This is a genomic window from Brevundimonas sp. Leaf280 (assembly GCF_001422455.1).
GTDB lineage: Bacteria > Pseudomonadota > Alphaproteobacteria > Caulobacterales > Caulobacteraceae > Brevundimonas.
Genome location: NZ_LMNC01000003.1, coordinates 393,460 through 435,000, shown reverse-complemented (window position 1 = coordinate 435,000; position 41,541 = coordinate 393,460). Strand labels below are relative to the sequence as shown.

Annotated in this window: 34 protein-coding genes, 2 tRNA genes and 2 rRNA genes (2 of these 38 cut by a window edge); 23 read left to right on the top strand and 15 right to left on the bottom strand. The window is 65.3% G+C overall.

The features are described from left to right. The 6 genes from ASF31_RS08185 to ASF31_RS08160 all read right to left on the bottom strand — a co-directional run. A 23S ribosomal RNA gene (locus ASF31_RS08185) occupies window positions 1-2,273 on the bottom strand; it reaches 529 nt to the left of the window's first position. Window positions 2,274-2,473: 200 nt separating this feature from the next. After that, a tRNA-Ala gene (locus ASF31_RS08180) sits at window positions 2,474-2,549 on the bottom strand. A gap of 71 nt (window positions 2,550-2,620) precedes the next feature. Further along, window positions 2,621-2,697, bottom strand: a tRNA-Ile gene (locus tag ASF31_RS08175). 220 nt (window positions 2,698-2,917) lie between these two features. Continuing rightward, window positions 2,918-4,378, bottom strand: a 16S ribosomal RNA gene (locus tag ASF31_RS08170). The 16S and 23S rRNA genes sit together here with 2 tRNA genes alongside, the layout of an rRNA operon. Window positions 4,379-5,111: 733 nt before the next feature. After that, the gene (locus ASF31_RS08165; protein WP_055754169.1) at window positions 5,112-5,537 is read right to left on the bottom strand and encodes a CBS domain-containing protein; all 426 of its coding nucleotides are present in this window, start codon (window positions 5,535-5,537) and stop codon (window positions 5,112-5,114) included. A gap of 102 nt (window positions 5,538-5,639) precedes the next feature. Continuing rightward, entirely contained in the window at window positions 5,640-6,311 is a 672-nt protein-coding gene (locus tag ASF31_RS08160) for a rhomboid family intramembrane serine protease (protein WP_200918595.1), read from the bottom strand. A 119-nt stretch (window positions 6,312-6,430) separates the two neighbouring features. Here ASF31_RS08160 and hfaA point away from each other — a divergent pair, with 119 nt between their 5' ends. From hfaA to ASF31_RS08140, 4 genes are all read left to right on the top strand, one after another. Continuing rightward, window positions 6,431-6,871, top strand: coding sequence for a holdfast anchoring protein HfaA (gene hfaA, locus ASF31_RS08155; RefSeq protein ID WP_055754167.1), 441 nt, complete (start codon window positions 6,431-6,433; stop codon window positions 6,869-6,871). Beyond that, complete coding sequence (gene hfaB / locus ASF31_RS08150; RefSeq protein WP_039247049.1) at window positions 6,868-7,884, top strand: holdfast anchoring protein HfaB; 1,017 nt, start codon at window positions 6,868-6,870, stop codon at window positions 7,882-7,884. Before hfaA ends, hfaB begins: the two co-directional genes overlap by 4 nt. After that, entirely contained in the window at window positions 7,811-9,070 is a 1,260-nt protein-coding gene (hfaD, locus tag ASF31_RS08145) for a holdfast anchor protein HfaD (protein WP_235551284.1), read from the top strand. Before hfaB ends, hfaD begins: the two co-directional genes overlap by 74 nt. Window positions 9,071-9,180: 110 nt before the next feature. Further along, on the top strand, window positions 9,181-12,066 hold the full coding sequence (locus ASF31_RS08140; RefSeq protein WP_055754166.1) for a pitrilysin family protein: 2,886 nt from the start codon (window positions 9,181-9,183) through the stop codon (window positions 12,064-12,066). A 128-nt stretch (window positions 12,067-12,194) separates the two neighbouring features. Here the strand turns inward: ASF31_RS08140 and ASF31_RS08135 are convergent, their stop codons facing one another. Beyond that, on the bottom strand, window positions 12,195-13,097 hold the full coding sequence (locus tag ASF31_RS08135; RefSeq protein WP_153923261.1) for a hypothetical protein: 903 nt from the start codon (window positions 13,095-13,097) through the stop codon (window positions 12,195-12,197). Between the two features lie 302 nt (window positions 13,098-13,399). On the opposite strand from ASF31_RS08135, the gene ileS reads away from it, so the two are divergent. From ileS to ASF31_RS08105, 5 genes are all read left to right on the top strand, one after another. After that, window positions 13,400-16,405, top strand: a complete 3,006-nt coding sequence (ileS, locus tag ASF31_RS08130; RefSeq protein WP_055754165.1) for an isoleucine--tRNA ligase — start codon at window positions 13,400-13,402, stop codon at window positions 16,403-16,405. Window positions 16,406-17,077: 672 nt separating this feature from the next. Further along, window positions 17,078-18,331, top strand: coding sequence for a cation:proton antiporter (locus ASF31_RS08120; protein WP_055754163.1), 1,254 nt, complete (start codon window positions 17,078-17,080; stop codon window positions 18,329-18,331). A gap of 40 nt (window positions 18,332-18,371) precedes the next feature. Continuing rightward, complete coding sequence (locus tag ASF31_RS08115) at window positions 18,372-18,572, top strand: DUF2093 domain-containing protein (RefSeq protein WP_055754203.1); 201 nt, start codon at window positions 18,372-18,374, stop codon at window positions 18,570-18,572. Then, window positions 18,569-19,426 carry a M23 family metallopeptidase gene (locus tag ASF31_RS08110; RefSeq protein ID WP_055754162.1) on the top strand — a complete coding sequence of 286 codons (858 nt, stop codon included), beginning with the start codon at window positions 18,569-18,571 and terminating at the stop codon, window positions 19,424-19,426. Before ASF31_RS08115 ends, ASF31_RS08110 begins: the two co-directional genes overlap by 4 nt. Before the next feature lie 66 nt (window positions 19,427-19,492). Beyond that, window positions 19,493-19,999: a response regulator gene (locus ASF31_RS08105; protein WP_055754161.1), complete on the top strand. Its 507-nt coding sequence runs from the start codon at window positions 19,493-19,495 to the stop codon at window positions 19,997-19,999. Here the strand turns inward: ASF31_RS08105 and ASF31_RS08100 are convergent. Further along, the gene (locus ASF31_RS08100) at window positions 19,957-20,925 is read right to left on the bottom strand and encodes a lysophospholipid acyltransferase family protein (protein WP_055754160.1); all 969 of its coding nucleotides are present in this window, start codon (window positions 20,923-20,925) and stop codon (window positions 19,957-19,959) included. The genes ASF31_RS08105 and ASF31_RS08100 overlap by 43 nt on opposite strands. Further along, window positions 20,915-21,685 carry an SDR family NAD(P)-dependent oxidoreductase gene (locus ASF31_RS08095; RefSeq protein ID WP_055754159.1) on the bottom strand — a complete coding sequence of 257 codons (771 nt, stop codon included), beginning with the start codon at window positions 21,683-21,685 and terminating at the stop codon, window positions 20,915-20,917. Before ASF31_RS08095 ends, ASF31_RS08100 begins: the two co-directional genes overlap by 11 nt. Window positions 21,686-21,794: 109 nt before the next feature. On the opposite strand from ASF31_RS08095, the gene ASF31_RS08090 reads away from it, so the two are divergent. Genes ASF31_RS08090 through ASF31_RS08075 form a run of 5 tightly spaced genes read left to right on the top strand, consistent with a single transcriptional unit; the run spans window position 21,795 to window position 25,754 of the window. Beyond that, window positions 21,795-23,069, top strand: coding sequence for an EAL domain-containing protein (locus ASF31_RS08090; RefSeq protein ID WP_055754202.1), 1,275 nt, complete (start codon window positions 21,795-21,797; stop codon window positions 23,067-23,069). 2 nt (window positions 23,070-23,071) lie between these two features. Further along, window positions 23,072-23,389 carry a hypothetical protein gene (locus tag ASF31_RS14460; protein ID WP_156355957.1) on the top strand — a complete coding sequence of 106 codons (318 nt, stop codon included), beginning with the start codon at window positions 23,072-23,074 and terminating at the stop codon, window positions 23,387-23,389. A 53-nt stretch (window positions 23,390-23,442) separates the two neighbouring features. Next, a complete protein-coding gene (locus tag ASF31_RS08085) occupies window positions 23,443-24,312 on the top strand; it encodes a TIGR01459 family HAD-type hydrolase (RefSeq protein ID WP_055754158.1) in 870 nt (289 codons plus the stop codon). Between the two features lie 39 nt (window positions 24,313-24,351). Continuing rightward, on the top strand, window positions 24,352-24,813 hold the full coding sequence (locus ASF31_RS08080; RefSeq protein ID WP_017506733.1) for a MaoC family dehydratase: 462 nt from the start codon (window positions 24,352-24,354) through the stop codon (window positions 24,811-24,813). Next, a complete protein-coding gene (locus ASF31_RS08075) occupies window positions 24,813-25,754 on the top strand; it encodes a bifunctional riboflavin kinase/FAD synthetase (protein ID WP_055754157.1) in 942 nt (313 codons plus the stop codon). The genes ASF31_RS08080 and ASF31_RS08075 overlap by 1 nt, the downstream gene beginning before the upstream one ends. On the opposite strand, the gene ASF31_RS08070 is transcribed toward ASF31_RS08075, so the two are convergent. Then, window positions 25,749-26,276, bottom strand: a complete 528-nt coding sequence (locus ASF31_RS08070) for a gamma carbonic anhydrase family protein (protein ID WP_055754156.1) — start codon at window positions 26,274-26,276, stop codon at window positions 25,749-25,751. The genes ASF31_RS08075 and ASF31_RS08070 overlap by 6 nt on opposite strands. 310 nt (window positions 26,277-26,586) lie before the next feature. Here ASF31_RS08070 and ASF31_RS08065 point away from each other — a divergent pair, with 310 nt between their 5' ends. The 5 genes from ASF31_RS08065 (at window position 26,587) to ASF31_RS08045 (ending at window position 33,381) form a co-directional block, all read left to right on the top strand. Continuing rightward, complete coding sequence (locus tag ASF31_RS08065) at window positions 26,587-27,378, top strand: PhoH family protein (protein WP_156355976.1); 792 nt, start codon at window positions 26,587-26,589, stop codon at window positions 27,376-27,378. A 126-nt stretch (window positions 27,379-27,504) separates the two neighbouring features. Beyond that, entirely contained in the window at window positions 27,505-28,827 is a 1,323-nt protein-coding gene (locus ASF31_RS08060) for a UDP-glucose/GDP-mannose dehydrogenase family protein (RefSeq protein WP_055754154.1), read from the top strand. After that, a complete protein-coding gene (locus ASF31_RS08055) occupies window positions 28,827-29,801 on the top strand; it encodes an SDR family NAD(P)-dependent oxidoreductase (RefSeq protein WP_055754153.1) in 975 nt (324 codons plus the stop codon). Before ASF31_RS08060 ends, ASF31_RS08055 begins: the two co-directional genes overlap by 1 nt. A 22-nt stretch (window positions 29,802-29,823) precedes the next feature. Next, the gene (locus ASF31_RS08050; protein WP_055754152.1) at window positions 29,824-31,107 is read left to right on the top strand and encodes an outer membrane beta-barrel protein; all 1,284 of its coding nucleotides are present in this window, start codon (window positions 29,824-29,826) and stop codon (window positions 31,105-31,107) included. Between the two features lie 81 nt (window positions 31,108-31,188). Continuing rightward, window positions 31,189-33,381 (top strand): polysaccharide biosynthesis tyrosine autokinase, encoded by a 2,193-nt coding sequence (locus ASF31_RS08045; protein ID WP_055754151.1) that lies wholly within the window; start codon window positions 31,189-31,191, stop codon window positions 33,379-33,381. 9 nt (window positions 33,382-33,390) lie between these two features. Here the strand turns inward: ASF31_RS08045 and ASF31_RS08040 are convergent, their stop codons facing one another. After that, window positions 33,391-34,128 (bottom strand): sterol desaturase family protein, encoded by a 738-nt coding sequence (locus ASF31_RS08040; protein ID WP_055754150.1) that lies wholly within the window; start codon window positions 34,126-34,128, stop codon window positions 33,391-33,393. A 74-nt stretch (window positions 34,129-34,202) separates the two neighbouring features. Here ASF31_RS08040 and ASF31_RS08035 point away from each other — a divergent pair, with 74 nt between their 5' ends. Next, window positions 34,203-34,688 carry a sterol desaturase family protein gene (locus ASF31_RS08035; protein ID WP_055754149.1) on the top strand — a complete coding sequence of 162 codons (486 nt, stop codon included), beginning with the start codon at window positions 34,203-34,205 and terminating at the stop codon, window positions 34,686-34,688. On the opposite strand, the gene fni is transcribed toward ASF31_RS08035, so the two are convergent. Then, the gene (gene fni, locus ASF31_RS08030) at window positions 34,655-35,698 is read right to left on the bottom strand and encodes a type 2 isopentenyl-diphosphate Delta-isomerase (protein ID WP_055754201.1); all 1,044 of its coding nucleotides are present in this window, start codon (window positions 35,696-35,698) and stop codon (window positions 34,655-34,657) included. The genes ASF31_RS08035 and fni overlap by 34 nt on opposite strands. A 109-nt stretch (window positions 35,699-35,807) precedes the next feature. On the opposite strand from fni, the gene ASF31_RS08025 reads away from it, so the two are divergent. Genes ASF31_RS08025 through ASF31_RS08015 form a run of 3 tightly spaced genes read left to right on the top strand, consistent with a single transcriptional unit; the run spans window position 35,808 to window position 38,690 of the window. Then, window positions 35,808-36,719 carry a polyprenyl synthetase family protein gene (locus tag ASF31_RS08025; protein WP_055754148.1) on the top strand — a complete coding sequence of 304 codons (912 nt, stop codon included), beginning with the start codon at window positions 35,808-35,810 and terminating at the stop codon, window positions 36,717-36,719. Continuing rightward, window positions 36,679-37,626 (top strand): ABC transporter ATP-binding protein, encoded by a 948-nt coding sequence (locus ASF31_RS08020; protein WP_162233952.1) that lies wholly within the window; start codon window positions 36,679-36,681, stop codon window positions 37,624-37,626. Before ASF31_RS08025 ends, ASF31_RS08020 begins: the two co-directional genes overlap by 41 nt. A gap of 50 nt (window positions 37,627-37,676) precedes the next feature. Continuing rightward, window positions 37,677-38,690, top strand: coding sequence for an ABC transporter permease (locus ASF31_RS08015; protein ID WP_162233951.1), 1,014 nt, complete (start codon window positions 37,677-37,679; stop codon window positions 38,688-38,690). Between the two features lie 3 nt (window positions 38,691-38,693). Here ASF31_RS08015 and ASF31_RS08010 read toward each other — a convergent pair whose 3' ends face one another. The 3 genes in view from ASF31_RS08010 to crtY are tightly spaced (each overlapping or abutting the next) and all read right to left on the bottom strand, a layout consistent with a single transcriptional unit that may run on beyond the window. Continuing rightward, window positions 38,694-39,626 (bottom strand): phytoene/squalene synthase family protein, encoded by a 933-nt coding sequence (locus ASF31_RS08010; protein ID WP_055754145.1) that lies wholly within the window; start codon window positions 39,624-39,626, stop codon window positions 38,694-38,696. Next, window positions 39,623-41,104 (bottom strand): phytoene desaturase, encoded by a 1,482-nt coding sequence (locus ASF31_RS08005; RefSeq protein ID WP_055754144.1) that lies wholly within the window; start codon window positions 41,102-41,104, stop codon window positions 39,623-39,625. Before ASF31_RS08005 ends, ASF31_RS08010 begins: the two co-directional genes overlap by 4 nt. Further along, a protein-coding gene (gene crtY, locus ASF31_RS08000; protein ID WP_055754143.1) for a lycopene beta-cyclase CrtY crosses the window boundary here: on the bottom strand, window positions 41,104-41,541 show its 3' portion. The gene runs 729 nt beyond the window's last position; only the last 438 of its 1,167 coding nucleotides appear in the window; its start codon lies off the right edge, out of view; it ends in the stop codon at window positions 41,104-41,106. The genes ASF31_RS08005 and crtY overlap by 1 nt, the downstream gene beginning before the upstream one ends.

The window sequence follows — 41,541 nt, the reverse complement described above, 5'->3', positions numbered from 1 at the left end:
CAGTCTCGCAGTCAGGCGGGCTTATGCCATTGCACTCGACGACCGATTTCCGACCGGTCTGAGCCCACCATCGCGCGCCTCCGTTACACTTTAGGAGGCGACCGCCCCAGTCAAACTACCCACCACGCCATGTCCCGGGACCGGATAACGGCCCTCGGTTAGACGTCAACGACAGTAAGGGTGGTATTTCAAGGACGACTCCACCAGAGCTGGCGCCCCGGTTTCATAGTCTCCCACCTATCCTACACATACGGTCGCTAACGCCAAGGCGAAGCTATAGTAAAGGTTCATAGGGTCTTTCCGTCTGACCGCGGGAACCCCGCATCTTCACGGGGAATTCAATTTCACTGAGCCTATGCTGGAGACAGTGGGGAAGTCGTTACGCCATTCGTGCAGGTCGGAACTTACCCGACAAGGAATTTCGCTACCTTAGGACCGTTATAGTTACGGCCGCCGTTTACCTGGGCTTCAGTTCGACGCTTTCACATCTCCCTTTAACCTTCAGGCACCGGGCAGGCGTCAGACCCTATACGTCGCATTGCTGCTTCGCAGAGCCCTGTGTTTTTGCTAAACAGTCGCTACCCCCTGGCTTGTGCCACTCAGTCCTGCTTGCGCAAGGTGAGTCACGCTTATTCCGAAGTTACGCGTGCAATTTGCCGAGTTCCTTCAGCATAGTTCTCTCAAACGCCTTGGTATGCTCTACCTGACCACCTGTGTCGGTTTCGGGTACGGTCTCTGCTGGAGTTATTTCCTGGGACAACGCCCCCGCACACACAATCCAATAAGTGGGTACGAGTTAAGCCATCCGTCACTTCCAGCTGGTGCAGGAATATTTACCTGCTTCCCATCGACTACGCTTTTCAGCCTCGCCTTAGGGGCCGACTAACCCTGCGCAGATTAGCTTTACGCAGGAACCCTTGGTCTTTCGGCGAGAGTGTCTCTCACACTCTTATCGTTACTCATGTCAGCATTCTCACTTCCGATACCTCCAGCCAGGCTCACGCCTGACCTTCACCGGCCTACGGAACGCTCCGCTACCGCTTGCAGTAAACTGCAAACCCATATCTTCGGCGCACGGCTTGAGCCCCGTTACATTTTCCGCGCAGGATCGCTTGATCAGTGAGCTGTTACGCTTTCTTTAAAGGATGGCTGCTTCTAAGCCAACCTCCTGATTGTCAAAGCAATCCCACATCGTTTCCCACTTAGCCGTGACTTGGGGGCCTTAGATGATGGTTAGGGTTGTTTCCCTTTTCACGACGGACGTTAGCACCCGCCGTGTGTCTGCCCGATAGTTCTCTTGGGTATTCGGAGTTTGGTTAGTATTGGTACCGCTCGCGCAGCCCGCAACCATCCAGTGCTCTACCCCCCAAGGAATTCGTCGGACGCTCTACCTAAATAGATTTCGCGGAGAACCAGCTATGTCCAGGTTTGATTGGCCTTTCACCCCTATCCACAAGTCATCCCAGAATTTTTCAACATTCACGGGTTCGGTCCTCCAGTTGGTGTTACCCAACCTTCAACCTGCTCATGGATAGATCACCTGGTTTCGGGTCGTCATACGTCGAACTTAGCGCCCTATTCAGACTCGCTTTCGCTGCGCCTACACCTAACGGCTTAAGCTTGCTCGACACATGAAGTCGCTGACCCATTATACAAAAGGTACGCCGTCACCGCGCTTGGCGGCTCCGACTGCTTGTAGGCTTCCGATTTCAGGATCTGTTTCACTCCCCTTGTCGGGGTGCTTTTCACCTTTCCCTCACGGTACTTGTTCACTATCGGTCGTAGAGGAGTACTTAGGCTTGGAGGGTGGTCCCCCCATGTTCAGACAGGATTTCACGTGTCCCGCCCTACTCGAGTCTCTTGCTGTTTGATGACTACGGGGCTTTCACCCACTATGGCCGACCTTTCCAGATCGTTCGTCTTTATTTCACAAGAGCACTGGCCTGGTCCCGGTTCGCTCGCCACTACTACGGGAGTCTCGGTTGATGTCCTTTCCTCCGGGTACTGAGATGTTTCAGTTCCCCGGGTTCGCTTAATGAAGCCTATGTATTCAGCTCATTATACCTTTCAACAATCCGCCAATCGCCGCCCTCCACACCGGAGCAAGTCCAGCGTGATGAACAGAGTTGGAAGACTGTAAAGGTGGGTTTCCCCATTCGGAAATAACCGGATCAAAGGGTGCTAGCGCCTCCCCGGTTCTTATCGCAGCTTGCCACGTCCTTCATCGCCTCTCTACGCCAAGGCATCCGTCAGAAGCCCTTCAACGTTTGATCGTTTCTCAGCAAAACTCATGCTTGGTTTATTCCGCCCGACTGGAAAGATGCCGGGGGACCAAGCCTGATTTTTGTCAGACAATGTCTTCTTCTCGAACAAGACCTACAAGCTCAGGGGAGCCGGTCACGTTCTTCCTTTACGATTTCAATGCACGCCAACCTAAAGGCCGACGGCAAACTTGAATGCGATCACAAGATCCTGGTGGAGCCAGACGGAGTCGAACCGACGACATCCTGCTTGCAAAGCAGGCGCTCTACCAACTGAGCTATGGCCCCATTCCGAGGAATGGTGCGAAGCCCAGGAGAGCTGTCATACGATACTGTCCAAGGCTGGAGTCCAGCAGGGCTGGTAGGCCCGGGCAGACTCGAACTGCCGACCTTACGCTTATCAGGCGTACGCTCTAACCACCTGAGCTACGGGCCTATGGCAGCGACAGCCAGGTCTAGAGACCCAGGCTCGCGATCGCGTCACCAACTCAACGACCCGTATGGTCGAGGCGTCGATGACGAAAGTGGAAAGAGAAACGGAGACGGCGGCGTTCCGCCGTTTGTGCCTAGCGCTATCGCATTGCTGCTTGAGCGCATCAGCTATTGGAGCCTCAATAGACAGCCTCGTGAGAGACGGCCTGGAGAAGCATCCTTAGAAAGGAGGTGATCCAGCCGCAGGTTCCCCTACGGCTACCTTGTTACGACTTCACCCCAGTCGCTGACCCTACCGTGGTCGCCTGCCTCCTTGCGGTCAGCGCAGCGCCTTCGGGTAGAACCAACTCCCATGGTGTGACGGGCGGTGTGTACAAGGCCCGGGAACGTATTCACCGCGGCATGCTGATCCGCGATTACTAGCGATTCCAACTTCATGCCCTCGAGTTGCAGAGGACAATCCGAACTGAGACGACTTTTAAGGATTAACCCTCTGTAGTCGCCATTGTAGCACGTGTGTAGCCCACCCTGTAAGGGCCATGAGGACTTGACGTCATCCCCACCTTCCTCCGGCTTAGCACCGGCAGTCCCATTAGAGTTCCCAACTAAATGATGGCAACTAATGGCGAGGGTTGCGCTCGTTGCGGGACTTAACCCAACATCTCACGACACGAGCTGACGACAGCCATGCAGCACCTGTGTCCTAGTCCCCGAAGGGAAAGCCAGATCTCTCTGGCGGTCCAGGCATGTCAAAAGGTGGTAAGGTTCTGCGCGTTGCTTCGAATTAAACCACATGCTCCACCGCTTGTGCGGGCCCCCGTCAATTCCTTTGAGTTTTAATCTTGCGACCGTACTCCCCAGGCGGATTGCTTAATGCGTTAGCTGCGTCACCGAAATGCATGCATCCCGACAACTAGCAATCATCGTTTACGGCGTGGACTACCAGGGTATCTAATCCTGTTTGCTCCCCACGCTTTCGAGCCTCAGCGTCAGTAATGAGCCAGTGTGTCGCCTTCGCCACTGGTGTTCTTCCGAATATCTACGAATTTCACCTCTACACTCGGAGTTCCACACACCTCTCTCATACTCAAGACACCCAGTATCAAAGGCAATTCCGAGGTTGAGCCCCGGGATTTCACCCCTGACTTAAATGTCCGCCTACGCTCCCTTTACGCCCAGTAATTCCGAGCAACGCTAGCCCCCTTCGTATTACCGCGGCTGCTGGCACGAAGTTAGCCGGGGCTTCTTCTCCGGGTACCGTCATTATCGTCCCCGGTGAAAGAATTTTACAATCCTAAGACCTTCATCATTCACGCGGCATGGCTGCGTCAGGCTTTCGCCCATTGCGCAAGATTCCCCACTGCTGCCTCCCGTAGGAGTTTGGGCCGTGTCTCAGTCCCAATGTGGCTGATCATCCTCTCAGACCAGCTACTGATCGTCGCCTTGGTGAGCCTTTACCTCACCAACTAGCTAATCAGACGCGGGCCGCTCTAAAGGCGATAAATCTTTCCCCCGAAGGGCACATTCGGTATTAGCACAAGTTTCCCTGAGTTATTCCGAACCTAAAGGCACGTTCCCACGTGTTACTCACCCGTCCGCCACTAACTCCGAAGAGTTCGTTCGACTTGCATGTGTTAGGCCTGCCGCCAGCGTTCGCTCTGAGCCAGGATCAAACTCTCAGGTTGAGTTGACTTCTGACCTAAGCTTGAAGACCACCGAAGCGGTCTTGGCATTAGTTCTACGTATTTTATTGACGAGTTCCCACGTCATCGATCCGAAGACCGACGCATGGTATCTTTTCAAAAAGACCGCAGATAGTCAGTGTCGTATGATGACCTTCTAGGGTCATCGCAAGAACACCGCCGCCTGCGTTTCTCTTTCCAAATCAACAATGTCAAAGACCTGGAACCTCCGAAGAGGCCCGACCGTTTAGCGCCGTGTCGTCGGCGGAGGCGGCGATTTAGAGAACCGCAAACCCCGTGTCAACCGCTCTTTTCAGAGATCTTTCGGAGAGAAGAGCGAACCCTTCAGACCGCAAGAAACCACCGGAGGAAAGCGAGGCTTACCTCTAAAAACCCGTCGGCGATTCGATTGGAGCGCGGAACCTAGTTAAACCAACCGATGAAAGCAAGAAGTTTTTCGCTTCTTTCTTCCGTGAAACCGTGAGGACCTAAACCCCCGCGGCCCGCCGGCCAGCCCGTTTCCGAGCGAGGCGGCTCTATACGGAGAGGCGGATTTGTCAGCAAGCGGATTCTGACACGACAGGGGAAGTTTCTCGCAGCCCCCGCGGCCCGCCGGCCAGCCCGTTTCCGAGCGAGGCGGCTCTATACGGAGAGGCGGATTTGTCAGCAAGCGGATTCTGACACGACAGGGGAAGTTTCTCGCAAAACCGGAATCGGCAAACGGTTTGGCGTCCTCTCACCCCGCAATATAGGTCCGCAAACTCTCGGCCTCATGGGCGTGTTCGGCGATCTGGCTCTTCACCACGTCGCCGATGGAAATAACGCCGACCAGACGATCCGCCTGCATGACCGGCAGATGCCGGATGCGCCGATCAGTCATCCTGGTCATCAAGGCCGACATCTCCTCGGCCGGTTCGGCATATATCACCTTGGCCGTCATATAGTCGGCGACCGGACGAGCCAGCGCATCGGCGCCATCGGCCGCCAACGCCTTGACCACATCGCGTTCGGAAAACACCCCGACCACGCGGTCGCCATCACAGACGACCAACGCTCCAACCCGCTTCTGCTCCAGTTCTTCGCACGCCTGAGTCACCGTCAGATCCGGCGCGATCGAGAAGACAGCGTTTCCCTTGGTCTTGAGGATTTCGGCGACGAACATCGCGGTCCCTTCTCTATATAAGAGACGACCGCAGGGCCGGAATGGCGACAGGGCCGCTCAGGGAGCGATGATCGCTCAGCCCCCGTCCGGAATCAACGCGCCTCAGCGATGAGGTGCGGCCCCAGTTCCGAACATCCGCCCCAAGGGACCGATGGCCAGAAAGCCGACGACGAAGCCGAACGCATGGGCCTCCCAGGCGATCCTGGCTCCCTCGGCGCCAGGTAGTCCACCGATCATTCCAGTCACGGCGTTAACCGCCATCCAGGTGACGGCCGCGCCGATCACGCGCCGGTCGCTCATCGGCAGCACCCGGCCCTGTCCGCCCAGCAGTCGTGTCGCAGCGCCGATCAGGCCGAAGACGGCGCCGGACGCACCGACCATCGGCTCGCTGGATCCCCAGTGGATCAGCCCATAGCCCAGCGACGCCAACACGCCGCACACCAGATAGAAGAGCAGAAAGACCGTCGGACCAACCTTGGTCCCGAACAGCCGCGCCACCGGCGTCCCGAACGCCAGCGCCGCCACCGCATTCATGATCGCGTGGGTCCAGCCGCCGTGCAGCAGCATGGCCGTCAGCAGCCCGCCCCACCGTCCCTGCTCCAGATCAATGGGCGCGAACGCCATGCTCATGCCCATGTCGGGCAGGTCGCGCTGGAACAGATACAGCGTCGGCATTGATGCCGCGATCAGCAGCACCACCAGCGGCACGTTGAACATCGGCTCTCGCGCCGGGCGGCTGTTCGGCGGATCGAATCGACCGGATGCGTCTGACATGAAGCCACAAATGCTCAGTGACCTGCGTCACATCAAGCGCTTCTTAATAACCTTAATGCAGGTTGGGGTGCGGATCACGCTCGTGGTCCGGCGTCCGTTTGTGCGCGAGGAACCCCGGAATGCCCGCCAAGAGGCTGTTTGTATCCACCGCCGTCATGGCTTTCGCCGCCGCTGCAAGCGTGCCGGCGATCGCGCAGTCGACGGGTTCGGGCGGCGCGTCGCGCTTCCAGCAGGGCTATGGCGGCGCGCGAACGGCCGCCAATACGGCGGCGACCGGCTATACGCGTGACGCCAACGGCAATCGTCTGATCGTCAACGGCATCATCCAGTCCGGCGCTTCATCCTATTCCAGCCAGTCCGGCGGCGCGGCCTCGGCCTATGCCGGCGCAGGCGCGTCCAGCAACGGCGGCACGACCATCGGCGGCTCCACCGCCATCGGCAATCAGCTGAACGTGGTGGTCCAGGGCAGCCGCAACACCGTCATCGTCAATTCGACCCAGACCAATACCGGCGCCATCAACGCCGGTACGGCCCTGAACGGGAACATCAACCTGCCATGAGCCGCCGTCATCTTATAAAGGGGTCCGCCGCCGTCTCGGCCGTCGCCCTTCTGCTCGCCGGCTGCGTCAGCCCCGTCGCGGGTCCGTCGGGGCAATATGCGACGCCGATCGGCAATGCGCCGGTGACCGCCAACCCGACCCCCTATTCCGCCGCGCTCTATTGCCTGGCCGACTACGCGCGTCGTTACAACCTGCCCTCGCCACGCATGGCCGTGGGCCGGATCAGCGACTACACCGGCACGGTGTCGTCCGATGGCGGCCGCCAGATCACGGGCGGCGCCTCGCTGATGGCGAACTCGGCGCTGGCCAAGGCCGGCGCCCGCATCGTCGAACGCTACGACACCTCGGTGTCCGAGCTTGAGCTGCGCTACGCCAACAACAAGCTGATCGGCGACCAGGCTCCCGACGCCAAGGGGCCCGAAGACACGCAATACCGCCGCATCCTGGCCGGTCAGGTGCCGGGCTCGGACTTCTATGTGGTCGGCGGCATCACCGAGGTGAACTACAACATCCGCTCCGGCGGCTTCGACATCGCCGGGGGCGAGGTCGACAGCAACCGCCCCGGCTCGGGCATCGTCAACCACCGCGTCTATGTGATGAACATCGCCATGGACCTGCGCCTGGTCCAGACAACCACGCTCGAAGTCGTCGACGTCGTCTCCTATCAGAAGCAGATCATCGGCCGCGAAATCTCGGCCGGCGTGTTCGACTTCCTGAACGGCAACGTCTTCGACATCTCGGCCGGCACGGGCGGGATGGAGCCGACGCAACTGGCCGTCCGCGCCCTGGTCGAACGGGCCACGGTCGAGTTCATGGCCAACCTCTATGGCGCGCCAGGCCCCGAAATCTGCCTGAACCCCGCCAACGACCCGCTCGGCGATTCCACGGTCGGCCCGACCGGCGGCTATTATCCGGCCTATCCCACTCAGGACACCAACAATGGCCAGACCCGCGCCGATCCGTCTCGTTGGCATGATGGCCGCGACGGCGACGTTCGCCGCACTCGCCACTGAGGCGAGCGCCCAGCAAACGCCGACCTGCGATCCGCAAGCCGGCGAAACCTGCTCCAGCACCCAGACGCAGACTGGCGATGTCACCGGCCTGGTGGATATCGACCTGTCCGTCGATCAGGTGACCGTCAGCACAAACGCCCAGGGCAATGCGCTTGCGGGCGGGGTCACAGCCGCCTCCGCGGGCCTGGTCTCGCGCCAGTCGATGACCGGCGCGACGGTGGCCCGCAGCAATGTGGTCGTGAACGGCGAGGCGGACGGCCAACTCAGCGTCGATACCACCGCGCGCGGGAACTATCTCGGCGTCACCACCAATGGCGCGACCTTCGCCGTGGACGCCAGCCAGTCCGCGACCGGCGACCGGGTCGAGGCCGGAACCTACGTTCAGGCGCCGAACGGCCGCGTGCTGCAAGGCGGTTTCGCGACCAGCACCGCCGTCGCCAACACCGTCGCCCTGGGCGGCCCCTCCTCGTCGCTGACCGGCGTCATCGACCAGAGGGCCCAGACCACCGTCTTCGCCGAGACCGTCGCCGACGTTCAGTACATTCCCGCGCCCGCGACCTTCTCGTCCCAGGCCGTGGCCAATGCGGTTCAGACCAACACCACCGGCGCGTCGCACCAGGATCTGGCTATCCGCCAGTCGAACGCCGCTTCGACGACCGAGGCGCGCACCGATGTCTATGTCGACAACGGCTGGGACCTGACGGTCGGCGCCAATGCTGGGGCGAACCAGGCGATCACCGCCAACGCTGGCGGCTCCATGCTGATCCAGACGGACCAAGCCAACGCCGGCCGCGTCCGCGCCGACGCCCGCGTCCAGACCAACCTCCAGGGCCAGACGGTTCTGGCGGCCCGCAGCGTCGCCAACGAGACGGTCGCCGGCAACAATGACATCTATCTGAAGCTAGACAACACACAGCTGAACACCGGCGGGGTCGAGGCCAACGCCACCTATGTCGGCGTCAACGGCTATGACGCCTATGTCGGCTCCGACGCGGTCGGCAATGCGGTGACGGGCTATGCCTGTTCCCAGTGCGGCGGAGACGTCAACGTCAACAACACCCAGACCAACAGCGGCAATGTCACCGCGACCACCAACGCCACGGTCTCGTCCGGACGCACCGCCGTGGTGGGCGCCAACGCCGTCGGCAACAGCGCCAGCTTCTACATCAGCCGCCCCGGCGGCTGATCCGAACATGACAAGTCGGTAAGGTTCGCCAGCCCCGCTTGTGGCGAAGGCAAGCACCCTTTACACATCCGGCATCGCGCCATCGGGGGTTGCGGTTTCGGAGTGATATTATGCGTTCTGCGCGCCATCTGCTGCTTGTCGCCGTCTCGGGACTGGCCCTGACCACCGGGGCGTTCGCCGCCCCTGCTCTCGCCCAGACCGCGCCGCCCGTTGCGGCGGCCGCCGGTCAGGTCGCGCCGTCCGCCCCCTGGCCGCAGGCCGCCAGCGACATTCCCGCCGATCCGGCCGTCCGTTACGGCCTGCTGCCGAACGGCATGCGCTACTCCCTGCTGCACAATGCGACGCCTCCTGGTCAGGCCTCGTTCCGCCTGCGCATCGACGCCGGCTCGCTGATGGAGCGCGACGACCAGAAGGGTCTGGCCCACTTCATGGAGCACATGGCCTTCAACGGCACCAAGGACGTGCCGGAAAACGAGATGTTGCGCATCCTCGAACGCCTGGGCCTCGCCTTCGGCGCCGACACCAACGCCTTCACCAGCTTCGACCAGACCGCTTATGTTTTGGAGCTGCCAAACACCAAGGATGAGACGGTCGATCCCAGCCTGCACATCTTGCGCGAGATGATGTCGGCGGCCCTGATGGCGCCGGACGCCATCGATTCCGAGCGCGGCGTCATCGTCGGCGAAGAACGGACCCGCGACACGCCGCAACTGCGCGTGCTGAAGACCCAGCTCGGCCTCCTGGCGCCCGGCCAGCGTCTGTCGGAACGTCTGCCGATCGGCGACCTCGACATCATCCGCACCGCGCCGCGCCAACGCTTCGTCGACTTCTACGACGCCTACTATCGCCCCTCGCGCGCCACATTCATCGCCGTGGGCGACTTCGACGTGGATGCGATGGAGGCCAAGGTCCGCGCGACCTTCGGCGACTGGAAGCCGACCGCCGCCGATGGTCCCGAGCCCGACTTGGGAACCGTCGCCCCGCGTCAACCGCAGACCAGCATCCTGGTCGAGCCGGGCATCCAGTCCTCCATCCAGATCAACTGGATCAAGGCTCCGGACCTCAGCCCCGACACGGCCGCCGAGCGCGCCGCCGACGTCCGTCGCGGCCTGGGCCTGGCCGTGCTGAACCGTCGCCTGGGCGAGATCGCCCGCGCCGACAACCCGCCCTTCATCGGCGCCGGCGCCGGCTATCAGTCGCTGTTTGATAGCCTGGACGCCGGCACCCTGTCGGTCGCCTTCAATCCCGGCGGCTGGCAGCGCGCGTTGGAAAGCGTCGAGCAGGAAAGCCGTCGTCTGGCTGAATACGGCGTCAGCGACGCCGAGCTTCAGCGCGAGATCGTCAACACCCGCACCGCGCTGCAGAACGCAGTGGCCTCGGCTGCGACCCGTTCGACCTCGGCGCTTGCCAACGGCCTTCTGGGCGCCGTCAACGACGACCAGGTGTTCAGCTCGCCCCAGACCAATCTTGATCTGTTCAACAAGGCCGTCGAAGGCCTGACCGTCGATCAGGTCAATCAGGCGACCAAGGCGGTCTTCGAGGGCCAGGGTCCGCTGCTGCTGTTCAGCTCGCCCGTCCCGGTCGAGGGCGGCGAAACCGCCGTGACCGCTGCGCTGGAAGCCTCGCGCAACACCCCGGTGCAAGCCCGCGCCGCCGAGGCCGAGTTGAAATGGCCTTACGACAACTTCGGCGCCCCGGCGGTCCCCGCCGCCCGTTCCGAAGTCGCAGACCTGCGCGCGACCCTGGTTCGCTTCCCGAACGGCACCTTGCTGAATATCAAGAAGACCGACTTCCGCGCCGATCAGATTCTGGTCAGCGCCCGCACCGGTCTTGGCGAACTGGGCCTGCCTGCCGACACCCTGTCGCCCCTGTCGATGGCCAGCACGGTCTTGGCCCCCGGCGGTCTGGGCAAGCTCAGTCTGGACGAAATGAACCGCGTCCTGAGCGGCCGCACCTATAGCGCGGCGGTCAATCAGGCCGGCGACGCCTATATCTTCGCCGGCGCCACCAAGCCCGCCGATCTACAGCTCGAGCTTCAGGTCCTGGCCGCCTATCTGACCGATCCGGGCCTGCGCGGCGCCTCGTTCGAACAGACCAAGGCCATGTTCCCGCAGATCCTGGCTCAGCTGGGCGCCACGCCGCGCGGCGTCTTCCAACGCGACGCGTCGGGCCTGCTGGCCAGCGGCGACGCGCGTGAGACGACCCCGACCGCCGAACAGATCGCCGCGATCCAGATCGACGACATCCGTTCCGGCGTTCGCTCGGCCCTGGCCCAGGGTCCGGTCGAGATTACCGTCGTCGGCGATGTTGATATCGACGCGGTCATCGCCGCCGTCGGCTCGACCTTCGGCGCCCTGCCCTCGCGCGGTCAGGCGCCCACACCGCCCGCCGGCTCGACGGTGCGCAAGTTCCCGGCCCCGACCGCCACGCCGGTCCAGCTGTATCACACCGGACCCGCCGAACAGGCGCTGGGCTTCGTCGCCTGGCCGACCACCGACCAGGTCGAAGATCGCAAGACCGCGCGTCAGCTGTCGATCCTGTCGGACGTGCTTCAGCTGCGCCTGAACGACGAGATCCGCGAGAAGCAGGGCCTGGCCTATTCGCCCAGCGCCGGCTCGACCGCCTCGGACACCTATCCGGGCTACGGCTTCATCTCGGTGACCGCGGAAACCCCGCCGGCCGCCCTGCCCAAGCTGTTCGAGACGGTGGACGCCATCGCCGCCGACCTGCGCGACAATCCGATCAGCGAGGACGAACTGAACCGCGCCCGTCGCCCGGCCGTCGAGCGCATCCGTCGCAGCATGGCCGACAACGGCTATTGGCTGACCCAACTGTCGCAGGCCCAGAGCGATCCGGCGACGCTGGACCAGACCCGCAACCAGATCGCCACCCTGGAAGCCGTCACCGCCGCCGACCTTCAGGCCCTGGCTCGCCAGTATCTGCAGTCCGACAGCGCCTGGCGCGCCACCGTCACCGCTCAACCGGCGGCTCAGTAACGCATACGAAAAAGGCCCCGGTTCTCGCGAACCGGGGCCAGTCGTCAGGATCGTCGACGGAGAGCCGACGGTCGCCTTATCTCATGTTCCGCCTGATCGGCGGCTGAACGGGCGTGTTTAGGTCCGGTTCAGAAGACCCGGCCGCCGACGCCGCCGTCCAGGGTGATCACCCCGGTCAGCACGGTCGCGCTCTCGACCTGTTCTTCGCGGTATTCCGTGTATTCCTCTTCGCGATACATCGTCAGGATCTTGATCCCGGCGCCGTAGCGACGCAGCAGCGAACGCTCGTTGCAATCCCGCTCTGGCTTCTCGGGCCGGCATTCCAGCTTGCCGCCCGTTCCGTACCACAGCGCCTCATGCTTGCGGCAGGTCAGGGTCGTGCCGTGATCGAAGCTGATGTCGCCGTTGTAGTCGGCGATGGTCGCCTGCAGCCAGGTGCCCGACAGGCAGCGATACAGCTCGCCTTCGAACCCTTCGGCGATCTCGCGGTCCGGCCGCACTTGTGAGGCAGGGTGCGGCACCTGGCGGTCGTCGATGCAGACGGCCTGGATGACGACCCGCTTCATCATGCTGCGGAAGGCGCTGTAGGGTGTGCGCACGGTCTGGGCGATCACGCCCTCGACGGCCAGGCCCTGGATCGTGGTCGGATAGGGCTGATCGACGCTGACATAGGCCGCGCCGCCGCCTCCGCCGAAGCTGCCCGAGAACCCGCCGGCGCGCGCATTGACGTAGGACCGCGCGCCCGAGTTGGCGTTGGCCCCGGCGCCCGCGTTCGCATTGGCGCTCGCGCCAAGGTTCACGTTCACATTGACGTTGGTGTTGATGTTGCCGTTCCAGTTTCCACCGCCGCCAGGACCGCAGTTTCCACCGCCATTGCAGGGCGGCGGCTCAGGCGGAGGCGGCGGCTCGCACGAGGTGCAGGGCGGCGGCTGACAGCCGGACGTGCATTGCGCCAGCGCGGCTCCGGCGCCCGCCGAGACGGCGAGACCGGCCGCCAGGCCCAGCATCCATTTCGTGATCCGCAGCCGCATCGGCGGGAACTCCCAAGCGAATATCGTGTCGGCCGAACAAGATTCCGGCCAATCCTCCCGTCACAAAACCGCAAAAGCCTTTCGTTTCCGTTGATGAGGCCTGCGCTTCGGGATGGCGCAATGCCGCATCCGTCTGCTAGACCGCCCGCACAATGACCGTCCGCGTCTCCATTCGCCTGATTTCGATTAGCCGCCCGGCGTAGCGCTCCCGGGCCTCATGGCCCCGTGCACGCCGGGAAGACCGCCCTGATGATCGGGCGAACGAAGACAGCGACCTAATTTTCAAGACGCCGAGACGACCCATGGCCGACGCCCCCGAAAACACCTCTGAATCCAGCGCCCGCGACTATCGCGACACTGTCTTCCTGCCCGAGACGCCCTTCCCCATGCGCGGCGGCCTGCCCCAAAAGGAGCCGGTCATCCTGGAACAGTGGGGCGACCTTTACGGCGCCCTGCGCGCCGAGCGGCAGCAGCAGAACGCCCCCCTCTACGTTCTTCACGACGGCCCGCCCTACGCCAACGGCGACATCCACATCGGCCACGCCCTGAACAAGACGCTGAAGGACTTCGTGGTCCGCAGCCGGTTCCTCTTGGGCTACGATGTCGATTACGTCCCCGGCTGGGACTGCCACGGCCTGCCGATCGAGTGGAAAATCGAGGAGCAGTTCCGCGCCAAGGGCCGCCGCAAGGACGAGGTGTCCAAGGACGAGTTCCGCCGCGCCTGCCGCGAATACGCCGGCAGATACATCGACCTGCAAAAGGACCAATTTCACCGGCTGGGCATCGTCGGCGACTTCGCCAACCGCTACGCCACCATGGACTTCACGTCCGAAGCCGCCATCGTCGCCGAATTCCACAAGTTCAAGAACTCGGGTCAGCTCTATCGCGGCTCCAAGCCCGTCATGTGGTCGCCGGTCGAGCGCACCGCGCTTGCCGACGCCGAGATCGAGTACCACGACCACGTCAGTCCGACGATCTGGGTCAAGTTCCCGGTCACGGCCATGTCGGACGACCATCCCGACGACCTGCTGGCCTTCCGCTCCAGCACGCCGTCCATCGTCATCTGGACCACCACGCCCTGGACCATCCCGGCCAACCGCGCCATCAGCTACGGCCCCGAGATCGCCTATGGCCTGTATGAGGTCACGGCCATGGAAGAAGGCCTGGAGTTCGCGCCGTGGGCCAAGCCCGGCGACCGCCTGATCCTGGCCGACAAGCTGGCCGAGGAGGTGTTCAAGGCCGCCAAGATCGCCGCCTGGACCCGCGTCTATGACATCAATCCTTCGGGCCTTGAGACCGCCCACCCGCTAGCCGCGCTCGACAGCGGCTACGGCTTCTCCGTGCCCCTGCTGGCCGGCGATCACGTCACCGACGACGCCGGCACCGGCTTCGTCCACACCGCGCCCGGCCACGGCGCCGACGACTTCGAGGTTTGGAAGGCCCACGGTCATCACGAAGTGCCCGACACCGTCGATCCAGACGGCGCCTACTACCCCGGCGTCCCCCTGTTCGCGGGCCTGAAGGTGCTGGAGACCGAGGGCAAGAAGACCGGCAAGTTCGGCCCCGCCAACGGCGCCGTGATGGAGAAGCTGATCGAGGCCGGCAATCTGTTGGCGCGCGGACGACTGGAGCATTCCTATCCGCACAGCTGGCGCTCCAAGGCGCCGATCATCTTCCGCAATACGCCCCAGTGGTTCATCCGCATGGACACTCCGCTGGAAGGGGGGCCGCTGAAGAGCGGCGACACCCTGCGAGAGACGGCGCTGAACGCCATCGACGCCACCGCCTTCCATCCCGTCGCTGGCAAGAACCGCATCCGCTCGATGGTCGAAGGCCGTCCCGACTGGCTGGTCAGCCGCCAGCGCGCCTGGGGCACGCCTCTGGCCATGTTCATCGACAAACAGACGGGCCAGCCCCTGCATGACCCCGAGGTTGACGCCCGCATCGTCGCGGCTGTCGCCGAACACGGCGCCGACATCTGGTTCACCGCGCCCGACAGCGATTTCCTGGGCGCCCACGACCCGGCCCGCTACGAAAAGGTCGAGGACATTCTGGACGTCTGGTTCGACTCCGGTTCGACCCATGCCTTTACGCTCGACCCGCGCCTGCCGGAAAACGGCTACACCGGCGACCGTCCCGCCCACTGGCCCGCCGACCTCTACCTGGAAGGCTCCGACCAGCACCGCGGCTGGTTCCAGTCGTCCCTCCTGGAAGGCTGCGGCACGCGCGGCCGCGCCCCGTTCAAGGCGGTCCTGACCCACGGCTTCACCCTCGACGAGAAGGGGGAGAAGATGTCCAAGTCCAAGGGCAATACGACCGACCCCCTGACCATCATCAAGGAATCCGGCGCCGATATCCTGCGTCTGTGGGTGGCCTTGGTCGACTATTCGGACGACCAGCGGATCGGCAAACAGATCCTGCAGACCACGGTCGACGCCTATCGCAAGCTTCGCAACACCGTCCGCTACCTGCTGGGCGCCTTGGCCGATTTCGACGAGGCCGAACGCCTGCCGCTGGACCAGATGCCGCCGCTTGAGAAGTTCGTCCTGCACCGCCTGCACGAACTCGACGCTCAGGTCCGTGCGGCTTACGGCGAATACCGCTTCCAGGACGTCGTCCGTCCGGTGCTGGAGTTCTGCGCCGGCGACCTGTCGGCCCTGTATTTCGACATCCGCAAGGACGCCCTGTACTGCGACCACCCCGACGCCTTGCGTCGCCGCGCCGCCCGCACCGTGATGGACGAGGTCTTCATGCGCCTCACCGCCTGGCTGGCCCCGCTGACGCCCTTCACCATGGAAGAGGCCTGGACCACGCGCTTCCCGGATGCGGGTTCTAACTGCGCCCGAGTGATCCCCGACACTCCGGGGGAATGGGAGAACGAAACGGCCTACACCAAACTCAAGAACCTGCTTCCCATCCGCGAAGTAGTGCTAGGTAGTTTGGAACTGGCACGACGTGACAAGATGATAGGATCCAGCCTCGATGCTGATGTTCTCATCGTCTTGGATGACCCGGCTTTGATCCAACTGGTTCAAGACGTTGCAGGGTCTGAGAATCCTGACCAGTTCATGGCAGACTTCTGCATCGCCAGTGTCGCAAGGCTGACTCGCGATGACCCTCAAGGTCCCGAAGTGCCATTCAGACTGCCTGAACATGCAGGCATAGGTGCCCTAGTGCGACGCTCCGACAACCCGAAATGCGCCCGCTCCTGGCGCCGGGTCCCCGACGTCGGCTCCGACCCCGCCTATCCCGACCTCTCGGCCCGCGATGCCGATGCGGTTCGGCACTGGGACCAGACGCACGCCTGATCGCACCAAAGTCTCCTCCCCACAGCGTGGGGAGGGGGACCGCGAAGCGGTGGAGGGGTTCTAGACGCCGCTTGAGCGCCGGTATCCGCTGAAGAGCCCCTCCGTCTCTCCGCTGCGCTTCGAGCCACCTCCCCATGACATGGGGAGGAGACGATGCTCAGCCATCGCAATGCCGCTGTCCACTCGCAGCGATTTCAACCACTTGCCGATTTATGTCCCCCGTCTCCCATCCACGAGGTCAAACGGCCCCATAATACCGCCGTCTCGTCGCATGGAGGGCTCGTAAGGCCTGCGACCTTGCGGCGGCGAGAGTGGATGGAACGGGAGCGGTGGTGAAATTCCATCGCGGCGGGGATCGGGGATCGCTGCTCCGACCCGCCCGTCGCAGGCTTATGGGGTTAGGCGATAAGACCGCCACCGCTCGGCGCCCCGAGCTTGCAGGCCAACCACCCGCGCGGAGCGTCATACCCTTCGTCGAAACGGTACTCAAAACTCACACTCCGGGCGAAGGCCCGGCGCTCCGTCCAGCCCTCCAGACTTCGCAGGCCGAACGCCGCGAAGACAAAGCTGTTTTCAGTCCCGCGCGACACTGCGTCATCTTGTCAAACCGCCCCTCGCGCCCCAACTGCAAAGCCTACCCAAATCCCACCTTCGCTCGCGACAGGAGCCCTGATGCCGCATGCCGACAGCCTGATTCTCACCCTGGTCGGGGGCTTCGTCCTCGCCTTCGTGTTCGGCATGCTGGCGCATCGGCTGAAACTGTCGCCACTGGTCGGCTATCTGGTCGCGGGCGTGATCGTCGGCCCCTATACGGGCGGCTTCGTCGCCGACACCGAACTGGCGCCGCAGCTGGCCGAGATCGGCGTAATCCTGCTGATGTTCGGCGTCGGCCTGCACTTCTCGCCCAAGGATCTGATGCAGGTCCGCAAGGTCGCCATTCCCGGCGCCCTGGTTCAGATCGGCGTCGCCACCGTGCTGGGCTGGGGTCTGGGCCGGTTCGTGCTGGGCCTGGGCGATGTCGAGGCCCTGCTGATGGGCTTCGCCCTGTCCGTCGCCTCGACCGTCGTCCTGCTGCGCGCGCTGGAGGAGCGCAGACAGGTCAAGGGCGAGATCGGCCGCATCGCCGTGGGCTGGCTGATCGTCGAGGATCTGGTCATCGTCATCGCCCTGGTCATGCTGCCCATGGTGCTTGTCCCGGCCGGAACCCAGACGGACTTTGCGGCCCTGGGTGCAGACGTCGGCCTGACCCTGCTCAAGGTCGTGCTGTTCGTCGTCGGCATGCTGGTCGTCGGCGGCAAGGTCATTCCCTGGCTGCTGATCCGCATCGCCCACACCAAGTCGCGCGAGCTTTTCACCCTGGGCGTCCTCGCCATCGCCCTGGGCATCGCCTGGCTGGCCTATTTCCTGTTCCACTCGTTCGCGCTGGGCGCCTTCCTGGCCGGTCTGGTGATGAATGCCTCGCCGCTGGGTCACAATGCGGCCGAGCGCTCCTTGCCGCTGCGCGATGCCTTCGCCGTGCTGTTCTTCGTTTCGGTCGGCATGCTGTTCGACCCGATGATCGTGGTGCGCCAGCCGTGGGCGGTCTTGGGCGTGCTGGGCATCGTCATCGTCGGCAAGTCGGTCGCGGCCCTGGTCATCACCCAGACCTTCAAACTGGATCGGCCGACCGGCTTCACCGTCGCGGCGTCCCTGGCCCAGATCGGCGAGTTCTCCTTCATCCTGGCCGCGCTCGGCGTGTCCCTGGGCGCCATGAGCCGCGAGACCCACGACCTGATCCTGGCCGCCGCCCTGCTGTCGATTTCGCTGAACCCCTTCGTCTTCCTGTTCACCGATCGGATGGGCGGCAAGCCGAAGCCGCCCGCGGCCGGCGCGATCCGACCCGCAGCGGCGGACGGCCCGATCACGGATGCGGTTGCGGCGCCCTGAGCCTCTTTCCGCGCCGCCCGCCGCCCGCTATCGTTCGCTCATGGACAAAATCGCCGCAGATCAGGCCGTTCTTCACTATGGCGACGGCGAGTTCGCCGTCTTGAAGCCGGGCCGCTTCGTGCGCTGCGCCGTCACGGACAAACCGATCCCGCTGGAAGTCCTCCGCTACTGGAGCCCCAGCCGTCAGCAGCCCTATTTCGGCCCGGCCGAATTCATCGCGGCCCAGCAAGGCGATCGATGATCCCGTCGCGCCGCGCCCTGCTGACCGGCGCGGGCGCCAGCCTGATCGCCGCGCCGCTAATGGCTGAAGACCGCAACGCCCTGCCGCTGGCCTTGAACGGCGCCTGGCGTCAGGGCGGCTACGCCTTCGGCCGCACCGCGCCGCGCGCTCTGATCTTCGTCGACGGCGAGGCCCTGACCACCGCCTCGACCGCCGGCCTCTTCGTGATCGGCTTCGACCGCGACGCCGGTCCGACCACCCAGGTCGAGGCCCGATCCGGCGACCGGTCCGCCCGACGCACGCTCGACATCGCCCCCTACGCCTTCCCGTCAACCAGCGTGAACGGCCTGGCGCCCTCGACCGTCGAGCCCAGCGATCCCGCTCTGCTGGCCCGCATCCAGCAGGAGATCGCGCTGAAGACGGAGGGCTTCGCCAGCCGCATCGACGCCGACGACTTCAAGGACGGGTTCGTCTGGCCGCTGGAGAGCTACCGGGTCTCCAGCGCATGGGGCGCCCAGCGCGTCCTAAACGGCACGCCCGCCCGGCCGCACTATGGCATCGATCTGGCCGCCCCTCAGGGCAGCGTGATCCGCGCCCCCGCCGACGGCCGCATCGCCTTCGTCCGCCCCGACATGCATTTCGAGGGCGGCCTGACCCTGATCGACCACGGCCAAGGCCTGATCAGCTGCTATCTGCATCAGTCGCGGCTGGATGTGGCGCTGGGTCAGCGCGTCCGGCGCGGCGATGCGCTGGGCCGTGTCGGCATGACCGGCCGCGCCACCGGCCCGCACCTGTGCTGGCGCATGAAATGGCGCGATCGCAACCTGGATCCTTCCCTCATGATCGGTGCGCGTGTTCCAGAAAGTCTAGCCTGATCAAAGGCTCCTCTTGCGAGACTACGCATATCCCCTTAGCCTCGATCAAAGATCTGGCGGGGCCCGATGTTTTCTCTGAAATCGCTGAACGTCCTGCTTGTGGACGACAATCAGAATATGCGCGCCATCGCGTCGGCCGTGCTGCATTCGGCCGACATCCGCAACGTCTATGAGGCGTCCGAGGGCGCCACGGCTTTCGATCTGCTGCGTCGCCACGCGATCGATCTGGCCATCGTCGATTTCAACATGTTCCCGCTGGACGGGGTCGAGTTCACACGGCTGGTCCGCACCAGCCCCGACAGCCCCAATCCGTTTCTGCCGATCATCATGATGACCGGCCATTCCGAACGCAGCCGCGTCTATGAGGCCCGCGACGCCGGGGTGACCGAGTTCATCGTCAAGCCGATCACCGCCAAGGCCGTACTGGATCGGCTGAACGCCGTCATCATGCGACCCCGCCCCTTCATCAAGGCCGATGGCTATATCGGCCCCTGCCGTCGGCGGCGCGATACGCCCGACTACGCCGGGCCTTACCGTCGAGGGTCGGACGCCTCGCGGTCCAACGCCGCATAGACCTTGTCCGGCCAACGCTTGTGGACCCAGAACCAGTCCACGGGATGCTCTTTCACCCGGTCCTCAACGAAGCGATTGGCGGCCTGGATGCCGGCCAGCGTATCGGCCGCCTTGTCCTCGCTTTGATTGACCACGATCGGCTCGTGCGCCGTCACTCGGAAACGCACGCCCGGCAGGCGCACCACCGACAGCGGCAGCATGACCGTGTCGAACTTCAGCGCCAGCCTCGCCGCTCCAGGCGAGGCGTTCACCGGCTGGCCGAAGAACTCCACCTCCGGCCCCTGATTGTATTTCTGATCGACCAACAGGGCGATGGAATCGCCGCGCCTCATCCCCGCCATCAGTTCGCGCGTCCCGTCGCCCTTGGGCGCGAACAGGCGGATGCCGTAACGCTCCCGGCTCTGGCGGATCAGGGCGTCGACGTACGGATTATTGGCGGCGCGATAGGTCACCTGACACGGCACGCCCGAGGCCATGATCACCGCCGCCATCACCTCGAAGTTGGCCAGATGGCCCGAGATCAAAACGGCCGGCTTGCCGCTGTCGCGCAGGGCGTGCAGCCGCTCCATCCCGACCACCTCGACCCGCCCGCCTTCGGGCGTCAGATGATCCATGACCGCCAGTTCGGCGAAGGTCCGGCCCGTCTGATCCCATTGCGCCAAGGCCAGCGCCTCGCGCTCGTCTGCCGGCATGTCAGGAAAGGCGATCCGCAGGTTGCGCATTACCGTCTTCTGCGTGCCGGTCAGCGGCCCCAGCGTGCGCAGCAGCCAGCCGCCCAACCCCGACGCCCGCTCGACGCCCAGCAGGCGCAAAAAGCCGAACAGCGCCTGAAAGCCGAAGGCCTCCAGGCGCCATGCGAAATCCTGCTTCCACGCTTTTGCGCTACCGCCCGCCGTGCGGCTTGAGCGCGTATCTTCACCAGGCAATCGTCAATCCACCGTCCACCACAAGGGTCTGGCCGGTCACATAGGCCGACGCAGGGCTGCACAGATAGACCGCCGTGCCCGCGATTTCATCGGGCTGGCCGATCCTTTTCAGCGGCGCCGGCTCGGTGACCTGCTTCAACAGCTCCGGGTTCTCCCACAGATATTTGGCGAAATCGGTCTGAACCAGCCCAGGCGCAATGCAGTTGACCCGCACGTTCGACGGTCCCCACTCCACCGCCAGATTGCGTACCAGCTGCATGTCCGCCGCCTTGGAGATATTGTAGGCGCCGATCAGGGCGTTGCCGCGAAGCCCGCCGATGGACGAGATCACCAGGATCGCCCCGTCCTTGCGCTCCAGCATCTGCGGCGCGACCATCTGGATCAGCCAATGGTTCGAGATGACGTTATTCTGCAGGATCTTCTCGAACTGGTCGTCGGCGATGCCCGCCATCGGCCCGGCGTAGGGATTGGTCGCGGCATTGCACACCAGGATGTCGATCTGGCCGAAGACGGCGTTGGTCTCATCAACCAGCCGCTGCAAATCCTCCTTCGAGGCGATGTTGGCGGGAACGGCAATTGCGCGTCCCTCGCCATACTTGCCGTTGATCTCGGCGGCGACCTCGTCGCACGGCCCGGCCTTGCGCGACGAGATGACGACCTTGGCGCCATGTTCGGCCAGGCGTTCGGCGATGGCCTTGCCGATTCCCCGCGATGAGCCGGTGATGATTGCGACCTTGCCGGTCAGATCGAACAGTTCCATTGCGTTTCCCGTAGGTTTGGCGGGGATATTTGCAGCCCCGCTCTAGCCGAATGACATTGATAGCCTGATACTCAGGCGATTCCATCCGGGAGTGGCCGACCGCCAGCCGATGCGCAACGTAACAACGGGCTTTCTGTATTTCGCCTATCTGTTCCTCGGCATGACCGTGGGCGCCTTCCTGTGGCGCGCGGGCCTAGGGATCGGCGCAGGCGTGGCCGGAACGCTCGGCGCATTAGGGCTGTTGGGCGCTTTCCACGGCATCGTCACCGGCATCGCCGAGCGCCGCGTCCTGAAAAAGGAAATCGGCCAAGTCCGCGAGGCCCACCGCCTGCTCGCCGATGCGATGGAATCGACCCAGGGCGCCCTGACCGAACTGGCGCACGCCATCGAGACCGGCGTCCTGTCCGACACCGATGCGCTGACCGGCGAGGTCCGGATGCTGGAATCCCTGGTCCAGCAGATGAGCGAAAGCATCGACGAGCGTTTAGCCGCCGCGCCCCATATCGGCGTCGAGACCTTCGAGGGCCGTCGCATGGCGCAGTCGAATGTCCTGCTGCGCACCATCCACGAAGCGCTCAGCGAAGGCCGCGTCGATCTGTATCTCCAGCCGGTCGTTTCCTTGCCCCAGCGCCGGACCATCTTCTACGAGAGCTTCACCCGACTGCGAGACGCTACCGACCGCGTCATGATGCCGGCGGAATATCTGTCTCTGGCCGAGGGCGAGGGCCTTGTGCCCGCGATCGACAATCTGCTGCTGTTCCGCTGCGCCCAGATCGTGCGGCGGCTGGCGCGTCAGGACCGTAAGGTCGGCGTCTTCTGCAACGTGGCTTTGACCTCGCTGGGCGACGAGACCTTCTTCCCGCAGTTCTTGGATTTCCTCAGCGAGAATCGGGACCTGAACCAAGCCCTGATCTTCGAACTGGGTCAGGCGACGTTCGACGCGCGCGGCGCAATCGAGGCCCGCAACATGGCCAAGCTGGCCGACCTGGGCTTCCGCTTCTCGCTGGACAAGGTGCAGACGCTCGACCTCGACTTCGCCGACCTGCAACGCTCGGACGTCAAATTCATCAAGGTCGCGGCAGACCTGATGATCGAACAACTGCTGGACCTGGACGGCGGCGCCCCCTTGCGCTCCATGCCCGACATCCAGGCCGCCGACTTCGCCGCCCTGACCCGCCGCTATGGCGTCGAGGTCATCGCCGAAAAGGTCGAGAACGAACGCCAGGTCGTCGACATCCTGGAACTGGACGTCGGCATGGGCCAGGGCCATCTGTTCGGCGAACCCCGCGCCATCAAGGAACAGGTGTTGGCCGAGACCGACCCCCCGGCCGAGTTCCTGCGCTCCACCCTTCGCAGCGCCGAGCAGCGTCGCCGGTTCAGCTAGACGTGCGTCTTCAGCTTGCTGGTCCGCTAGTCGCGTGCCTGCTGCTCTCCGCTTGCAGTTCGGAGCCGACATTCCTGAGATCTGACCGGTCTCGAACTCTTGAATGCCAGCCGGATGAAGCTGTCGATCTGACGCTGAAAACATTCAGCGGCGGCAAGGTGAGTGAGTTTAGCGGCTCCACACCGAAGCCTATCCAACTGCAGTTCGTGCGCGGAGGGATTGCTGAAGATTACTATCGCGGCAATGGCGTCGAAGCCTGGGTAGACCCGGAAATTCGATTGAAGTTTACCGATGGTCGCCAAATCGGTCCGTGCAACTGACGAGCGTCCGCCACACCTTCTCCATCAAGACGAGAAGGGCTAAGGACCAGCCCATGACCCTCCCCCACGCCCTGCCCCACCTCGGCGCCCTCGCTGGCGATTATGACATCCTGCTCTGCGACGTCTGGGGCGTGATCCATAATGGCCGCGAAAGCTGGGCTGGCCCGTGCGAGGCGCTGACCCGGTTCAACCGCGAGGGCGGCCACGTGGTGCTGATCTCCAACTCGCCCCGCCCAGCCTCGGACGTGATCGCTCAGTTGGATGGGCTGAGCGTGCCGCGTGACGCATGGAAGGCCTTCGTCACCTCCGGCGACGCGACCCGCGCCGAACTGGCCAAGCGCGCGCCCGGTCCGGCCTGGATCGTTGGCCCCGAACGTGACGCGCCGCTGTACGCCGGTCTTGGCCTCGAGCGCGCTGCGTCGCCTGAGGACGCAGCCTTCATCTCCGTCACCGGCCCGGTGGACGACACGGTCGAGACGCCCGAAGACTACCGTGAGCGGTTCGCCGTCGGCGCCGCACGCGATATCGAACTAATCTGCGCCAATCCCGACCGCGTCGTGCAGCGCGGCGACCAGCTGATCTACTGCGGCGGGTCGCTGGCCGACCTGTATGAATCGCTGGGCGGCCGGGTCGTGATGGCGGGCAAGCCCTTCGCCCCGATTTACGATCTGGCGATCAAGGAGGCGGAAGGCCTGCTGGGCCGCCCCGTCGATCGCTCGCGCATCCTGTGCATCGGCGACGGCGTCGTCACCGACGTGATGGGCGCAAATGCGCAAGGGCTGGACTGCCTGTTCATCGCCCAAGGCATCCACGGCGACCAGGCCAAGGGCGAAGACAGCGCGCTCGACCCGGCCCGCGCCGCCGCCCTGCTGAAGGCGGAAACGACCTATGCGCGATACGCCGCGCTCGAACTGAACTGGTAAGGCTCGCCATTTTGTCGCACCGCCGCTAAAGCCTCATCCATGGTCGAATTGGTTCAGCAGCATCCGTCCGGTGGTTACATCCTGGACGAACTTCACGTCGGCATGGCGGCCGAGAAAATCGTCGTCGCGACGGAGGACCGCATTCGGCTGTTCGCCGAGGCTTCCGACGACTTCAACCCGGTGCATCTGGATGAGGCCTTCGCCTCCAAGACCGCCTATCGCGGCCGGATCGCTCACGGCCTGCTCAGCGCCTCGTTCGGCTCTGCAGTGGTCGGCACCATCCTGCCGGGCGCCGGCTCGATCTACATTTCCCAGACCCTGGCCTTCCATCAGCCGGTGCGGATCGACGACGTCGTGCGTATCCTGATCACCGTGATCGAGGTCGAGCCCGAGAGCGCGCGGGTCAAGCTCAGCTGCGAAGGCTTCGTCGGCGAGACCATGATCATGGACGGCGTCGCCGTCGTCCGCGTCCCCCGCCGGCGCAAACCGTCCCAGCGTTGATGCAGATTGCGCGTATTTGGCGCGACTGGCGCGAGGTGCCGGACGCGCTGAAGGGCGCGGCGGTCGCCGTCGGCGCCTTCGACGGCGTGCATCGCGGGCATCAGGCCGTCATCGCCGGCGCACGTGACGCAGCAGAACGGCTGAGCGCGCCGCTGGGCGTCGTCAGCTTCGATCCGCATCCCCGCCGCTGGTTCCAGAAGGACGCCGCACCCTTTCGATTGATGACGGCCGATCAGATTGCCGAGGCCCTGGCGCCGCTGGGTGTGGACATCCTGTATCTTCTGCCTTTCGACGCCGAAATGGCCGGCATGACAGACGCCGCCTTCGCCGAACGGGTGCTAGCCGAGGGTCTGGGCATTCGCCACGCCGCCGTCGGGTTCGACTTCACCTTCGGCAAGGGCCGATCCGGCTCGCCCGAGGCCTTGCGCGCCTATGGCGAGAGGCTGGGCTTCACCGTTTCTGTCGCCGAACGGCTAGATGACGCGGACGGGCTGAAACTGTCGTCCAGCGCCGTTCGCGAGGCCTTGAAGGCCGGCGACATGGCCCGCGCCGCCGCCATCCTGGGCCGCCCCTTCGCCATTCGGGGCGAGGTGATCCACGGCGACAAGCGCGGCCGCACCATCGGCGTGCCGACGGCCAATATCGCGCTCGGCGACTACATGCGCCCCGCCTACGGCGTCTATGCGACCCGCAGCCGATTGCCGGACGGGCGGGTGATCGACGGCGTCGCCAGCCTGGGCGTGCGTCCCATGTATGCGCTGGAGACCCCGCTGATGGAGGTCTGGCTGTTCGACTTCGACAGCGACCTGTACGGCCAGACGCTGGACACCGAGTTGGTCGCCTGGCTGCGTGGCGAGGAGACCTTTGACGGTCTCGACGCCCTGAAGACCCAGATCGACGCCGACGCGGCGGCGGCGCGGTTTGTCCTCAGCCGATCATAGGGGCCGAAGCTCCGCTGCGAACCGCTTCCAGTTCTGCACATAGTGTTCGGCTGACATTTGCAGCACGGCGATTTGCGCCGGGTCACGCTCCCTCACCACCTTGCCGGGCTGGCCCACGACCAGACTGTTGTCCGGGATGATCTTGCCCTCTGTGATCAGCGCGTTGGCCCCGATGATGCAGTTCCGGCCGATCTTGACCCCATTCAGCACCACCGCCCCGATGCCGATCAGGCTGTAGTCCCCAACCTCGCAGCCATGCAGCATCGCCTTGTGCCCCACCGTCACGCCGCGCCCCAGCGTCAGCGGCGACCCCATGTCGGTGTGCAGCACGCTGCCGTCCTGAATGTTGCTGTCAGGCCCCACGGTGATCGGATCGTTGTCCCCCCGCAGCACGGCGCCGAACCAGACACTGGCGTTGGAATGGAGAATCACGTTCCCTATTACCGATGCGCTTGGCGCCACCCAGTATTCGCCCTGCGGCGGAAGCTGTGGTTTGCTGTCGCCCAAAGCGTAAATGGTCATCTGTACACCGCCTAATCTTTGAAAAACGAGGGCTTTAACGGATCGCTAACCACGATAGCATCATTCTGTTGATGCGATTCGTGGGTCGCCATTTCGGCCCCGGATCCGAAACCGGATCAAGCCCGATCCGGTCATCAAGTCGGGGCTTTCGCGTGGCGCGTTGGGATCCTGGTTCGGTTGTTCGGCGGCGGGCGCACCCCGTTGCAGACGGCCCTGCTGTCGATCCGGGCCGCCGCTGTGCAGGCCGCGACCTCTTCCTCCCCAAGACCATCCAAGGCGGCGCCCGTTCGGGTCCGCCTTTTTTCATGCCCTGGAGGCGTCCATGACCAAGCGTGCTGCAACCAAGCGTCAAACGCGTGAACACGGAATCCTGGATTCGCGTGATTTCATGGAGGAGTCGAAAGTTCGCCGGCTTCACGCCCCGCATAACGAACGATCAGGATGGTCGCCCTATCCTTCGAACGACGACCGCGAACAAGGCTATCTGAAGACGCTGAAGCCCAAGTCCGAGGGCCAGGGCGAACTGATGGAGGCTATCGACCACCACAATCTGGTCATGGCGCTGGGTCCGGCAGGCACAGGCAAGACCTACCTCGCCGTCGCCAAGGCGGTCGAGGCGCTTGAGGCCGGAAAGGTCGGCCGCATCGTCCTGAGCCGTCCCGCCGTCGAGGCCGGCGAATCCATCGGCTTCCTGCCCGGCGACATGGAAGACAAGCTGGCTCCCTATCTGCGCCCGCTCTACGACGCCCTGTCCGATCGTCTGTCGATGAAGCGGGTCAAGGCGCTGATGGCCGAAGGTCTGATCGAGATCGCCCCGGTCGGCTATATGCGCGGCCGCACGCTGAACAACGCCTTCATCGTCGTGGACGAGGCGCAGAACTGCACCTACGTCCAGCTCAAGATGCTGCTGACCCGCCTGGGCTGGCATTCGACCATGGTGGTCACAGGCGATCCGCAGCAGTCGGACCTGCTGCCTGGCATCTCGGGCCTGTCGGACATCTCGGCTCGACTGGAGGCCGTGCCCGACATCGCAGTGGTGCGTCTGGCCGAGCGCGACATCGTCCGTCACCCGCTGGTCGCCTCGATGATCGGCGTCCTGTAAAGCCCGATCCTGCAGCCGGCGCTGGACGGCGTCGGCTGCAGGCGCGTTGCACCGCGAAACCAAAAGCCATTGTCCCCGGGCGCACCGCACCGCTAAAGGTCGGCTCGCGGCTGATGAGGGATTTCGATGCGCGTAGCGATGATTGGGACGGGCTATGTGGGCCTGGTGTCCGGCGCCTGTTTCGCCGACTTCGGCCATGTCGTCACCTGCATCGACAAGGACCCGTCCAAGATCGAACGGCTGGAGCGGGGCGAAATCCCGATCTACGAGCCGGGGCTGGATGATCTGGTCGCCGCCAATGTGCGCGAAGGCCGACTGTTCTTCACCTTGGACGGCGCCGAGGCCATTCGCCGGGCGGACGCCGTCTTCATCGCCGTGGGCACGCCGACGCGTCGCGGCGACGGCCATGCCGACCTGTCCTACGTCCACGCTGCCGCCGAGGAGATCGCCGGCCTGATCGAAGGCTTCACGGTCGTCGTCACCAAATCGACCGTCCCGGTCGGCACGGGCGACGAGGTCGAGGCGATTATCCGCAAGACCAATCCGAAGGCCGACTTCGCCGTCGTCTCCAACCCCGAATTTCTGCGTGAAGGCGCCGCGATCGGCGACTTCAAACGTCCCGACCGCGTCGTCATCGGCATCGACGACATGACCGGCGACACCGGCGGTCGCGCGCAAAAGGTGATGAGCGAACTTTATCGTCCGCTGAACCTGAATGAGAGCCCGCTGCTGTTTGTGGGCCGTCGCACGTCCGAGCTGATCAAATACGCCGCCAACGCCTTCCTGGCAATGAAGATCACCTTCATCAACGAGATGGCCGACCTGTGCGAAGCCGTCGGGGCCGACGTCCAGCAGGTCGCGCGCGGCATCGGCCTGGACAAGCGTATCGGCTCGAAGTTCCTGCACGCCGGCCCCGGCTATGGCGGCTCGTGCTTCCCCAAGGACACTATCGCCCTGGTCCGCACCGCCCAGCAGTATGGCGCGCCGACAAAGCTGATTGAGGCGACGGTCGAGGTCAACGACGCCCGCAAGAAGGCCATGGCCGACCGCGTCGCCGCGACCCTGGGGACAAGTGTCCAGGGCAAGACGGTCGCCCTTCTGGGTCTGACGTTTAAGCCGAACACCGACGACATGCGTGACGCCCCATCACTGGACATCGCGCCTGCCCTGATCGCCGCAGGCGCGACCGTCCAGGCCTTCGATCCCGAAGGCATGCATGAGGCCGCTAAGCTTTTGCCGGACATCCAGATGAAGGACAGCGCCTATGACGCCGTCGTCGGTGCTGACGCTGTGGTCCTCGTCACCGAATGGGACCAGTTCCGCGCCCTGGATCTGGACCGCATCAAGCTGCTGATGAAACAGCCGGTCCTGGTCGATCTGCGCAACATCTATCGACCCGAGGACATGAAGCATCGCGGCTTCCGCTACATGGGCATCGGGCGCGGCTGATGGGGTCGCCGATCCTCGTCACCGGTGCGGCCGGCTTCATCGGCATGCACGTCGCCGAGCGCCTGCTGGACCGGGGCGAGCAGGTGATCGGCGTCGATGTCTTCAACGACTACTATGATCCGCGCCTGAAAGCCGCCCGCGCCGCTCGGCTTGAGGGTCGCGACGGTTTCAGGATGGTCCGCGCCGATATCGCCGACCACGCGCAGATGCGTGCCCTCGTTTCAGACGCCGGGGTCAAGCGGATCGTCCACCTCGCGGCTCAGGCCGGCGTCCGCTACTCGCTCGAAAACCCCTTCGCCTATGAGCGGTCCAATCTGGCCGGCCATCTGTCGATGCTGGAGGCCGCGCGGCACAATGACGTGACCCATTTGGTCTATGCCTCGTCCAGTTCGGTCTATGGCGATCGGCCGCTGGAGGGTTCGGGCTTTCGTGAAGACGATCCGACGGTCAATCCCGTCTCGCTCTACGCCGCGACCAAACGCTCGTGCGAACTGATGAGCCAGAGCTACGCCAAGCTCTACGGCTTTCCGCAATCGGGCCTGCGGTTCTTCACCGTCTATGGCCCCTGGGGCCGGCCCGACATGGCCTATTTCAGCTTCACCCAGAAGATCGTGCGCGGCGAGCCGATCGAGGTCTATGGCGAAGGCAAGATGGCGCGCGACTTCACCTATATCGACGACATTGTCGACGGCGTGGTCGCCGTGCTGGACCGTCCTCCCGCGCGGGGCGTGCATGAGGTCTACAACATCGGCGACAGCCAGCCCGTCGGCCTGATGGAGATGATCTCCACGCTGGAAACCGCGCTGGGCGTCAGCGCGAACAAGATCATGCGGCCGATGCAGCCCGGCGACGTCACCGCCACCTATGCGGACATTTCAAAGCTGAATGCCCTGTGCGGTTATCAGCCCAAGGCCCCGCTGAAGATTGGACTGGAAAAGTTCGTCGCCTGGTGGCGTCAATACGAGAACGGTTGACGCAAGAAGGCTTGGGGGGCCGATGCGACGCAAAATCTTGCCGGCCGGCGTCGCCCTGCTGCTGTTCGGTGCAACCGACGCCTCGGCCCAGGCTTTGCGCTTGGCTCAGGACTCGCAAATCGACCTCTTCGTTCGCAACCGCGCGGTCGCTGTGCGCGACCGGCCGCAGCCCGCCTATGACCCGCTCGGCATCCGGGCCGGCGGTTTCACGGTCTTTCCTCGGCTTCAGTCGGGCGTCGTCCATGACGACAACATCTTTGCGGCCAAGGACGACCGTCAGCCTGCAACGACCATCCGCCTGACGCCTGAAGTCGTCGTCCGATCCAACTCGTCGCGCCACGCGTTTGAAACCCGCGCCCGCGCCGAGATCGACCGCAACCTCGACTTCGACAGCGAGAACACGACCGACTGGAGCCTGGGCGGCGCCGGTCGTCTCGACGTGGCGCGAGGCGTCGACATCACCTTGGCCGCCGACTACGCCCGCGATCACGAAGCCCGCACGGCCCCCGGCGCCGGCCCCGGCGCTCGCCGCCCGATCACCTTCGATCTGGCTTCCACCTCGCTGGCGGCGACACGCTCGCAAGGTCGATTGCGCCTGTCAGCCAAGGCCGCCGTCCTTCGCTACGACTACCGCAATGGACTGAGCGCTGCCGGCGCCGTCATCGAACAGGACGACCGGGATCGCACCGTCGCCCGCCTGACCGGCCGCGCGGACTACGCCCTCTCTCCCGCGACGGCCCTGTTCTTTCAGGTCGCCCGCGATGACCGCAACTATCGCAAGGTGGCAGGGTCGCCGGAACGATCCTCTTCCGGTCACGAAGCCTTGGCTGGCGTGGACTTCGAGCTGGGCGCGCTGATCCGGGGCGAGGTCGCCGCCGGATACATCCGCCAGGACTTCCAAGACGCAGCCTATGGCGATCTCGACGGCTTCGGCGGTCGTGCGCGCCTGTCGTGGTTCCCCACCCAACTGACGACTCTGACCGCCACCGCGGCGCGCAGCGTCGCGGACACCGGCGTGATCGACTCGGCCGGCGCCCTGCGCACCGACCTGTCGATCAGCGTGGACCACGAACTGCTGCGCAACCTGATCCTGACGGCGGAAACGGCGTGGAGCGAGGACGGCTACAACGGCCTCGACCGCACGGACACGCGCCTTACCGCCGGCTTCAGCGCCGTCTATCGCCTCAACCGTCGCTACGGTCTGACCGCCGGCGTGACCTTTCTCGATCAATCCTCGTCCGGCGCGGCGGCAGGACCGAGCTATCGCTCAACGCGCCTTTCCGTCGCGGTCGTCTCGCAGTTCTGAGTACACGGCCACAGCGCGAAGATTGACAACCTGAAGGCATCATCGCACCACTGGACGGGACGATCACCGTTCGATGGCGCGATGACCCACCACGACCCCGCGATCGGCGGTCCCGGCCAGCCTGCGGACGACGCCATCGACCTCCATGCCTTGATCGCCGCCTTCCGGCGTCGTCTCGGCCTGTTTATCGCTGTCGCAGCAGCCGTCTGCCTAATCGTGCTGGCGCTGATGCTGGGCCAGCCTCCCGTCTATACTGCGACCGCCAGCCTCCAGATCAATACGCGCAAGGAACAGGTCGTTGCGGGACAGGCCGTGCTGTCGGCGCTCGACGCCGAGGCGGCCGTCGTCGACACCGAGGTTGAAGTTCTGAAGTCGCCCCAGCTCGCCGCCCAAGTCGTGCAGACGCTGGATCTGATCCGCGATCCCGAGTTCAACGCTCGCCTGCGATCCTCGCCCCTCACCAAACACCTGCCGCGCACTACGCCTGCGCCGACCGACGCTCAGATCGAGCGCCAACAGGTGATCGACGCCGTCCGGCGGCGCCTGACCGTGCGCCGCGTCGGCCTGACCTATTCGATGGCGGTCGGCTTCTCCTCCGAAAGTCCGATCAAGGCGGCCCGCATCGCCAACGCCTTCGCCAACGCCTATCTCCAGTCCCAACTCACCGCCAAGTTCGACGCCAACGCCCAGGCCAACACCTTCCTGGGCGCCCGGCTGGAAGACCTGCGCCGCCAGGTTGAGGCCGCCGACGCGGCCGTCTCAGCCTACCGGATCGACAATGGCCTGCTCAGCGCCCAGGGCGCCACCCTGACCGAGCAGGAAATCTCAGCCTACAACCAGCAACTCGCCCTGGCCCGCGCACAGCAGGCCGAACAGGACGCCCGCCTGCGCACCGCCCGATCCCAGATGGCGGCCGGCTCCAACGGCGACGATGTGGGCGAGGCCCTCTCCTCTCCCGTGGTTCAGAATCTGCGCGCCCAGCGCGCCGCGATCAGCACGCGCGTCGCGGATATGTCGGTCCGTTATGGCCCGCTGCACCCCGACATGATCCGCGCCCGTCAGGAGCTGTCCGACATCGACGCCCAGATCCAGGCCGAGATCCGCCGTGTCGTCTCCAACCTGGACGCCCAGGCCCAGGTCGCCCGCCAACGCGCCGCCTCGGTCCAATCCAGCCTGGACGCCGCGCGCGGCGCCCTGGCCGACAACAACGCCGCCTCAGTGCGCCTGCGCGAACTTGAAGGCGAGGCCGAAGCCGCCCGCGCCATCTACCGCGCCTTCCTGGATCGTTATCGCGAGACTAGCGCCCAGACCGGCGTCGAACAGGCGGACGCCCGCATCGTCTCGCGCGCCACGCCTCCGACCGCGCAAAGCGCACCGAACCTAATGATCAGCCTCGCGCTCGGTCTGATGCTCGGCGCGGCGGCGGGAACCGGCGCCGTCATCATCGCCAACGCCATGCAGACAGGGCTCAGCGGCCCCGATGACATCGAGCGCAGGCTGGGCGTCGGCGCCGTCGGCGCCATTCCCCTCGCCTCCTCCGTGGCGACGGCGGAGGATCAGACGCTGCACCCGATCGACCTCGTCGTCCAGCGACCGCTGTCGGTCTTCGCCGAGGCCTTCCGGGCACTACGCACCTCGATCACCCCCATCGTCAGCGTCGTGGGCGAACCGTCCGCGCGCATCGTCGCCGTCACCTCCGCCCTGCCCGGCGAAGGCAAGACCACCACAGCCGTCTGTCTGGCCCGCGTCGCCGCACGCTCGGGCGGACGCGTGCTGTTGATCGACGGCGACCCGCGTCGGCGCGGCGTCACACGGATGCTGGGCCTGAACCCCGATCACGGCCTGGCCGAGATACTGCACGGCGCGGCGGCCTGGCGAAACGTCCTGGTGCTGGACCCGGCCTCTGGCGCACAGGTCTTGCCCCTGTCGGGATCAGGCCTGTCGGCCGATGACCTGTTCGGCGCCCCGCCGATGACCGCCCTGCTCGACGAACTGCGTCAGGCCTTCGACCTGATCGTCATCGACACCGCGCCCGTCGTGGTCCTCGCCGACGCCCGTATCCTGTCAGCCAAGGCCGACACCGTCATCCTCCTCGCCCGCTGGCGAAAGACCCCCGCGCGGGCCGTCGCCGCCGCCCTGCGCATCCTGCATCAATCCGGGGCCCGTCCCATAGGCGTCACCCTGAGCCAGGTCGATGTCCGGGCCCAGTCGGGCCAAGGCTATAGCCACGCCGACTACGACTACCGCGCCTATCGGAAATACTACGCGGCCTGACGCCCGGCGTCAGCGCGGGCGTTCCCCGCGCCGGCTCGACACCTCGGTCGAGGCCAACCGGTCCCACATCTGGAAATACAGGCCGTAGTTGCCGTTGAAGCGTTTGTGGTGCGCGTCGTGGTGGGTGGCGGTGATCATCCAGCGCAGGGGGGCGCGTTTCAGCCAGGACGCGGGCCAGACCTCTCGGCCTGCGTGATTCAGCACGGCGGTTGCGGTCATCAGGGTCAGCAGCGCCAGCGCTACGCCCCAATGAATGGGGATGAAGAGGGTCAGGGCCGGCAGGAACCAGGCTGTGGCGATCGCTTCGGCCGGATCGAAGGCGAAGGAGGCGAAGGCGCTGGGATCGCGCGACCGATGATGCTCGGCATGGGCCCAGGGGAAGATGCGCGGATGGTGCAGTCCGCGGTGGACCCAATAGTAGAAGGCGTCGTGGGCAAGCATGTAGACGATGAAGCTGACGGGCAGCCACCACAGCGGCCAGGCATGGATGTCATCGTAGATCGCCGTTCCCTCGCGCTTCCAGAGTTCGATGACGAGTGCGGCCGGCAGGGCGTAGATCGGGCAGGCGATCATGGACGCGATGATTTCGGCGCGGATGCGTTTCGCCGCCGGCGGCCTGTGGTTCAGCTGGCGTCCCCGTCCCGCTCCGCCCCACAGCAAACCATGGGTCACGACCCCGACCAGCAGATAGCGCACGCCGATGATCAGGCTGAGCGCGAGGGTGGTGACGAAAAGGTCCTTCAACATGGGCGCACAGACGGCGAAACGTCGCGCCGGGTCAAGTCGTGACGCGCGGTCCGTAAAGCGCCTATGATGGGGTCATGCCCTGGCCGACGATGATCCTGCTGTTCCTAGCCACCTTCCTGGGGATGGAGGTCTTCGCCTGGGCGATGCATCGCTACGTCATGCACGGCCTGCTGTGGACCTGGCACCGCAGCCATCATGAGCCGCACGAAGACGTGCTGGAAAAAAACGACCTGTTCGCCGTGGTGTTCGCCGCCCCGGCCATCATCCTCGTCGCCTTGGGTCTGCATCTGTGGCCTTGGGCGCTGCCGATCGGCATGGGCGTGACAGCCTATGGACTGATCTATTTCTTCTTTCACGACGGACTGGTGCATCGCCGGTTTCCGACGGGAATCGTCGGACGCTCGGGGTTCTGGACGCGACGCATTCAAGCCCACCGACTGCATCACGCAGTGCGGACGCGCGAAGGCTGCGTGTCGTTCGGCTTCCTGTGGGTGCGGTCGGCGCGCGCGCTGAAGGCCGAACTGTCTCAGAAGCGCGGCGCTTCCAGCAACGGCGCCTGAGCCAGGGCGGCAAGGTCCGCCGACCCGGTGCAGAAGCAGGCCAGCCGCAGTTGGGCCGCCATCAGATCCAGATGACCCACCACGGCCTCGGTCGAAGTCAGCGCCGCCTCGAGCACGCCCGCCGCTTGGCCGACCAGACAGGCGCCCAGCCGGATCGCGCGCGCCGCATCCAGACCGTCGCGGATGCCGCCCGACCCGATCAGATCCAGTTCCGGCGCGGCCTGGGCGCAGTCTACCAGGCTGCGCGCCGTCGGCACGCCCCAGCCGGCGAAGGGCGCGGCCAGCGCTTCCGCCCGACCTCCCGTCGCTCGCGCACCCTCGATCAGGCCCCAGTTGGTGCCCCCCGCCCCGGCCACGTCCAGCGCGGCGACGCCCATGTCCGCCAAACGACGCGCCACCGCGCCGGACAGGCCGGCGCCGGTCTCCTTGACGATCAGACGGCCCGGGAAAGCCGCCGCAATCTGCTCGATGCCTCGCGCCACGCCACGCCAGTCGCGATCGCCCTCGAGCTGAACGCCTTCTTGCAAAGGGTTCAGATGCAGGATCAGGGCGTCGGCTCCGATCATCTCCATGGCCCGCCGCGCCTCGTCCACGCCATAGCCTAACGCGAACTGCACGGCGCCCAGGTTGGCCAAGATCGTTGCATCGGGGGCCCGACGTCGCAGATCCAGCCCCAGGCCCAAACCACCGTCCGTCTCCAGCGCCACACGCTGCGAGCCTACAGCCAGAACGACGCCCAGGGCCTGGGCGGTCTCGGCCAGCCGCGCGTTGATCGCCTCGGCCCGCGACGGCCCGCCGGTCATTGAACTGATCAGGAACGGCAAGGCGACCCGCCGCCCCAGAAAGCGCGTCGCCAGATCGATCGCGTCGTGATCAATATCCGGCAGGGCGTCGTGAACGAAACGGACGGCGTCCAGACCCGATGTCGTCTGGCTGACGCCTCGCCCGGCCCGCACATAGTCGATGTGTTCGTCCTTGCGCCGGATCAAGGCATCGGCGTCGGTGGACATCGCAAACGGCTCCTGGCGGGTTGCATCCGACGCGGTCGTGATGCCGTATGGCATCATAAAGGTTCGGCGCGTGGTCGCAACGCGACGCCGGCGAGTATGGGAGATCTGTATGGCGATCGTCGGCATCCGGCGCCAACCGCCCCTGGCGGACGCATCCTGCGACCCCGACGATCTGCGCCTTCGGGTTCAGTCGCGCCTGGCTGAGCTGGCTCCGGCGCACGACGGCCTGCTGTCTACGGCGGCCCGCGAGGCCTTGTTGGGCCAGGGAAAACGCGTCCGGCCGGTGCTGGCCATGCTGGCGGCGGCGCATGTCGGCGGCGATCCGGAAGACGCACTGGACTATGCCTGCGCGCTGGAAATGGTCCATGCCGCGTCGCTGGTTCTGGACGATCTGCCGTGCATGGACGACGCCTCGCTGCGTCGGGGCCAGCCGACCCTGCACCGTCGCCACGGCGAGGATACGGCGGTTCTGGCGGCCGTGGCCCTGTTGAACCAAGCGACGCGTCTGGTGATGCAGACCCCGGCGCCGGCGGAAACGCGTCTGGCGGCCCTGGACCTTTTGACGCAGGCGATTGGTTTCAATGGTCTGTCCGAGGGTCAGATGCGCGACCTGCGCGACGACGCGAGGAATCGCGACGAAACCGCCTTGCGCCAGATCAACGACCTGAAAACCGGCGCCCTGTTCGTCGCCACCATGCGCGGCGGCGGTCTGCTCGGCGGCGGTCTGCTCGGCGGCGGCGATACGCAGGATCTGGCGCGGCTGTCAATTTTCGGCGAGGCAATCGGCTTCGCCTTCCAGCTTTGCGACGATCTGCTGGATGTCTGTTCAACCGTGGACGCCGTCGGCAAGGACGTGGGTCAGGACGACGACACAACCACCTTCGTCGATCTGTGGGGCGAATGCCGGACCCGCGCGGCGGTGCGACAATCCTTGGCCAAGGCGGTCGAGGCGGTCGGCCATGACAGCCCCCTGGCCCTGTATGTCCTGGACCTATTCCAGCAGGCTGAACTTGGGGTCTGAGGTCACGCCGGCCTTGTCGCTGAGCGGGATCGATGCGGGCTACGACGGCCGACCCGTGCTGCGTGACTTCAGCCTCAGCATCGCTGCGGGCGAGGTTTATGCGCTGCTGGGGGCGAATGGTGCGGGCAAGTCCACGGTGGCGCGTGTCGCCTCGGGTCTGCTGCCCGCGCGGCGCGGTCGTGTCGTCTTGAGCGAGGGCGGCGGACCACGCGGGCGCATCGGGCTGGCGCCGCAGGACAGCGCCCTGTTCCCGGCCCTGTCGCCGCGCGAGAACGTCGATGTGACGGCGCGGCTATGCGGCGTGCCCAAGCGTGATCGCGGCGCGGTGGTGAACCGCGCGCTCGATTTGACCGGCTGCGGCCCACGCGCGGACCAGCCGGTGCGCACCCTGTCCGGCGGCTGGAAGCGGCGCGCCAACCTCAGCGCCGCCTTGGTCGGACAACCGCGCCTGCTGATCGCCGACGAACCGACGGAAGGGGTCGATGCGGCGACCCGCAGTGTGCTGTCCATAGCCCTGCGCGAAACCGCAAAGGCGGGCTCCGGCTGCCTTCTGATCAGCCATGACGCCATATTCGTCGCCGATACGGCCGACCGGATCGGTGTCCTGGCGCAGGGGCGACTTCTGGCGGAAGGCGCGCCGAACGCCCTGCTTCATCGCGCCTTCGGCTCAGCCCGGCTGCTCAGCATTCGCCTGATCCGACCGGCGTCAGACGGCGCCGCCCAATGGTTCGCCCAGGCGGGGCTGACCGCGTCCGAGGACGGGCTGGAGTGGCGTCGGCTCTGCGAGGACGCGCTCGCCATCGCCCAGATGCTGGCCGCCGTCGTCGATGGCGAGGATGGCGAGGTCGCCGTGCGTCGCCCCGGCCTGGACGATCTGGTCGCACAGCTGTCGCAGGCTCCATCATGATGGCGGTGGCGGGCGCCTGGGCGAGAGGGTTTTGGCGCGACCGCGCAGGCGTGATCCTGACCCTCCTGTTGCCGCCCTTGGTCTATCTGCTGTTCGCAGCGATCTTCGGAGCGGGCGCACGGGGCGACATCGACACCACCTTGGTCCTGCATGACGCGTCGCGCACGCCCGCGACGGCGGCGATCCGCGAGGCGGTGTCGAAGGACATGGGCGATCGACTTCGCATCATCGACGATCGCGAGGCCTTCGACCGCGCCGTCATCGACGGCCGCGCTGACGCCGGCATACTGATTCGTCCCTCGACGCAGGGACCGCCAAAACTGGTGATCGTTTCCGCCGCCGGCCGGGACGTGGCGGCGTCGGCGGTTCAGGCGCGGCTGGAGCCTATGGCCGCCGCCCTGTCGGGTCAGGTCGCACGACCCGCGCCGCGTGTTCAGACCCTGCAGATCGGTCCCCAGGGTGATGTGCAGGCGACCTATTATGCGGGCGCGGTCAGCGTCATGTTCGTCTTCTTCGCCGCCATGCATGGGGCCATGGGCGGGCTGGACGAGCGGCAATCCGGTCTTCAGTCACGCCTGGCCCTGGCGCGCGGCGGCTTGGCGCCCATCCTTGGCGGGCGGGCCGCCTGGCTGACTGCGGTGGGCCTGATGCAGTCGGCGGCGGTCTTCGTCGCCGCCTGGGTCAAGTTGCCTGACCTGGCCCCCTGGCAGATGGCGGCGGCGGCGGTCACAGCCTTGGCGGTCGGTTTCTGCGCCGCCGGTCTCGCCCTGGCTCTGACAGCAGCGTGTCGATCGCGCGAACAGGCCCAGCCGCTGACGACCTTCGTGGTCCTGCTTCTGGCCGCTCTGGGCGGATCGATGGCGCCGCGCTTTTTGATGCCCGAGGCCTTCCGCGATCTCGGCTGGATCACGCCCCACGCCTGGGCGATCGAGGCCTATCAGGCCGTGATCTGGCGCGGGGAGTTCACCCCGACCGTCATCGCCGCCTGGGCGGTCATGGCCGGTCTGGGCGCAGGGGGCCTTGCGATCGCCCTGATGTTGGAGCGGCGGCGCGCGGCTCGCTGACGGTCAGACGTGGGTCCACAACGCCGGGCGCGGCGGCGGCTCGCGCCAGGCGTCCAGCGTCTTGCACCACAGGGCGATCAGACCCCCTCGTCCCAGCAGCATCAGCTTGCCCGCCTTGTCGACCGACGTCCGCCCGTCCCAGGCGCTCACCCCGGCGCGCGAAACATGGCGGCCGATCGAACGATAGACGCCGCGCGCCGTCGCGATGGCCCAGGCCGAACGCGGGTTCAGATCGCGCAAACCCCACCGCGCCGAGGCGTAGAAGGGCTCGGCCGCCGCCACCAGACGCTGCGCCGTCCGGGCAACGGCGGCGCGGTGCTGGGGCTGATCGACCTGATCGCGCGGCACGCCCACCTCATCCAGCCAGGCGCCGGGCAGATAGACGCGTCCGCCCTTCGCGTCCTCGACGACGTCGCGGGCGATGTTCGTCAGCTGGAACGCTAGCCCCAAATCCTGCGCGCGTTGCAGGGTCGGCGCATCGTCCACCCCCATGATCCGCGCCATCATCACCCCGACGACGCCGGCGACGTGATAGGCATAGTCCAGCGTGTCTTCCAGCGTATCGTAACGCCGGCCGATGACGTCCATCTCGAACCCCTGCAACAGGTCCATCGCCTCGTCGGCTGGAATGCCGTGACGCATGGCCACGCGCTGGAAGGCGGTGAAGACCGGGTCCGTCTGCGGCTCACCGGCCAGGGCGGCGGCGGTGCGCAGGCGCAGTTCGTCCAGTTTCTCGCCGGCCAGCACCGGATCAATGCCGACCGCGCCATGGCCCAGCACCTGGCCGTCGATCTCGTCGTCGCAGTGCCGGCACCAGGAATACAACATCCAGGCGTCGGCCCTGATCGCCGCCGGGAACAAGCGCGCGGCGGCGGCGAAGCTCTTGGACCCCTGCTCCATCGACTGGCGGCTGTGATCCAGGACGGCGTCGGTCATGCCGGCTGCCTCGCGTCCTCGATCATCAGGGCGGCCGTGGCCTTGGCCGAACCGACCACGCCCGGCACGCCCGCGCCGGGATGGGTGCCGGCGCCCACGAAATACAGATTGGGGATCTGGTCGTCGCGGTTATGCACCCGGAACCAGGCGCTCTGGGTCAGGATAGGCTCCAGCGAGAAGGCCGAACCCTGGTGCGCGTTCAGCTGGTCGCGGAAATCGACCGGCGTGAAGATGCGGCAGGTATCCAGGTCGGCCGTCAGGCCGGGGATGTAGCGTTCTTCCAGATAGGCCAGGATCCGGTCGCGATAGCGCGGCCCCTCAACCTCCCAGTCGATGTCCGCCGAGGCCAGATGCGGCACGGGAGCCAGCACATAGAAGGCGTCGCAGCCCTCGGGCGCCAAGGACGGATCGGTCCGCGTTGGCGCGTGCAGATACAGCGAGAAGTCATCGGGCAGGTCCGGCCCCTTGAAGATTTCGGCGATCAGCTCGCGATAGCGCGGCCCGAACAGCACCGTGTGGTGGCGCACCTCCGGGTGGACGCGTTTCAGGCCGAAATAGATGACGAACAGCGACATGGAGTGACGCCGCGACGCCAGCTTGGCGCCCTCCTTCTGACCGCGCGGTTCCTGACCCAACAGGCGCTGATAGGTGTGAACTACGTCAGCGTTGGAGGCGACCATGTCGAAGGCTAGCGTCTCGCCGTTCACCACCACGCCGGTCGCGCGACCGTTCGCCATGGTGATGCGCTCGACCGGACTGTTCAACCGGACTTCCCCGCCAAGATCCTTGAGCAGACGCACCATGGCCTGGATCAGGGCGCCGGTGCCGCCACGCGGGAACCACACGCCCCAGCGCCGCTCCAGCGCATGGATCAATGCATAGATCGACGAGGTGGCGAATGGATTGCCGCCGACCAGCAGGGAGTGGAAGCTGAACGCCTGACGCAGGTGCTCGTCCTGAATATAGCTGGCGACCTTGTCATAGACCGACCGCCAGGCCTGAAGCCGCATCAGCTCCGGCGCCGCCTTGACCATGCTGGCGAAGTCCAGGAACGGCACGGCCCCCAGCTTCAGATAGCCTTCCTTCAGCAGGTCCTGCGAATAGGCCAGGAACTTGCGATAGCCTTCCTTGTCGGCCGGATTGCGCGCCACGATCTGGCGGTCCAACTCGTCCTGATCGTTGACGTAGTCGAAGACGTCGCCGTCTTCCCAGCACAGCCGATAGAAGGGCGCGACCGGCAGCAGTTCGACATAGTCCGACAGCTTACGCCCGCTGGCCTCAAACAGTTCCTCCAGCGCTGACGGGTCGGTGATGACGGTGGGACCGGCGTCGAAGGTATAGCCCTTGTCCTTGAAGACGTAAGCTCGGCCGCCCTCCAGATCGCGGGCCTCGAACACCGTAGTCTGAATGCCCGCCGACTGCAGCCGTATGGCCAGCGACAAGCCTCCGAAGCCCGATCCGATTACAGCAGCCCGCATCACGCACGTCCTCTTTCGACCATACAGGTCAGTGCGGCGCCGATCGGCACCGGGGGTTTTCCACTCAGGATCCGCGCCTTGTCAGCGAGGGTGGATCCAGCGGCGTAGAAGCGTTCGACCAAAGGCTGGGGCAGACGATAGAACCGCTCAAGCACCTTGTATCGCTCATCAGGCCGCGCCGCACGGAATAGCATCCGGTTCAGCAACCGATAAAAGCCTCGTCCGGCCCATACGTCATGCGCATGGCGGCGGATGTCTTGAGCGATCGTCGCCGGCTCGAAATCCCGCGCCAACCGGTCGGCCAGGCGCACCGCGTCCGGCAGGGAATAGCCGGTGGTCGGGTGAAATAGCCCAGCGCGCAGGCCGCTGAGCGCCGTCGGCCCCATCCGCGACAAATGCGCGCCGATGTCCCCATCGAGCGCCACGGGCAGGACGCC

Coding starts and splice junctions, on each gene's coding strand:
- ASF31_RS08165 (WP_055754169.1), bottom strand. CDS start 5,537: ATGTTCGTCGCCGAAATCCTCAAGACCAAGGGAAACGCTGTCTTCTCG.
- ASF31_RS08040 (WP_055754150.1), bottom strand. CDS start 34,128: ATGTTGAAGGACCTTTTCGTCACCACCCTCGCGCTCAGCCTGATCATC.
- ASF31_RS08160 (WP_200918595.1), bottom strand. CDS start 6,311: ATGTCAGACGCATCCGGTCGATTCGATCCGCCGAACAGCCGCCCGGCG.
- ASF31_RS08025 (WP_055754148.1), top strand. CDS start 35,808: ATGGCGATCGTCGGCATCCGGCGCCAACCGCCCCTGGCGGACGCATCC.
- ASF31_RS08055 (WP_055754153.1), top strand. CDS start 28,827: ATGGGGTCGCCGATCCTCGTCACCGGTGCGGCCGGCTTCATCGGCATG.
- ASF31_RS08090 (WP_055754202.1), top strand. CDS start 21,795: ATGCGCAACGTAACAACGGGCTTTCTGTATTTCGCCTATCTGTTCCTC.
- ASF31_RS08085 (WP_055754158.1), top strand. CDS start 23,443: ATGACCCTCCCCCACGCCCTGCCCCACCTCGGCGCCCTCGCTGGCGAT.
- ASF31_RS08095 (WP_055754159.1), bottom strand. CDS start 21,685: ATGGAACTGTTCGATCTGACCGGCAAGGTCGCAATCATCACCGGCTCA.
- ASF31_RS08005 (WP_055754144.1), bottom strand. CDS start 41,104: ATGCGGGCTGCTGTAATCGGATCGGGCTTCGGAGGCTTGTCGCTGGCC.
- ASF31_RS08050 (WP_055754152.1), top strand. CDS start 29,824: ATGCGACGCAAAATCTTGCCGGCCGGCGTCGCCCTGCTGCTGTTCGGT.
- ASF31_RS08035 (WP_055754149.1), top strand. CDS start 34,203: ATGCCCTGGCCGACGATGATCCTGCTGTTCCTAGCCACCTTCCTGGGG.
- hfaA (WP_055754167.1), top strand. CDS start 6,431: ATGCCCGCCAAGAGGCTGTTTGTATCCACCGCCGTCATGGCTTTCGCC.
- ASF31_RS08020 (WP_162233952.1), top strand. CDS start 36,679: ATGTCCTGGACCTATTCCAGCAGGCTGAACTTGGGGTCTGAGGTCACG.
- ASF31_RS08110 (WP_055754162.1), top strand. CDS start 18,569: ATGATCCCGTCGCGCCGCGCCCTGCTGACCGGCGCGGGCGCCAGCCTG.
- fni (WP_055754201.1), bottom strand. CDS start 35,698: ATGTCCACCGACGCCGATGCCTTGATCCGGCGCAAGGACGAACACATC.
- ASF31_RS08045 (WP_055754151.1), top strand. CDS start 31,189: ATGACCCACCACGACCCCGCGATCGGCGGTCCCGGCCAGCCTGCGGAC.
- ASF31_RS08115 (WP_055754203.1), top strand. CDS start 18,372: ATGGACAAAATCGCCGCAGATCAGGCCGTTCTTCACTATGGCGACGGC.
- ASF31_RS08135 (WP_153923261.1), bottom strand. CDS start 13,097: ATGCGGCTGCGGATCACGAAATGGATGCTGGGCCTGGCGGCCGGTCTC.
- hfaD (WP_235551284.1), top strand. CDS start 7,811: ATGGCCAGACCCGCGCCGATCCGTCTCGTTGGCATGATGGCCGCGACG.
- ASF31_RS08105 (WP_055754161.1), top strand. CDS start 19,493: ATGTTTTCTCTGAAATCGCTGAACGTCCTGCTTGTGGACGACAATCAG.
- ASF31_RS08075 (WP_055754157.1), top strand. CDS start 24,813: ATGCAGATTGCGCGTATTTGGCGCGACTGGCGCGAGGTGCCGGACGCG.
- ASF31_RS08080 (WP_017506733.1), top strand. CDS start 24,352: ATGGTCGAATTGGTTCAGCAGCATCCGTCCGGTGGTTACATCCTGGAC.
- ASF31_RS08120 (WP_055754163.1), top strand. CDS start 17,078: ATGCCGCATGCCGACAGCCTGATTCTCACCCTGGTCGGGGGCTTCGTC.
- ASF31_RS08070 (WP_055754156.1), bottom strand. CDS start 26,276: ATGACCATTTACGCTTTGGGCGACAGCAAACCACAGCTTCCGCCGCAG.
- ASF31_RS08010 (WP_055754145.1), bottom strand. CDS start 39,626: ATGACCGACGCCGTCCTGGATCACAGCCGCCAGTCGATGGAGCAGGGG.
- ileS (WP_055754165.1), top strand. CDS start 13,400: ATGGCCGACGCCCCCGAAAACACCTCTGAATCCAGCGCCCGCGACTAT.
- ASF31_RS08140 (WP_055754166.1), top strand. CDS start 9,181: ATGCGTTCTGCGCGCCATCTGCTGCTTGTCGCCGTCTCGGGACTGGCC.
- hfaB (WP_039247049.1), top strand. CDS start 6,868: ATGAGCCGCCGTCATCTTATAAAGGGGTCCGCCGCCGTCTCGGCCGTC.
- ASF31_RS08060 (WP_055754154.1), top strand. CDS start 27,505: ATGCGCGTAGCGATGATTGGGACGGGCTATGTGGGCCTGGTGTCCGGC.